We start from the raw sequence: 57,671 nt of genomic DNA, 5'->3' as shown, positions 1-57,671 counted from the left end.
CTTTCAGCTTCCAGGGTCACCCTGAAGCAAGCCCTGGCCCGAACGACGTTGCACCGCTGTTCGATCGCTTCATCAATGAGATGGCCAAGCGCCGTTAATCAGCCTCCTTTTGCAGCGCCCTGTGGCGGCCCCGAATTTCGGTGGCCCCCAGGGGGCTTCAGGAACCTGATTGACAGCTTGCCGACTGACCTGCGGATTTGAGTGACAAACCCATGCCAAAACGTACAGACATAAAAAGCATCCTGATTCTCGGCGCTGGCCCGATTGTTATCGGCCAGGCGTGTGAATTCGACTACTCCGGCGCCCAGGCCTGCAAAGCCCTGCGCGAGGAGGGTTACCGCGTCATCCTGGTGAACTCCAACCCTGCCACTATCATGACCGACCCGGACATGGCTGACGCCACGTACATCGAGCCGATCAAGTGGCAGACCGTTGCCAAGATCATCGAAAAAGAGCGTCCGGATGCACTGCTGCCAACCATGGGCGGCCAGACAGCTCTGAACTGCGCACTGGACCTGGAGCGCGAAGGCGTGCTCGAGAAGTTCGGCGTAGAAATGATCGGCGCCAACGCTGACACCATCGACAAAGCTGAAGACCGTTCGCGTTTCGACAAGGCCATGAAGTCCATCGGCCTGGATTGCCCGCGCTCCGGTATCGCCCACACCATGGAAGAGGCCAATGCGGTCCTCGAGCGACTGGGCTTCCCGTGCATCATTCGTCCGTCCTTCACCATGGGCGGCACCGGTGGCGGTATTGCTTACAACCGTGAAGAGTTCGAAGAGATCTGCACCCGTGGTCTGGACCTGTCGCCAACCAAAGAGCTGCTGATCGACGAATCCCTGATCGGCTGGAAAGAGTACGAGATGGAGGTTGTCCGCGACAAAAAAGACAACTGCATCATCGTTTGCTCGATCGAAAACTTCGACCCGATGGGCGTGCACACCGGTGACTCGATCACCGTTGCTCCGGCACAGACCCTGACGGACAAGGAATACCAGATCATGCGTAACGCCTCGTTGGCGGTACTGCGTGAGATCGGCGTTGAAACCGGCGGTTCCAACGTTCAGTTCGGTATCTGCCCGGACACCGGCCGTATGGTCGTGATCGAAATGAACCCGCGTGTATCGCGTTCGTCGGCGCTGGCATCGAAAGCCACCGGCTTCCCGATCGCTCGTATCGCTGCCAAATTGGCGATCGGTTACACCCTGGACGAGCTGCAAAACGAAATCACCGGCGGCGCTACGCCTGCGTCCTTCGAGCCGTCCATCGACTACGTTGTGACCAAGCTGCCGCGCTTCGCTTTCGAGAAGTTCGCCAAGGCTGACGCCCGTTTGACCACACAGATGAAATCTGTGGGCGAAGTCATGGCCATCGGCCGGACTTTCCAGGAATCCCTGCAAAAGGCCCTTCGCGGTCTGGAAGTAGGTGTCAGCGGTCTTGATCCAAAGCTGGACCTGAGCAACCCGGAAAGCATGGCCGTGCTCAAGCGCGAGCTGACCGTGCCGGGCGCCGAGCGTATCTGGTACGTGGCTGACGCGTTCCGCGCCGGCATGACCGTTGAAGATATCTTCGGCATGAACATGATTGACCCTTGGTTCCTGGTACAGATCGAAGATCTGATCAAGGACGAAGCAAAGATCAAGACCATGGCGCTGACATCGATCGACCGCGATGCCATGTACCGCTTCAAGCGCAAGGGCTTCTCCGACGCGCGTCTGGCCGTTCTGCTGGGTGTGACCGAGAAGAACCTGCGTCGCCACCGCCACAAGCTGGAAGTGTTCCCGGTCTACAAGCGCGTTGACACCTGCGCAGCCGAGTTCGCTACCGACACCGCCTACATGTACTCCACCTATGAGGAAGAGTGCGAAGCCAACCCTTCGGATCGTGACAAGATCATGATTCTGGGTGGTGGCCCGAACCGTATCGGCCAGGGTATCGAGTTTGACTATTGCTGCGTTCACGCCGCTCTGGCGCTGCGTGCCGACGGTTACGAGACCATCATGGTCAACTGCAACCCGGAAACCGTTTCCACCGACTACGACACCTCGGATCGTCTGTACTTCGAATCCGTAACCCTGGAAGACGTGCTGGAAATCGTGCGTGTCGAGAAGCCAAAAGGCGTGATTGTCCAGTACGGCGGCCAAACCCCGCTGAAACTGGCGCGTGCCCTGGAAGAAGCCGGCGTGCCGATCATCGGTACCAGCCCTGACGCGATCGACCGTGCAGAAGACCGTGAGCGCTTCCAGCAGATGGTTGAGCGCCTGAACCTGCGTCAGCCGCCTAACGCTACTGTGCGCAGCGAAGACGAAGCCATTCGTGCCGCTGGCAAGATCGGTTACCCGCTGGTTGTTCGTCCTTCCTACGTGTTGGGCGGCCGTGCGATGGAAATCGTTTACGAAGAAGACGAGCTCAAGCGCTACCTGCGTGACGCAGTGAAAGTGTCCAACGACAGCCCCGTGCTGCTGGACCACTTCCTCAACTGCGCCATCGAAATGGACGTGGATGCTGTCTGCGACGGTACTGATGTAGTGATCGGCGCAATCATGCAGCACATCGAGCAGGCTGGCGTTCACTCCGGTGACTCCGCTTGCTCGCTGCCGCCGTACTCGCTGCCGCTGCACATCCAGGACGAGATGCGCGAGCAGGTCAAGAAAATGGCTCTGGAGTTGGGCGTTGTCGGCCTGATGAACGTGCAATTGGCTCTGCAGGGCGAAGATATCTACGTGATCGAAGTGAACCCGCGTGCATCGCGTACCGTTCCTTTCGTCTCCAAGTGCATCGGTGTTTCCCTGGCGATGATCGCAGCTCGCGTAATGGCCGGTAAAACCCTGAAGGAAATCGGTTTCACCAAAGAAATCATTCCTAACTTCTACAGCGTGAAAGAGGCGGTCTTCCCGTTCGCCAAATTCCCGGGTGTTGACCCGATTCTCGGCCCTGAGATGAAGTCCACCGGTGAAGTGATGGGCGTGGGCGATACCTTCGGCGAAGCGTTTGCCAAGGCCCAGATGGGTGCAAGCGAAGTGCTGCCGACTGGCGGTACTGCTTTCATCAGCGTGCGCGACGACGACAAGCCGCTGGTGGCCGGCGTTGCCCGCGACCTGATCAACCTGGGCTTTGAAATCGTTTCGACCGTTGGCACTGCCAAGTTCATCGAAGCAGCAGGCTTGAAAGTACGCCGTGTGAACAAGGTGACCGAAGGTCGTCCGCACGTTGTCGACATGATCAAGAACGACGAAGTAACCTTGATCATCAACACTACCGAAGGACGTCAGTCGATTGCTGACTCCTATTCCATTCGCCGCAACGCGCTGCAGCACAAGATCTACTGCACCACGACTATTGCTGCTGGCGAAGCGATCTGTGAAGCGCTTAAATTCGGTCCTGAAAAAACCGTACGTCGCTTGCAGGATCTACACGCAGGATTAAAGGCATGATCAAGTACCCAATGACGGTCCAGGGCGCCAAAGCCCTGGAAGAAGAACACGCACATCTGACCAAGGTTGTCCGTCCCAAGCTGAGCCAGGATATCGGCACGGCGCGTGAGCTGGGCGACCTTAAAGAAAACGCTGAATACCATGCTGCCCGTGAGCAGCAGGGTATGGTTGAGGCGCGTATCCGTGACATCGAAGGCCGCATGCAGAACGCGGTGATCATCGATGTAACGACTATTCCTCACACCGGCAAAGTGATTTTCGGTACCACGGTCGAGATCGCCAACGTTGAAACTGACGAAAGCGTGACCTACCAGATCGTTGGTGAAGATGAGGCTGACTTCAAGCTCGGAAAGATCTCCGTTGGTTCGCCACTTGCCCGTGCCTTGATTGCCAAGGAAGAGGGTGATGTGGTGGCGGTGAAAACACCGGGCGGCGTCATTGAGTACGAAATTGTCAAAGTAAGTCACATCTAAGAAGAGCGCCCGCCGTGTGCGGGCGCACTTTTTTGGCGGTCGGCCCGGGTGTTCCGGGTTGGCGGCCTGTGGTTGTTGCACACAGAATTGTTTGCCGGTGCTGGCCGCAATGCGGTTGGCAGCGAAGCTGTTGAAGTGGCATGGAGCAAGTGGGGAAGTAGTGCGTTGGGCGTCTCTGGCTGCCTGATGCGTTGCGCGGGCAGTGCTTGCATGACTCTCGGGCTTTGGCCCTGGAAGAGTTTCAGGGCGCGCCAGGCGCACCCTTGACCCTTGTCTACATCACTTGAAACGGTGGATGTTCGACAGTTGCTTGTTTACATTGACGTTCTTGCGGTACAGAAGCGCCATTTTGCCGATAACCTGTACCAGTTCCGCTTTGCCGGCCTTGCACAGTTCTGCAATGGCCTCCAGGCGGGATTCGCGATCCAGAATGTTGACTTTGATTTTAATCAGCTCGTGATCGCCCAATGCGCGTTCGAGTTCGGCTAAAACACCTTCAGTCAAACCATTGTCAGCCACAGTCAAAACTGGTTTCAGATGGTGGCCAATGGATTTGTACTGTTTCTTCTGCTCTTGAGTGAGCGGCATAATCTGACCCCTGTGTCTGATCTTGTAAAAAGCGGCGGCCAGTTTACCCGAGCGAGTCCCAGACCGCCCAGTTAATCACGACCCGTTTAAAATTTTTGAGGTGGCCCGTGGCCCGTTCCAAGACTAGCCTTAACTGGCTGAAAGAACATTTCAACGACCCGTACGTCAAAATGGCGCAAAAAGACGGGTATCGCTCCCGTGCCAGCTACAAATTGCTGGAGATCCAGGAGCGAGACAAGCTGATCCGTCCCGGTATGACCGTTATCGACCTGGGTGCAGCCCCGGGTGGCTGGTCGCAGGTGACCAGTCGTCTGATCGGTGGTCAGGGGCGTTTGATTGCTTCCGACATCCTGGACATGGACAGCATCCCTGATGTGACCTTCATCAAGGGCGATTTTACCGAGGACGCCGTGCTTGCTCAGATCCTCGAGGCCGTCGGAAATACACAAGTAGACCTTGTGATTTCAGATATGGCCCCCAATATGAGTGGATTGGCAGCTGTCGACATGCCGCGGGCGATGTTTCTGTGCGAATTGGCACTGGATCTTGCCGGTCGCGTCCTGCGTCCAGGTGGTGATTTTCTGATTAAGGTTTTCCAGGGGGAAGGCTTCGATCAGTACCACAAGGACATTCGCAAGCTGTTTGACAAGGTACAGATGCGCAAGCCGTCCTCGTCGCGAGACAGGTCCCGCGAGCAGTATTTGCTGGGGCGCGGCTTCCGCGGTGTTGAAGGTTCGGCCAGTGATGAACGTCTGTAACAAGGGCGATAGATTTTTTTGAATCGCTTTACAGATCTGGCATAACGAATATTGTGTAGGCAAAGTTTCACAAAGGGTTACAGACGGAGCCTGCAAGGGTTGTAGGCAATGTAGTAAGTTATGCCGGTGAATATCATGCGAAGCACGCTTCAGTAGCGGGGCTTGTGCTTCAGAGGGTAGCTAATTGAACGATATGGCAAAGAATCTGATCCTGTGGTTGATCATCGCCGCTGTCCTGGTGACAGTGATGAACAACTTCTCCAGTCCAAACGAGCCACAAACCCTCAACTATTCCGACTTCATCCAGCAAGTTAAGGATGGCAAGGTCGAGCGCGTTGCCGTGGATGGCTACGTGATTACCGGCAAACGCAGCGATGGCGATACCTTCAAAACCATCCGTCCGGCGATTCAGGACAACGGTTTGATCGGCGACCTGGTGGATAACCACGTCACCGTTGAAGGCAAATTGCCTGAGCAACAAAGCATCTGGACCCAGTTGCTGGTTGCGAGCTTCCCGATCCTGGTGATTATTGCGGTCTTCATGTTCATGATGCGCCAGATGCAGGGCGGTGCCGGCGGTAAAGGCGGCCCGATGAGCTTTGGCAAGAGCAAGGCGCGGCTGCTGTCGGAAGACCAGGTCAAGACGACCCTGGCTGACGTGGCAGGTTGCGATGAAGCCAAGGAAGAAGTGGGCGAGCTGGTTGAGTTCCTGCGCGATCCGGGCAAGTTCCAGCGCCTGGGCGGGCGTATCCCTCGCGGCGTACTGATGGTGGGTCCGCCAGGTACGGGTAAAACCCTGATCGCCAAGGCGATTGCGGGTGAGGCCAAGGTACCGTTCTTCACTATTTCCGGTTCCGACTTTGTTGAAATGTTCGTGGGCGTTGGTGCAAGCCGTGTTCGTGACATGTTTGAGCAGGCCAAGAAGCACGCGCCTTGCATCATCTTTATCGATGAGATCGACGCTGTCGGTCGTCACCGTGGTAACGGTATGGGCGGCGGTCATGACGAGCGCGAGCAGACCCTTAACCAGTTGCTGGTTGAGATGGACGGCTTTGAGATGAATGACGGCATCATCGTGATTGCCGCCACCAACCGTCCTGACGTGCTTGACCCTGCGCTGCTGCGTCCAGGTCGCTTTGACCGTCAGGTCGTGGTTGGCTTGCCGGACATCCGTGGTCGCGAGCAGATTCTCAAAGTACACATGCGTAAAGTGCCAATGGGCGACGACGTCCAGCCGGCTGTTATTGCACGTGGTACCCCGGGCTTCTCGGGTGCCGACCTGGCCAACCTGGTCAACGAAGCTTCCCTGTTCGCGGCGCGTACCGGCAAGCGTGTTGTTGAAATGAAAGAGTTCGAGCTGGCCAAGGACAAGATCATGATGGGCGCCGAGCGCAAATCGATGGTCATGTCCGATAAAGAAAAGCGCAACACGGCCTATCACGAAGCGGGTCACGCTATCGTTGGTCGCGTAGTGCCTGAGCATGATCCGGTCTACAAGGTGTCGATCATTCCTCGTGGCCGCGCCCTGGGCGTGACCATGTTCCTGCCGGAAGAAGATCGCTACAGCTTGTCCAAGCGTGCGCTGATCAGCCAGATCTGCTCGCTGTATGGCGGCCGTATCGCTGAAGAGATGACCTTGGGCTTTGACGGTGTGACCACCGGCGCTTCCAATGACATCATGCGAGCCAGCCAGATTGCCCGCAACATGGTGACCAAGTGGGGCTTGTCCGAGAAGCTCGGCCCGCTGATGTATGCCGAAGACGAAGAGTCCTATCTGGGTCGTGGCGGTGGTCAGTCTGCAAACGTGTCGGGCGAGACAGCCAAGCTGATCGACTCCGAAGTGCGCAGCATCATTGATCAGTGCTACAACACGGCCAAGCAGATCCTGACCGAAAATCGCGACAAGCTGGATGCAATGGCTGACGCGTTGATGAAGTACGAAACGATCGATGCCGATCAGATCGACGACATCATGGCGGGTCGTCCGCCACGTGAGCCGCGTGACTGGGAAGATGGCAACTCGGGTACCCCGACTGCCCCTACGCTGGATAAAACCGAGCGCCCGGAAACACCTATCGGCGGCCCTGCTGCTGATCAATAAGGCTTGAAATGACTTCTGTTCAGTCCTCAACCCGGTTGCCTTGCGGCAACCGGGTTCTTGATTTGGCCCATACGCATGTTATGGGCATCCTCAATGTCACCCCTGATTCCTTTTCCGATGGCGGCCGCTTTGCTGCCCTGGATGCAGCTCTGCGCCATGCAGAGGCGATGGTGCAGGCGGGTGCAACCCTGATTGATGTTGGCGGTGAGTCAACGCGCCCCGGAGCTCCTGTGGTATTGCCGCAGGAAGAGCTCGACCGGGTTGCTCCTGTTGTCGAGCGAATTGCCCGGGAACTGGATGTGATTATTTCGGTCGATACATCCGCGCCAATCGTCATGACCGAGGTTGCGCGCCTGGGAGCAGGGTTGATCAATGATGTGCGCTCGCTGCGCCGTGAAGGGGCCTTGCAGGCCGCTGCGGCGACAGGCTTGCCGGTATGCCTGATGCATATGCTCGGTGAGCCTGGAGACATGCAGGATAACCCGCATTACGAAGACCTGGTGGGCGAGGTGTCGACGTTTCTCGCTGACAGCATGGCGCGTTGCGCTGCTGCTGGCATTGAGGCTGAACGCATCGTGCTCGATCCGGGCTTTGGTTTTGCCAAGACATTGCAGCACAATTTGAGCCTGTTCAAGCATATGGAGGCCTTGCATGCGCTGGGTCGGCCTTTGCTGGTGGGCGTGTCACGTAAAAGCATGGTCGGGCAGACACTGAACCGGCCAGTTGCAGGGCGTCTCTATGGAAGCCTGGCGCTTGCAGCATTGGCGATGACCAAGGGTGCGCGCATTCTGCGCGTCCATGATGTTGCCGAAACAGTTGATGTGGTACGGATGATCGCAGCGGTAGATTCCGCCGACTAAGAATGATGGAGCACTTATGACAAAGAAGTATTTTGGCACCGACGGTATTCGTGGTCGGGTCGGCGTTTATCCGATTACCCCTGACTTTATGCTCAAGTTGGGTTGGGCAGCGGGCATGGCGTTTCGCAGCAAGGGCGCTTGCCGGATCCTGGTAGGCAAGGACACCCGCATCTCGGGTTACATGTTTGAGTCGGCTCTTGAAGCGGGCTTGTCGGCTGCCGGGGCTGATGTGATGTTGCTGGGGCCTATGCCGACACCGGCCATTGCCTACCTGACACGTACCTTCCATGCGGAAGCGGGCATCGTGATCAGCGCTTCGCACAATCCCCACGACGATAATGGCATCAAGTTCTTTTCCGGCGAGGGCACCAAGCTGCCTGACGACGTTGAACTGATGATCGAAGAGTTGCTGGATGCGCCGATGACCGTTGTCGATTCCGACAAGCTCGGCAAGGTCTCGCGGATCAATGATGCGCCGGGCCGTTATATCGAATTCTGTAAAAGCAGCGTGCCAAGCAGCACCAAATTCAGCGGTATGAAGATTGTTCTCGATTGCGCCCACGGTGCTACCTACAAGGTTGCGCCAAGTGTTTTCAAGGAGCTGGGTGCTCAAGTCGTTGTTCTGTCGGCGCAGCCTGATGGCCTGAACATCAACGAAAACTGCGGTTCGACCCATATGGGTCAGTTGCAGGCTGCCGTGGTGGCTGAAGGTGCGGACCTGGGTATTGCTTTTGATGGCGACGGCGATCGCGTGTTGATGGTTGACCATACCGGTGCCGTGGTCGATGGCGATGAGCTGTTGTTTATCATTGCCCGTGACCTGCACGAGCGTGGCAAATTGCAGGGTGGCGTTGTCGGTACGCTGATGAGCAACCTTGGCCTTGAGCTGGCATTGGCTGACCTGGGTATCGAGTTCGTACGCGCCAATGTGGGCGACCGTTACGTTATCGCGGCCCTGCAAGAGCGTAACTGGCTGGTGGGTGGCGAGAACTCCGGGCATATCGTGTGCTTCCACCACACCACCACTGGCGATGCGATCATTGCTGCGCTGCAGGTGTTGTTGTCCTTGCGTCGTCGCGATGAAAGCCTGGCCCAGTCGCGTCAGGCGCTGCGCAAGTGCCCGCAAGTGTTACTGAATGTTCGTTTTGCCGGTGGCGTCGACCCTGTCGAGCACCCGGCGGTGAAGGAGGCGTGCGCGCGAGTGACGGCTGCCATGAATGGCCGTGGTCGTGTGTTGTTGCGCAAGTCCGGAACAGAGCCTTTGGTGCGCGTGATGGTCGAAGGCGATGACGAAAACATGGTTCGCGGCTACGCCGAAGAGCTGGCAAAACTGGTAAGTGAAGTTTGTGCCTGATTCGGCTTGCCAGCTTTGATTTGGTTGGGTAACATCTGCGCCCACTTTGACCGACGAGGTAAAGCATGCGTCGCACTATGGTAGCTGGTAACTGGAAGATGCACGGTACCCGCGCCAGCGTCGCTGAGCTGATCGACGGTCTGCGTGGTCTGGTCCTGCCAAACGATGTTGATGTTGCAGTTTTTCCGCCTCAGCTGTTTATTGATCGTGTTATCAATGGCTTGCAAGGCGCAGCGATTTCGGTCGGTGCTCAGGATGCTGCAGTGGAGTCGGGGCAGGGCGCGCTGACTGGCGAGATTTCCTCTAGTCAGTTGGCCGACGCAGGTTGCAAGCTGGTGCTTGTGGGGCACTCCGAACGCCGCCTGATACTGGGTGAGCAGGACGAGACACTCAATCGCAAGTTTGCAGCGGCCCAAGCCTCAGGCTTGACGCCAGTGTTGTGCATAGGGGAAACCCTGGAGCAGCGCGAAGCGGGGCAAACGCTGGAAGTGGTAGAGCGTCAGCTGAATGCCGTGATTGACGAGTTTGGCATTGATGCTTTTGTAAATGCCGTGATTGCATACGAGCCGGTCTGGGCCATTGGCACCGGGCTGACCGCATCACCACAGCAAGCGCAAGATGTGCATGCGGCCATTCGCGCACAGCTGGCGCAAAAGAATTCTGAAGTGGCACAAGGTGTGCGGCTTCTATACGGCGGCAGCGTGAAGGCGGCCAATGCGGTCGAACTGTTCAGCATGCCGGATATCGATGGGGGACTCATTGGCGGGGCTTCCCTGAATGCAGATGAGTTCGGTGCGATCATTCGTGCCGCAGGAAACTGAAAATGCTGGATAACGTCGTAACTGTGTTTCATCTGTTGACAGCATTGGGTGTAATTGCCCTGGTTTTGCTGCAACAGGGCAAGGGGGCGGATGCTGGAGCATCTTTCGGCGCAGGTGCATCAAATACTGTGTTCGGAAGCCAAGGTTCCTCTACCTTTCTTAGTAAGTTTACTGCTATACTTGCCGCAGGTTTTTTCATAACCAGCTTGGGGTTAGGTTACTTTGCTAAAGAGAAGGCTGAACAGCTGACTCAAGTAGGTTTGCCAAATCCAGCGGTGTTGGAAGTTCCAGTGCAAAAGCCGGCTTCAGATGATGTTCCGGTGCTTCAAGAGCAAAAGTCGGCAACTCCTGCGACTGACGTACCTCCAGCTCAAGAGCAAAAGTAAAACGGGTTTCATGATGTAAACGTTGTATTGCCGAGGTGGTGGAATTGGTAGACACGCAACCTTGAGGTGGTTGTGCCCATAGGGTGTAGGGGTTCGAGTCCCCTTCTCGGTACCAATTATCAAGAATGCCCGCAGTAGCGGGCTTTCTTGTATGTGGAAGGTTGGATTGACCCGTCACGGGATCAACCGTATACTTCCGCTCCAGCTTTGTCGCGGGATGGAGCAGTCTGGTAGCTCGTCGGGCTCATAACCCGAAGGTCGTCGGTTCAAATCCGGCTCCCGCAACCAGTTTCAGCGGAGCCCCTTTTCAGGGGCTTTTTGTTAGCTGGACACTTTATAGCGTCGGTATTCAACGACGTTTCAGAGATGGGCGCTTCGCCCATTTTTTCATTTTGCACAGCATGCACAAACATGCACTAGGGGGTTCAGGTGTCGAGCAAGCTAGAACAGTTGCAGGACTTGTTGGCCCCGGTGGTCGTGGCCCTTGGCTATGAATGCTGGGGTATTGAATTTTCGGCTCAAGGCCGCCATTCAATGTTGCGTGTGTATATCGACAAGGAAGGCGGCGTACTGGTGGATGACTGCGCTATCGTGAGTCGTCAGATCAGCGGCGTTCTGGATGTCGAAGATCCTATCGCTGTTGAATACACCCTTGAAGTTTCTTCTCCTGGCATGGAACGCCCGCTGTTCACCCTTGAACAGTTTGCCCAATTTGTCGGTGAGCAAGTGAAGATCAAGCTGCGCTCGCCTTTTGAAGGGCGACGCAACTTTCAGGGCCTTCTGCGCGGCGTAGAAGAGCAGGACATCGTGGTGCAGGTTGAAGACCATGAGTTCCTGTTGCCGATCGATATGATCGACAAGGCCAACATTATTCCCAGTTTTGACTGAGACGCGGATCCCGCGGATCCAATGGCTTGCGAAAGGCGAGGCGTACGATGAGCAAAGAAGTACTGCTGGTTGTTGAGTCGGTGTCCAATGAAAAGGGCGTACCGGCAAACGTTATTTTTGAAGCGCTGGAGCTGGCTCTGGCCACCGCTACTAAAAAGCGTTTTGAAGACGAAGTCGAACTGCGTGTGGAAATCAATCGCCACACCGGTAACTATGAGACTTTCCGTCGCTGGACTGTGGTCGAAGACGAAGATCTGGATGATCCAGCATACGAGTTGGCTGTAGACCAGGCCCAGGCGAAACAGCCAGGCGCGAAAGCCGGCGATATTATCGAAGAGAAAATCGATTCTATCGAATTCGGTCGAATTGCTGCACAGACGGCCAAACAGGTCATCGTGCAAAAAGTTCGCGAAGCCGAGCGTGCTCAAGTAGTCGATGCCTATCGTGAGCGTCTGGGCGAAATCATTTCCGGCACCGTTAAAAAGGTGACCCGCGACAATGTGATCGTTGACCTGGGTAACAACGCTGAAGCGTTGCTGGCCCGTGAAGACATCATTTCGCGTGAGACTTTCCGTGTTGGCGTACGCCTTCGCGCATTGCTCAAGGAAATCCGCACTGAAAACCGCGGTCCTCAGCTGATCCTGTCGCGTACAGCGCCAGAGATGCTGATCGAGTTGTTCCGCATTGAAGTGCCAGAAATCTCCGAAGGCCTGATCGAAGTGATGGCGGCCTCCCGCGATCCTGGATCACGCGCTAAAATAGCCGTTCGCTCGAAAGACAAACGCATTGATCCGCAAGGTGCCTGCATTGGTATGCGCGGTTCGCGTGTCCAGGCAGTGTCCGGCGAATTGGGCGGAGAGCGAGTGGATATCGTCCTTTGGGATGACAACCCGGCGCAGTTCGTGATCAACGCAATGTCGCCAGCAGAAGTGGCGGCTATTATCGTCGACGAAGATGCCCATGCAATGGACATCGCCGTTGGCGCAGACAATCTGGCCCAGGCGATTGGTCGCGGCGGTCAGAACGTACGTCTGGCCAGCCAGTTGACCGGCTGGACCCTGAACGTGATGACCGAATCGGACATCCAGGCCAAGCAGCAAGCAGAAACCGGCGATATCCTGCGCAACTTCATCGAAGAGCTGGAAGTTGATGAAGACCTGGCGCAGGTACTGGTTGATGAAGGCTTTACTAGCCTGGAAGAGATTGCCTACGTACCGGTGGAAGAAATGCTCAACATCGATGGCTTTGACGAAGATACCGTCAACGAGCTTCGCGCTCGCGCCAAGGATCGACTGTTGACTAAAGCCATCGCTACTGAGGAAAAGCTGGCAGACGCCCATCCGGCCGAAGACCTGCTCTCGCTTGAGGGTATGGACAAGGATTTGGCGATGGAACTGGCGGTGCGCGGCGTAATTACCCGCGAAGACCTGGCCGAGCAGTCTATTGACGACCTGCTCGACATCGACGGCATTGACGATGATCGTGCCGGCAAGTTGATCATGGCCGCCCGAGCCCATTGGTTCGAGTAATTAGGCGCGGCCTGAGGAGAGAAATGCATGACGCAAGTCACGGTGAAACAACTGGCCGATGAGGTCAAAACACCGGTTGAGCGCCTGTTGCAGCAGATGCGTGAGGCAGGTCTGCCGCACAACGCCGCCGAGCAGAATGTAACCGATAGTGAGAAGCAGGCTCTGCTGACTCACCTTAAAAGCAGCCACAAGGCTAAAGTGGAAGAACCGCGCAAGATCACTTTGCAGCGTAAAACCACCAGTACCCTGCGTGTAGCTGGCAGCAAAAGCATCAGCGTTGAAGTACGCAAGAAGAAAGTCTTCGTACAGCAAAGCCCGGAAGAAATCGAAGCCGAGCGCAAACGTGAGATGGATGAACGTCGTGCAGTAGAAAATGCCGCACGTCAAAAGGCTGAAGAAGAGTCCAAGCGTCGCGCCGAAGAAGAAGCGCGCCGCCAGCCTGCATCTGCTCCTGTTGCAGCACCGGCCCCGGCCGCTGCAGCGCCTGCACCTGTGCAAGCCGCAGCGCCAGCACCGGCTCCAGCCGCTGATGCACGCAAGCGTGACGAACAGCGTCGCCCGGACAAACCACGCGCAGACGATAACAATCGTCGCGGCAGTGGTGACGGCGATCGCAAAAACGCTCCGCATCGTGCCTCGGTTAAAGAAAAAGCACCGACTCCACGTGTTGCTCCGCGCACTTCCGACGAAGAAAGCGACAGCTTCCGTCGCGGTGGTCGTGGCAAGGGCAAGCTGAAGAAGCGCAACGCTCACGGTTTCCAGAGCCCAACCGGCCCTGTAGTTCGTGACGTGCAGATTGGCGAGACCATCACTGTCGGCGATTTGGCCGCACAGATGTCGGTCAAGGCTGCCGAAGTCATCAAGTTCATGTTCAAGCTGGGTACTCCAGCAACCATCAACCAGGTACTGGATCAGGAAACTGCCCAACTGGTTGCTGAAGAACTGGGCCACAAAGTGACTCTGGTCAGCGACAACGCCCTGGAAGATTCCCTGGCCGAGTCCCTGAAGTTCGAAGGCGAGTCGTTCTCCCGTGCACCGGTTGTGACCGTAATGGGCCACGTTGACCACGGTAAAACGTCCCTGCTCGACTACATCCGTCGTGCCAAGGTAGCGGCTGGCGAAGCCGGTGGTATTACCCAGCACATCGGTGCGTACCACGTTGAAACCGAACGCGGCATGGTCACGTTCCTCGATACCCCGGGTCACGCTGCGTTTACCGCAATGCGTGCTCGTGGTGCCAAGGCGACTGACATCGTGATTCTGGTTGTGGCTGCAGACGACGGCGTAATGCCGCAGACCATCGAAGCCGTTCAGCATGCGAAAGCCGCTGGCGTGCCTCTGGTTGTTGCAGTGAACAAGATCGACAAGCCAGGTGCTGACCTCGATCGTATTCGTAGCGAACTGTCCGTTCACGGCGTGACGTCGGAAGAGTGGGGTGGTGACACTCCGTTTGTTTCGGTCTCGGCGAAAATGGGTACCGGCGTTGACGAATTGCTCGAAGCCGTACTGCTGCAAGCTGAAGTTCTGGAACTCAAGGCAACTCCATCGGCTCCTGGCCGTGGCGTAGTGGTTGAGTCCCGTCTGGACAAAGGCCGCGGTCCTGTTGCTACCGTTCTGGTTCAAGACGGTACCCTGCGCCAAGGCGACATGGTACTGGTCGGTTCCAACTACGGCCGCATCCGCGCCATGCTCGACGAGAACGGCAAGCCTATCAAGGAAGCCGGTCCATCCATCCCTGTCGAGATTCTCGGCCTGGACGGTACGCCAGATGCTGGCGACGAGATGAGCGTAATGACCGACGAGAAGAAGGCACGTGAAGTTGCCCTGTTCCGTCAAGGCAAGTTCCGCGAAGTGAAACTGGCGCGTGCTCACGCAGGCAAGCTGGAAAACATCTTCGAGAACATGGGCCAGGAAGAGAAGAAGACGCTTAACATCGTCCTCAAATCTGACGTCCGTGGTTCGTTGGAAGCTCTGCAGGGCGCTCTGAGCGGCCTGGGTAACGACGAAGTGCAAGTGCGCGTAGTGGGCGGCGGTGTCGGTGGTATCACCGAGAGCGACGCTAACCTGGCACTGGCCTCCAACGCTGTACTGTTTGGCTTCAACGTGCGTGCCGATGCCGGCGCTCGCAAGATTGTCGAGCAGGAAGGCCTGGACATGCGTTACTACAACGTCATCTACGACATCATCGAAGACGTCAAGAAAGCCCTTACCGGCATGCTTGGCAGCGACGTTCGGGAGAATATCCTGGGTATCGCTGAAGTCCGTGACGTGTTCCGTTCGCCTAAGTTCGGCGCGGTTGCAGGTTGCATGGTGCTGGAAGGTGTTGTTCACCGTAACCGTCCAATCCGCGTACTGCGTGAAGACATCGTTATCTACGAAGGCGAGCTGGAATCCCTGCGTCGCTTCAAAGATGACATGTCCGAAGTGCGTGCCGGCATGGAATGCGGTATCGGCGTCAAGAGCTACAACGACGTTAAAGTCGGTGACAAGATCGAAGTGTTCGAGAAGGTCCAGGTTGCTCGCAGCCTCTAACTCGCGAGCCTCAAGAGCGAGGACGAGCCCGCGCATGCAAATGCGCAGCGCTCGGCCTGGACTCTAAACGCAACGCCCGGTCCGGCTTCTGTCGTGCCGGGCGTTTGCCGCTTTCAGACCGCATGGGTTTCCCATGGGTGAGTAACAGGTAACAAGACATGGCAAAAGAATATAGCCGTACCCAACGTATTGGCGATCAGATGCAGCGCGAGCTGGCACAGCTGATCCGTCGTGAAGTCAAAGACCCGCGCGTGGGCCTGGTCACCATTACTGCTGTTGAAGTCAGCCGTGACGTCGGTCACGCCAAGATCTTCATCACCGTGATGGGTCAGGACAGCGCTGAAGATATCGCCCAGAGCATCAAGGTGCTGAACTCGGCAGCGGGTTTCCTGCGCATGCAACTGGCGCGTGAAATGAAGCTGCGCAGCGTTCCGCAGTTGCACTTCCACTACGATGAAAGCGTCGTGCGTGGTGCTCATCTGTCCGCTTTGATCGAGCGTGCAGTGGCTGAAGACAATCAGCACCCTGAAACCACTGCTCCCGAAGACACCAAGGAGTAACCGGTGGCTCAGGTCAAGCGTATCCGTCGTAACGTCAGCGGCATCATCCTGCTGGACAAGCCACTTGGGTTTACTTCCAATGCGGCCCTGCAGAAAGTTCGCTGGCTGCTCAATGCCGAGAAGGCAGGGCACACCGGTAGCCTCGATCCATTGGCCAGCGGTGTATTGCCGCTGTGCTTTGGCGAAGCCACCAAGTTTTCGCAATACCTGCTCGATTCCGACAAGGGTTATGAAACCCTGATGCAATTGGGCAAGACCACGACCACGGCAGACGCTGAAGGCGAGGTTTTGCAGACTCGCCCGGTGACCGTTGGTCGCGCCGATATTGAAGCTGTTTTACCCAGTTTTCGTGGGCAAATCAGCCAGATACCGCCGATGTACTCTGCGCTCAAGCGTGACGGACAGCCGCTTTACAAGCTGGCCCGTGCAGGCGAAGTGGTGGAGCGTGAACCGCGTTCTGTTACTATTACCCGCCTCGAATTACTGGCCAGCGAAGGCGACACTGCGCGCCTGGCCGTCGATTGCACCAAAGGCACCTATATCCGTACCCTTGTGGAAGATATCGGTGAGCAATTGGGGTGCGGGGCATACGTTGCAGAACTGCGTCGTACCCACGCCGGACCTTTCAGCCTGGCCCAGACGGTTACCCTGGAAGAGCTGGAGGCGGTGCATGCCGAAGGCGGCAATGAAGCGGTTGATCGCTTCCTGATGCCATCGGACAGCGGTTTGCTCGACTGGCCATTGCTGCACTTCTCGGAAGCCAGCTCGTTTTATTGGCTCAATGGCCAACCGGTGCGTGCTCCGGATGCTCCGAAGTTCGGTATGGTGCGGGTACAGGATCACAACGGTCGCTTTATCGGTATCGGTGAAGTGAGCGAAGACGGGCGTATTGCGCCGCGTCGACTGATTCGGTCGGAATGACCGGAACCAGGCTGCATCGGGTGTAGTATTACCGGCGCAGACTGGAATGAGGGTGGCTGTTATTAGGCACGGTCACATCTCACATTTAAATACGAGGATTTGTCCTCGGCCTATTGGATCTGTCTTGTTCGCAAGCAGGCCCTAATTGAAAGGAAAGCCAAATGGCACTTACAGTTGAACACAAAGCAGAAATCGTAAAAGACTACCAGCAAGCTCCAGGTGATACAGGTTCTCCAGAAGTGCAGGTTGCACTGCTGACCTTTAACATCAACACGCTGCAAGGTCACTTCAAAGCTAACAGCAAAGATCACCACTCCCGTCGTGGTCTGATCCGCATGGTAAACCAGCGTCGCAAGCTGCTGGACTACCTGAAAGGCAAGAACGTTGAGCGTTACAAAGCGCTGATCGCTCGCCTGGGTCTGCGTCGCTAATAGCGATGTTGCTAGAGGCTGGTTGTCTGTCGTGTGTCTGCGGGTTTCCCGCAGTCTCATGGCAGGCTTCCAGCCTCAAGTTTTATCTGGACTACCCGGATTCTTACGAAAGCTTGCCTATAGGGCTGTTTTCGTAAGCATCTTGAGTCGGGCCAATACCCGATGTTGCATATGACTTTCGCAAGAAACCCGTTCCCCAAGAGCCACAAAGAAGGTAGGACACCGTGAACCCGGTTATCAAAAAATTTCAGTTCGGTCAGTCGACCGTTACTCTCGAGACTGGCCGTATCGCCCGTCAGGCTTCCGGCGCAGTATTGGTCACCGTTGACGACGACGTCAGCGTGTTGGTGACTGTGGTCGGTTCCAAGCAAGCGGATCCAGGCAAGGGCTTTTTCCCTCTGTCGGTTCACTACCAGGAAAAAACCTACGCCGCGGGTAAAATCCCTGGCGGTTTCTTCAAGCGTGAAGGTCGCCCTTCCGAGAAAGAAACCCTGACGTCGCGTCTGATCGACCGTCCGATCCGTCCGCTGTTCCCAGAAGGTTTCATGAACGAAGTGCAGGTTGTCTGCACCGTTCTGTCCACCAGCAAGAAAACCGATCCGGACGTCGCTGCGATGATCGGTACTTCGGCTGCCCTGGCCATTTCCGGCATCCCTTTTGATGGTCCGATCGGCGCTGCCCGCGTTGCTTACCACGAAAGCACCGGTTACCTGCTGAACCCGACTTACGAGCAACTGGCCGCTTCGAGCCTGGACATGGTTGTTGCCGGTACTTCGGAAGCCGTATTGATGGTTGAATCGGAAGCCAAAGAGCTGACCGAAGACCAGATGCTGGGCGCCGTACTGTTCGCCCACGACGAATTCCAGGTCGTTATCCAGGCTGTCAAAGAGCTGGCTGCCGAAGCTGCCAAGCCAACTTGGGACTGGGCTGCTGCCCCGGAAGCGACCGCACTGCTGGGCGCTATCCGTGCCGAGTTCGGCGAAGCGATCTCCCAGGCTTACACCATCACCGTCAAGGCAGACCGTTACGCGCGTCTGGGCGAGTTGAAGGATCAGGTTGTTGCCAAGCTGTCCGGTGAAGAAGGCCAGCCTTCTGCCAGCGAAGTTAAAGCTGCATTCGGCGAAATCGAATACCGCACCGTTCGCGAAAACATCGTTAACGGCAAGCCGCGTATCGATGGTCGTGACACCAAGACTGTTCGCCCTCTGAACATCGAAGTTGGCGTTCTGCCGAAGACCCACGGTTCGGCCCTGTTCACCCGTGGTGAAACTCAGGCGCTGGTTGTTGCAACTCTGGGTACTGCCCGTGACGCGCAACTGCTGGACACCCTGGAAGGCGAGAAAAAAGACCCGTTCATGCTGCACTACAACTTCCCTCCGTTCTCGGTAGGTGAGTGTGGTCGCATGGGTGGCGCTGGTCGTCGCGAAATCGGTCACGGCCGTCTGGCCCGTCGTTCGGTTCAAGCCATGCTGCCTGCTGCCGACGTGTTCCCGTACACCATCCGTGTTGTATCGGAAATCACCGAATCCAACGGTTCCAGCTCGATGGCATCGGTTTGCGGTGCTTCCCTGGCACTGATGGATGCCGGTGTGCCGATGAAGGCGCCGGTTGCCGGTATCGCCATGGGTCTGGTTAAAGAAGGCGAGAAGTTCGCTGTTCTGACCGACATCCTGGGTGACGAAGACCACCTGGGCGACATGGACTTCAAGGTAGCCGGTACCGCCAAAGGTGTTACCGCGCTGCAGATGGACATCAAGATCAAGGGCATCACCGAAGAAATCATGGAGATCGCTCTGGGCCAGGCCCTGGACGCTCGCCTGAACATCTTGGGCCAGATGAACCAGATCATTGCCGTATCGCGCAACGAGCTGTCGGCCAACGCTCCGACCATGATCGCGATGAAAATCGACACCGACAAAATCCGTGACGTTATCGGTAAAGGCGGCGCGACGATCCGTGCAATCTGTGAAGAAACCAAGGCTTCGATCGATATCGAAGACGACGGTTCGATCAAGATCTTCGGCGAGTCCAAGGAAGCAGCAGAAGCCGCGCGTCAGCGCGTTCTGGGCATCACCGCTGAAGCCGAGATCGGCAAGATCTACGTGGGCAAGGTTGAGCGTATCGTCGACTTCGGCGCATTCGTAAACATCCTGCCGGGCAAAGACGGCCTGGTTCACATCTCCATGCTGAGCGATGCTCGCGTTGAGAAAGTGACTGACATTCTGAAAGAAGGTCAGGAAGTGGAAGTACTGGTACTGGACGTGGACAACCGCGGCCGTATCAAGCTGTCCATCAAGGACGTCGCTGCTGCCAAGGCTTCGGAAGCTTAATCGCTCTCGACACCTGCTTTGAAAAAGGACCCTTCGGGGTCCTTTTTTTATGCCTGGAGCAAAGTCAGCACCATAGGGCCATAGGCCACGAGTCGAAAGCCGCAACTTGCATGCAGAATTAACCGGCGCCATGCATTTTGCACGACGGGGCAATTTTGGCTATTTTGTAAGTTGTTGATTTATATAGATTTATTTGTTTTTAAAAGTTGGCACGCGGCCTGCAATAGTACTGATAACCCTGCTGCTGCAAGACGGCGCAGATTCTAAAGAAGACAGGAGTTACTCGTATGAAGAAGTTCGCTATCGCTGCCGCAACTGCCACCGCTCTGACCCTGACTATGGCCAATGCTGCATTTGCTGCCCAGGCGACCACCCAGGCACCCATGGTGGTGGCTGCAGGCGAAGTAACCAAAGCCAAGGAAGCTACTTCTGATACCTGGATCACTACCAAAGTAAAAGCTGACCTGGTCACTGAAAAAGGCATTCCGGGCACGGACATCAAGGTAGAAACCAACAAAGGCGTTGTTTCCCTTTCCTCGATGGTACCGGTGACTGAAGCGCAAAAAGAGATTGCTGTTGCGATCACCAAAAAGATCAAAGGCGTTAAAGCTGTATCGGCTGATGGCCTGAAAGCGGAATAAAGCACCCTTTCTCGTAGAACCGGGGGAACAAGGTTCTGGCAGGTGATTGAAGCAGTACGCCTGCAGGCATTGTTAAAAAGGTTCATGCGACGGCCACACGGATGTGGCCATTACAGCCCCCGGCGCTTGCGTCGGGGGCTGTTCTATTTGGGATTGGGTGTATTTGGGATTGGGGCTACGAAAATCCGCGTAGCAGCTGCCGAAGGAACGAGGCTGCGTTCGGCGGCGTTGTGCATTATTCGCTATCCAGATGCAGTGGCGAGATTACCCGGCCGTCGCTCTCGGCTTGGCCCAGGGTGGCATCGATAAAGTACACGCGGTCATCCGCCAGCCCGCCCTTGTCCACCAGGTAGTCCTTGATGCTGCTTGCACGGTCTTGCCCCAGCTGACGCAACAACACTTCGCTTTTGCTCCAGAAGTCGATCAGTGCCGCGGTCATTTTGGCCGCGCGCTCGTCACGGCTCAGGTCTTTCCATTCAGCAGGCGGTTGCTGCTTGAGACGCGTGCGGTAGATACCTTCAAGTAACGGGCCTTTCTCATCGTCCGGCACGGTGAGCAAGCCGGCGCTGGCCGGTACTTTGTCGCCACGGCGCTGGAGGATCTTGTAGTAGGTGTACTGGAACTCGCGCTCAAGACGTTCCTTGGCGATCAGAGGGCCATCGCTGCTCTGTGCGGCCGTACCTTCGATCTCCAGGCGTAAAGCCGGGCGTTCTTTCAGGGCCTGGGCCAGTGTGGTCAGGGCTTTTTGTGCCTCAGGGCTCAGCTCGCTTGATCCTGGGGCGAATGACACGGTGCCCAGGTCCTCGGCTCCACCGCCGCTGATCAGCCCGCCAATGAACTTGAAGGGCGCCTGGGCGGCACGCAGCACCAGGTTGCGTACCGTTTGCCAGATAATCGGCATCACGCTGAACTGCGGGTTGTTGAGGTCGCCACTGATGGGCAGTTCAATGGATATCTTGCCGTCCGTGTCCTTGAGCAAGGCAATCGCCAGTTTGATCGGCAGATCCACGGCGTCCGGGCTGTCGACCTTTTCCCCCAGCTGCAATTGTTCGACCACGAGTTTGTTCTCGGCTTTGAGCTGGCCGTTGGTGATCAGGTAATGCAGGTCGAGGTTGAGACGACCCTTGCGGATGCGGTAACCGGCAAACTTCCCGGAGTAGGGGGTCAAGGTGGTCAGTTCGACACGCTTGAAGCTGGTGGCGATATCCAGGCTGGCCATCGGGTCAAACGGGTTGACGCTGCCCTTGATGGTCACCGGCGCATAACGGTCGACCTTGCCTGCAATATTGACCGGGGCAGGTTTGGGGTTACGGCTGTCGATGGTGCCAATCAGGCCGTTGAGCTGTTGAACCGCGGTCTGGAAGTTGGGTGTCAGGCTGAAGTCGGCGAAATTGGCCGAACCATCGTTGATCGCAATTGCGTCGATGTGAATGCCCAGCGGTTTTTCCTTGCTGGCCGTGCCTTTGGCCGACGTACTGCCTGCAGGTTGCGGGATCAGCAGGTCATCGATATTGGTGGTGCGGTCATCGTTGATCATGAAGCGCACATAGGGCTTTTCGAAATTGACCCGTGCAAGCGAGAGGCTATCGCCGTGCTGGTACTTCAGATCCTCCAGCACCAGTTTTTGCCACTTCAGGAAGTCGCGGTTTTTCAGGGTGTCCAATGTGTGCAGTTGATCGATCTGGGCGCGGCCGGCCACGGTAAAGGCCAGGGGGTCGGTGCTTTTCAGATCAACCGCCAGGTCGCTGCCAAGCATGCCGCTACGCAGCTCAAGGCGGATAAACGGGTCGATATAGGCCTGGGCGATACGCAAGTCGATATCTTTGGTGTTGACCTTGAGCCTGGCGCTTACCGGGCTCAGGCTGACGTCGCCGCTGGCGGTGAGTTTGCCTTGCTTGCCCACGCCGGTGTCGAGGTTGAGGGTGAAAGGAGAACGGTTCAGGCTGTCGAAGTTTTTCAGGTTCAGGTTCAGCGGGCCGACCTCCAGCTCCACCGGGGTTTTGGGCTCCTTGTCGGCAAGGTGGATGCGATAGTCACGCAGGTCGACATCCTTGAGCAGCACGGCCCAGGGTTTGCTAGGCGCCACCGGGGCTGCTTTCGGTGCTTCGACGGTCACCACTTCTTCGGTTTTGGTCGATGGTTTGTCGGGCTGGCTGGCAAACAGCTTTTGCCAGTCAAGCTGGCCGTCTTTTTCGCGGGCGGCCCAGGTTTCGAGGTTCTGGCTGTTGATCTTGCCGACCACCACTTCCTGTTTGGCCAGGTCGACGCTGGTGTCGCTGACATCCAGGCGCTCCAGACGCACCAGCGGGCGGCCATCGGGGGCATTGATCTTGAGCGGTGCGATGCTGGCCGTGGCATTGCTCAGGAGCATTTCGGTTTCTTTGGACAGGTTCAGGGTGTAGTCGGTGCTGAAATTCAGTACGCCATCTTCCAGGGCCAGCGGTAATGCATCGCGCACATAGGGCCACCAGACTTTCATCTTGCCGTCGGTGACTTTCAGTTTGCCGGTCGAGGTGATGGGTACCAGGCTCAGGGTGCCGGTCCAGTCGATCCGCCCGCCTGCAGGGCCTGCGGCCACCAGGGTCATATCGGCGTTGTCATCGGGCAGGGTGCTGAGGTTTTTCAGCTCCAGGTCCATCGAGTCATAGAGGAATTCGATGGGCTCGCTGGGACGCATATCGGTGAAGTGCAGGTAGCCACCCGCCAGCTTGATGTTGTCGATACGCAGCGGGAACGGTTTGCTCTCGGGATCGGCCGGGGTGGGCTCGCTCTCGGGCAGCTTGAACAGTTGTGTCAGGTTGAGCGTACCGTCCTTGTTGAACAGCAGCTCGGTTTTCGGTTTATCCAGCTGCACGTCGGCCAGGTGCAGGGCTTTTGTCCACAGGCTGTCGGCTTGCAGATTGGTGTACAGCCGCTCGAAGCCGACCTGTTCCTTGCCCGGTTCGCCGACTCTGAACCCCCACAGCGTCAGCTCAAGGCTGAAGGGGTTGAACTCCAGCCGGTCGAGTCGGGCGGGCACCGTGGCGTAGTTGGCCAGTTGCTGGTTGATGATGCGCAGGCCGATGCCCGGCAAGATCAGGAACCCAAGCACGCTGTAAAGTGCGATGGCAATCAGCACGGCGCCAAGGGCGCGGATCAATCCTTTGAGCATGTGGGGCGTCGTCTATAGCAGTCGGAAGTGCCTTGGAGTATGGCACGCGTTTCTGGTTCCGAGACGAACGCCGTATTGGGAGAATGGATTAAAACTGAAGGATCAGGGTTTTCAGCGGTGGCTGCTGATCCAGGGACGGGAAATCGCTGGCCGGACTCATGACCTGCCAGTCGCGAACCGGGCGGCCAGCTTTCTCGGCGCAACGCAAAACCTGCTCGCGCCAGTCGTCCATGCTGACCTTTGCCAGATTGTTGCAGCAGATCAATACGCCGTCTGGTGCGGTGGTCAGTACGGCCGGCTTGAGCAGGCTTTGGTAGTCGCGCAGCAGATCGACCGTGCCGAAGGCACTCTTGGCCCAGGCAGGCGGGTCGAGCAGCACGAGGTCGTATTCACGCTGATCCATGCGCGGGTAGGCAGGCAGCTTGTGACGACGCTGAATGATTGGCAGACCGGCCAATTGGCGGATGGCCGCGAAATAGTCGGACTGTACGAATTTCATTTTTGGCAGTTCAGGGTTCAGCAGGCCGTTTTCGCGACCAACCGCCAGATTGCCTTCGGCGAAATCGAGGTTGCAGACTTCGCTGGCTCCACCTGCAGCGGCACTCAGGCCAACACCGCAGGTGTAGGAAAACAGGTTGAGCACGCTTTTGCCGGCACTGTGCTGCTTGACCCAGCCACGGGCGTTGCGCAGGTCGAGAAACAACAGCGGGTCTTGCCCGGCATGGCGGCCGCGCACCCGGTACTTGAGGCCCCATTCGTGGCCGACGGTGTCTTCAAGGGCGGCGTCTTCGGCGCGGTACACGGTGTCTTCGCGGTCGATACGCGAGTTGCCCTGGGAGCGGTCGTTGTAGACCAGCAGCAGGTCGAGGCCCAGGTGGCGATTGATGGCTTCGTGCAGTTGCAGCAAGTCATCGCGCTCAAGACGTTGATGAAAGCTTTGTACCAGCAGTTGCGGGCCGTAGCGGTCGATGGTCAGGCCGCCGGCGCCTTCCTGGCTGCCGTGGAACAGGCGATAGCAGTCGGTGCCCTGGGCGTGCAGCTCGGCCAACAGGTCGTGACGATTATCGAGGGCGGCGCGCAGCGCCTGATTCAAGGAAGACATGCATTGCGCCTTGGGGGACAGATAAGGCGCGGCAGTTTAGCAGAATAGGGCTGGTGATTATTGCTGCGTTGCTCTTGTAGCCGCTGTGGGAGCGAGCCTGCTCGCGAAGGTCGTTCGCGAGCAGGCTCGCTCCCACAGGATGGCTTGACCGGCAACAGAGTATCTACACGGTTTGCATTACTCCCGCTCGATCGCCAGCGCTACGCCCTGACCACCGCCGATGCACAAGGTGGCCAGGCCTTTTTTGGCGTCGCGCTTGAGCATTTCGTGAAGCAGGGTCACCAGGATCCGGCAACCTGACGCACCAATAGGGTGGCCAATGGCAATTGCGCCGCCATTGACGTTGACCTTGCTCGCGTCCCATTGCAGTTCCTGGCCCACGGCCAGCGCTTGTGCGGCGAAGGCTTCGTTGGCTTCGATCAGGTCCAGTTGCTGCAAAGTCCAGCCGGCTTTGCTCAGGCAACGCTGGGTGGCACTGACCGGGCCGATGCCCATGATGGCCGGGTCCACGCCGGCATTGGCGTAGGCTGCGATTTTGGCCAGCACCGGCAAGCCCAGGGCCTTGGCCTTGGCGGCGCTCATGAGCATGACCGCGGCTGCGCCGTCATTGAGTGAGGAGGCGTTCCCTGCGGTGACGGAACCGTCTTTTTTGAATGCGGGACGCAGTTTTGCCAACGATTCGGCGGTGGTGCCAGCGCGCGGTTGCTCGTCGGTAGTGAATGCGATCGGATCGCCTTTGCGCTGCGGGATCAGGACGGGGGTGATTTCATCGACAAAGCGCCCGGCTTCAATCGCCGCAGTGGCTTTTTGCTGTGAGGCGGCGGCGAAGGCGTCTTGCGCTTCACGGCTGATGTCGTATTTAGCCACAAGGTTTTCGGCGGTAATGCCCATGTGGTAGTCGTTGAACGCATCCCACAGGCCATCGCTGATCATGGTGTCGACGATCTGACTGTGGCCCATGCGCAGACCGGTGCGGGCACCGGGCATGATGTAGTTGGACAGGCTCATGTTTTCCTGGCCGCCGGCGATGATCACCTCGGCATCGCCGCATCGAATGGCCTGGGCCCCCAGGTGCAGGGCCTTGAGGCCCGACCCGCAAACCTTGTTCAGGGTCAATGCCGGTACCGCAAACGGCAGGCCGGCCTTGATTGCCGCCTGGCGGGCAGGGTTTTGCCCGGCACCGGCGGTCAGTACCTGACCCATGATCACTTCGTCGACCTGGGCGCCATCCAGGCCGGTTTGTGCGAGTAATTGGCGAATGACGGCGGCACCCAGTTCCACGGCAGGTACATGGGCCAGCGAACCTTGAAAGCTGCCAACGGCGGTGCGGGTAGCCGCAACGATTACGACGTCTTGCATTGCTTGAGTCCTCTTTATTCTTGGAGTGTTGTGTCCGGATTCAGGCGGGCATGGTGGCATAAATCGGTGTTGAGTTCATCGCGGGCAGGCCCGCTCCCACAAGAGCACCACAGATCCTGTGGGTGCGGGCCTGCCCGCGATGCCAACGTAGCGGTTTTCAGCCAAGCCCCATGCGCCGTCGCGCCCGTTGTACCGAACCGTTGCGTACGGCCCAGCGCAGGATTGGCGCGGTGCTGTTGACCCCGGCCCGCACCCCTTTGCGAACCATCGGGCCTTGATGCAGCTCCAATTGATCGCTGGCCCAGTCGGGCAGTAAATCGATCCCGGCCTGCATCATCAATGCACCAAATGGTTTGGCCAGCAGGCTGGGGGCAGGGGCGTTGAGCAGCAGGCGAATGACTTCACGGCTGCGCTCATCGCAAAGCAATTGCGGGCGAACGCTGTCGAGGTAATCGGCTACTTGCTGACGTGAGCGCGGTACGTGGGTGGCGCCCAGGCGTTCAGCGATCATGGCGATTTCGTCGTAGTAGCGGTCCTGATCTTCAGCGGATAAATGCGGGTTGCGATAGCGCAGGTGGGCGGCGAGAAAATTGCTGACTTCGGCCACATGCACCCAGGTCAGCAGCTCGGGGTCGCTGGCCGCATAGGGGCGGCCATCGAGACCGGTGCCGCTGACTTGCAGGTGGATGGTGCGCACTTTGTCGATCAGCCAGTTGGCATCGCCGGTGGCGCCGAAGGTGGTACCTGAAATGAACTGCCCGGTGCGGCGTAGCCGACCCAGCATGTCTTCGCGGAAACTGGAGTGGTCCCACACCCCGGCCAGGGCCAGTGGGTGCAAGGCTTGCAGCATCAAGGCGCTGATGCCGCCAATCAGCATGCTGGTGAAGTCACCGTGGACCTGCCAACTGATGGAGTCCGGGCCGAACAGGCCGGGGTCGCCCTTGGGGTTTTCGAGGTCGAGCTTGCCGAGGGAAAGCCCGGTCAGGCTCATGATCTGGCGCTCGATGGGGCGGCGGATAAATTCCATTATGCCTTTCTCGATGGTGCCAGCCAGTCGATGAAAACTGGCTGGCTATCAATCACCCGCGGTGACGGCCGCGGAAGTAGTTGATCAGGCCCTGGGTCGACGCATCGTCGGCAGGCTCTTCCTGGATACCGGTCAGGCGGTTGTATACGCCCTTGCCCAGCTCCTTGCCCAGTTCAACACCCCATTGGTCGAAGGCGTTGATGCCCCAGATCACGCTTTGCACAAACACTTTGTGTTCGTACAGCGCCACCAGTGCACCCAGACGGCGCGGGCTGATGCGTTCCACCACCAGGGTATTGCTCGGGCGGTTGCCCGGGATCACCTTGTGCGGCGCCAGTTTTTTAACTTCTTCTTCGCTCATGCCCTTGTCGCGCAGTTCAGCTTCGGCTTCTGCGCGGGTTTTACCCAGCATCAGCGCCTGGCTTTGCGACAGGCAGTTGGCATACAGCCATTGATGGTGGTCGGACACCGGGTTGAAGCTGACAATCGGCACGATAAAGTCGGCCGGGATCAGTTGGGTGCCTTGGTGCAGCAATTGGTGGTACGCATGCTGACCGTTGCAGCCCACTCCACCCCAGATCACCGGGCCAGTATCGGTTGACACCGGAGTGCCGTCCTGGCGCACGCTCTTGCCGTTGGATTCCATGTCCAGCTGTTGCAAGTGTTTGGTGATGTTACGCAAGTAGTGGTCGTACGGCAGGATCGCGTGGCTTTGCGCGCCCCAGAAGTTGCCATACCACACGCCCAGTGCGGCCATCAGTACCGGCATGTTCTGCTCGAACGGAGCAGTCTGGAAGTGCTGGTCCATGCTGTAGGCACCGGACAGCAGCTCTTTGAAGTTGGACATGCCGATGGCCAGGGCAATTGGCAGACCGATGGCCGACCACAGCGAGTAACGCCCGCCGACCCAGTCCCACATCGGGAAGATGTTTTCTTCTCGAATACCGAATGCCACGGCTGCCGCGTTGTTGCTCGATACGGCGATAAAGTGGCGATGCAGCTCAGCTTCCGAACCGCCCTGAGCCAGGTACCACGCCCGTGCCGCCTGGGCGTTTTTCAGGGTTTCGAGGGTATTGAAGGACTTTGACGAAACAATAAACAGCGTGGTTTCAGCGCGCAGTTTTGCGGTCAGTTCATGGAACTCACTGCCGTCAATGTTCGCCAGGTAATGGCAGCGCACACCTTTTTGCGCGTAGGACAGCAACGCTTCAGAAACCAGCTCAGGGCCGAGGAACGAGCCGCCGATGCCGATATTGACGATGTCGGTGATTGGCTTCTCGGTGTAACCGCGCCACAGACCGTCGTGAATCCGGCCGACCAGCTCGGTCATCTGGTTCAGGACTTTATGCACCTCGGGCATGATGTTCACGCCGTTGACCGACAGTTTGTCGGCAACCGGGCGACGCAACGCGGTGTGCAGGGCCGGGCGACCTTCAGAGGCGTTGACGATTTCACCGCCGAACAGCGATTTGATCGCGCCTTTGAGGTCGACCTCATTGGCGAGGTCGACCAGAAGGTCGCGGGTCTCGTTGGTGATCAGGTTTTTCGAGTAGTCCAGAAACAGCCCGCAGCTGCTCAGGGTGAATTCTTCAAAACGTTTCGGGTTGCTGTTAAACGCGTCACGCATGCTGAAGTTTTGCATGCTGGCACGGTGAAGTTTCAACGCTTGCCAAGCGGGCAGAGCGGTAACGTCGTGAGGGGTGCGGTAGTACGCCATCGCTGCGGATATCCTTTTTGCTTGAACTGCCTTTGGACACTGAAAACACCTGCGCCTGGTTTTTCTTGTTCAGGCGTTCGGTCGGTCTGATTCTGCACGTTAACTGGAAGCAGGGCGATTACAGTAACCTTCGCGCCTGCTTCTGTCTTGGCTTTGTCTGACACCGAGAAGTAACTTTTGTCACAGTTACGTCACAGCAGGTGAAACGTTTCAGTGTTTCTTTATGGAGTGCGGGTCATTCCGCGGTTCCGCACAGGCGACTCTGTCAGAGCGCGCTGTCGAGATTAAGATGTACGTTGTCGATCAAACGGGTGGCACCCAGGAAGGCCGCAACCAGAATTACCAGGTCGCGATCAGTCGCCTGCGCCGGTAGCAAGGTCTGTGCGTGGCGCACTTCCAGGTAGTCCGGACGAAAACCAATGGCTTCGATTTGCGCCAGATGCTGGCGCACCAGGGCCGGGTAGTCGCGCTCACCGGCTTCGATGGCGCGCGCCATTTCACTCAGGTGACGGTACAGCGCTGGCGCCAGGGCTCGCTGCTCTTCGCTCAGGTAACCATTGCGCGAGGACAGGGCCAGGCCGTCTTCGGCGCGCACGGTGGGTTCGCTGATGATCTGGATCGGGAAGTTCAGATCGTTGACCATTGCGCGAATGACTGCCAGCTGTTGGTAGTCTTTTTGCCCAAAGATCGCCAGGTCGGGCTGAACCATGTTGAACAGCTTGCTGACCACGGTGGTCACACCATCGAAATGCCCCGGGCGACGGCTGCCGCACAGTTCATTGCTTAATTTGGCAGCAGTAACACGGGTCAGGCCATCCATGCCGTGGGGGTACATTTCTTCAACGGTCGGGGCAAACAGCAAGTCACAGCCTGCCTGCAGAAGCCTTTCCTGGTCGGCTGCCAGGGTGCGCGGATAGGTATCCAGATCTTCGTTGGCGCCAAACTGCAGCGGGTTGACGAAAATGCTCGCCACCACGAAATCGGCCTGTTGTGCGGCGGTGGTTACCAGTGCGCCATGGCCACTGTGCAGATTGCCCATGGTCGGGACCAGTGCTATCTGTTTGCCTTCACGGCGTGCGCGGGCGATGACGGCGCGCAGTTCGCGAACGGTTTTAACTGTGTTCATGCAGAGAATCCGTGTTCGGTAGCAGGAAAGCTGACGGCTTTGACTTCAGTGACGTAGGCGCGCAGGGCGGACTGGATATCGGGCTGGCCGCTCATGAAGTTTTTCACGAACTTGGGCACGCGGCCGGTCAGTGAAAGGCCCAGCATGTCGTGCAGCACCAGGACCTGGCCGTCGGTGTCACTGCCGGCGCCGATGCCGATGACCGGGATCTTGACCGCGTGGGTGATCTCTTTTGCCAGTTCGCTGGGTACACATTCGAGCAGCAGCATGGCCGCCCCCGCCTGTTCCAGGGCAATGGCATCGGCACGCATCTGGCGCGCCTGGTTTTCGTTGCGGCCTTGTACCTTGTAACCCCCCAGCACGTTCACGGTCTGCGGGGTCAGGCCCATATGCGCGCACACGGGGATGCCGCGTTCAGTCATGGCCCGGATCGACTCGGCCAGCCACACGGCGCCTTCGACCTTGACCATATGCGCGCCGGCCTTCATCAGCACCGCGCTGTTGTTGAGGCTTTGTTCCAGGGTGGCGTTGGCCATAAAGGCCATGTCCGCCAGGATCAGAGCGTCCTGGTTACCGCGTTTGACGCAGGCCACGTGGTAGGCCATGTCAGCGGTCGTCACAGGCAATGTACTGTCATGCCCTTGTAGAACCATGCCCAGGGAGTCGCCTACCAATAGCACTTCAACACCGGCCTGATTGCAGGCGTGGGCGAAGGTGGCGTCATAGCACGTCAGCATGGTGATTTTTTCACCTTTTTGCTTAAGGCCTTGCAGGGTGGTCAGGGTAATAGCTGGCATGAAAAGGATCCTCGTCAGGCAGTGTGGTAACCACTGCGAGTAACGCGTGTGATTCATCGTTATGAACAGGCACACCTTTATAGAGGGCGCTTATAAAGCCTGCTTTTCACATTGCACCATCCTGTGGATGGCTGCGGGATGCCTATAGTCGTGACGAGGGCACTGGAAGTCAATTCCGGGTGTTACCGCAATGGTGTTACCCGGGTATTGATTCGATTCAGCTTAAGAGGGGATTCGCTCAAGCCCGATAAATGGGCAGTCATCGAGCAATTGCGCGAGCGTGCGGCCATCGGAGAGTTTCAGCGATGCAGGCGCCAGTTCGGCCAGCGGATACAGCACAAAAGGCCGGGCGTGCATGTGGTAGTGCGGGACTTTAAGGCGGGGCTCGTCGATCAGTCGATCGCCGAATAGCAAGATGTCCAGGTCCAGAGTGCGCGGGCCCCAACGTTCTTGACGCTCGCGTCCCTGGTCCAGTTCGATGGCCTGCAGGGCATCGAGCAGGTCCAGCGGCGCCAGCGAGCTGTCGATGGCCGCTACGGCATTGGTGTAGCGCGGCTGGCCAGGCAACAGCGAATCGCTTTGATAAAATGCTGAAACCCCGATGAATCGGGAGTCCGGCAATTGCGCCAGGGCCTGGACAGCACTGCGCAATTGATCCGCCGGGTCAGCCAGATTGCTGCCCATTCCAATGTAGACGCGTTCCATCGCTTACTCGTCCGCTGCGGCGCTGCGTTTACGCTTGGCACCGCTGGTACGGCGACGTTTGCGCGGTGCAGGACCGGTACCGTCATCCTTGGCGTTGCTCAGGTCGCGGATCATCTCGCGGCGGCCGCTGTCATTGGCGTCCTGATAGTCGGTCCACCATTCGCCCAGGCCATTGGTCTGCTCGCCGGCGCTTTCACGCAAGAGCAAGAAGTCATACCCGGCACGGAAACGCGGGTTGTCGAGCAACATGTCGGCGCGTTTGCCGCTGCGACGCGGCAGGCGCTCCTGCATGTCCCAGATCTCGCGAATCGGCATGGTGAAGCGCTTGGGAATAGCAATACGCTGGCATTGCTCGGCGATCAGTTCATGGGCGGCTTCCTGCATGGCAGGAATGGGCGGCATGCCTTGATCTTGCAGGCGCAATACGCGTGCAGGCAACGCGGGCCACAACAGGGCGGCAAACAGGAAGGCCGGGGTCACCGGTTTGCCCTGTTTGATGCGCAGATCAGTGTTGCGCAAGGCTTCGCTGATCAGGGTGTGGGTGTAGGTCGGGTTGTGCTCCAGTGCTTCGGCGCTGGCCGGGAACAGAGGGTCGAACAACTCGAGGTCAACCAGCATCTCGAAGGTGTCGGAAGCGTTACCGGAGAGGAACAGCTTGAGCACTTCTTCGAACAGGCGCGCGGAAGGGATTTCCCGCAGCATCGGCGCCAGTTCGCGGATTGGTTCGGCGGTGTGCTTTTCGATACCAAAGTTGAGCTTGGCGGCAAAGCGCACGGCGCGCAGCATGCGAACCGGGTCTTCCTGGTAGCGCTGTTGCGGGTCGCCGATCAGGCGTAGCAAGCGGTTGCGGATATCGTGTACGCCATTGGCGTAATCGAGGATGCGCTCGCTGACCGGGTCGTAGTACAGGGCGTTGATCGTGAAGTCACGACGCTGGGCGTCTTCTTCAAGGGTGCCGTAGACGTTGTCGCGCAAGATGCGCCCGCTTTCGTTACGCGAGGACTGGTTGCTGTCTTCCTCTTCGTCGTTTTGCGGGTGATTGGCACGGAAGGTCGCGACTTCAATGATTTCGCGGCCAAAGTGGATATGCACCAACTTGAAACGACGACCGATGATTCGCGCATTGCGAAATTCGGCGCGCACTTGCTCGGGCGTGGCGCTGGTGGCGACGTCAAAGTCTTTTGGCGTGATATTGAGCAGCATGTCGCGTACGCAACCGCCAACCAGATAGGCCTGGTAACCGGCGTTCTGCAGGCGTTCGACGATATTGACCGCGTAGCGGCTGAACTGGGCACGTTGCAGCGAGTGTTGGCTGCTGTTGAGCACTTCAGGGGTGCTGCGCAGTTGTTGCGTACGACGCTTGGGAGAACGGAATGACTGGAACAGCTTCTTCAGCATGGGATGCACTGTTTGAAGGAATGTTCGGCCAAAACGAAGAATGACCGCATGATGGGCGGGGATTCTAGCATTTAGTCAGGGGATGGTGTAGGACGCTTAGCCGCTCTTGCGAGCGAAGCTGCAAGCCGTAAGCATAAATAGCTGTAAGAGGCACGGTTTAGACGGTTGCGAGGGGATTTGTTAAATCGCAGAAACCACAAGGGGAGCCGAAGCTCCCCCAGAATTAGTTGCGTGCTCTATTTTTATTATTGATTGCGGGCTTTTTGTTTTTGTTAATCGCCCTGGTTACAAAGGTCTTGCCTGTGCAACCCTCCCAATCGGGAGATAAGAGCAAACGGATTGCTTTGGTCGCTGCGTTGATGTGATCAATGATCCAACCAGTTCAGGTTCTGCTTTAAGTGCAGTTTTTGTTGTTCTCTGCCTGGTCGCGGGGCAAGCCCCATTTACAACACCTCTCCAAAACAATCAGTTAGCTGCGCCTCCGCCGTGTTGTTCTTGTTATGCGTGAGCCGATACGTCTTATTTTTATTGTGTGCTGCTGTGATTCTTATTGTTCTTGTACGAATACATATAGCAGGGTGCGTGCCAACTTTTGTGCGGCCCAGCAAAATAAGGGGTTTTCAGGGTTTTGGCCTTTTTCCGGGCAAAAAAAAGCCGGGTCATCGTTACCGTAAGACCCGGCTTTTGTTACGTGATTTAACAGAGGTAACAGTTGGTTACCTCTGGCGCTGTTACCTAGCCCTCGCTTGGCACGCCGGTTTTGCGTCGCGGGATTCCCAGACGCTGACGTCGCTCCCACAAGCATTTGCGGCTGACCCCCAGTTTTCGAGCCAGTTCGGTCTCGGTCATATGGTCCTGATGCTCAAGGACGAAGTGCTGGAAGTAGTCTTCCAGTGACAGGTCCTCGGTGGGATCAAGGCTGGTGTTACCGTTACTGATGCTCTGCTGCGGGGCCAGGCCGATGAAGTCATCGTCTTGCAGGTCGCTCAGTTCAATATCGATACCCAGCAGTTCAGCCGAGATTTCCGGGCTTTCACAGAGGATCACCGCGCGCTCAACAGCGTTTTCCAGCTCGCGCACGTTACCCGGCCATGAGTAATGGCTGATCGCCCGTTCGGCATCGGGGGCGAATTTGAGGTCGGTGCGACCCACGCGAGCACTTTGGCGGGCGAGGAAGGCGTTGGCGATTTCGTTGACGTCAGCGCCACGTTCACGCAGCGCAGGCAGCTTGAGCGCGATAACGTGCAGGCGGTAGTACAGGTCTTCGCGGAACTGGCCTACCTTGGCCAGGCTTTTCAGGTCGCGGTGGGTCGCGGCAATCAGGCGAACATCGACCTTCTGCGACTGTACCGAGCCAACCCGGCGAATCTCGCCTTCCTGCAGCACGCGCAGCAGTCGGGCTTGGGCCTCAAGCGGCAATTCGCCGATTTCATCGAGGAACAGCGTGCCGCCATCGGCCGCTTCAACCAGACCGGCACGGCCAGCGCTGGCGCCGGTAAACGCGCCTTTTTCGTGGCCGAACAGTTCGGACTCGATCAGGGATTCCGGGATGGCCGCGCAGTTGACCGAGATCATCGGTGCTTTGGCGCGGCGCGACAGGTTGTGCAGGGCGCGGGCTACCAGCTCTTTACCTGTGCCGGATTCACCCTGGATCAGCACATTGGAGTCAGTGGGCGCTACTTTGCGAATCTTGCTGTACATGTCCAGCATTGGCGGGCACGAACCGATGATGCCGATTTCACCGTTGCTGTTATCCACCGTGTTTTTGTCAGCGGTGCCTGCTTTGGCAGGGCGTTCGGCCGGCGCGCTCTGGGTGTTTTGCCGGTCACGCAGAATGCGCGCCACCGCTTGCAGCATTTCGTCGTGATCAAAAGGTTTGGCGATGTAGTCCACCGCGCCCATTTTCATCGAGTCCACGGCCGAGCGCAGGCTGGCATAGCTGGTCATGATCAGCACCGGCTTGCCCTGGCCAAGCTTGATCAGCTCGGTCCCCGGAGCGCCGGGCAGGCGCAGGTCGCTGACAATCAAGTCAAACGACGGGATGCTGAACTGCTCCTGCGCCTCTTGCACCGAGCCAGCCTCGCTGACCTGGTATTGATTGCGCTCCAGTAAGCGGCGTAGGGCGGAGCGGATGATGGTTTCATCTTCGACGATCAAAATATGCGGCATTGATTCGGTTCTCTCGACGGTCTCAGTTCACAGCGGACGTCGCTTCGACATGACGCGGTAGTGTCACCCGGATACGGGTTCCGCGTTGGCTGTGAATGTCAGCCGGGCTGTCGATGGTGATTTGTCCATAATGCTCTTCAACGATGGAATAGACCAGTGCAAGGCCCAGACCTGTACCTTCGCCAGGGTCCTTGGTGGTGAAAAACGGTTCGAACAACCGGTCCATGATGTTCTGCGGAATGCCAGTGCCTTCATCTTCCACAATAAGGTCGACGGTGTGCTCGCTGGCCTCGCTCTTGACCCGTACGGCACTGCCGGCAGGCGTCGCGTCGCGGGCGTTGGAGAGCAGGTTGATCAATACCTGGGCGAGCCGCTGCGGGTCGCCGTCGACCCAGTGGTCCGGGTCGCACAGGTTGTAGAATTGCACTTCGAAATTGCGTCGGTTCAGGGCCAGCAGGCCAATGGCATCCTGGGCTACTTCGGCCAGACAGACGGGCTCGTCATTGTGTTGATGGCTGCCGGCATGGGCGAAGCTCATCAGAGACTGGACGATGCGTGAGATGCGTTTGGTCTGTTCAAGTATCTGGCTGCTGATTTCGGTCAGTTCGCTATCGTCTTCGCGTTCCTCGCGCAGGTTCTGCGCCAGGCAGGCAATGCCGGTGACCGGGTTGCCGATTTCGTGAGCCACCCCTGCCGCCAGCCGCCCGATGCTGGCCAGGCGTTCGGAGTGCACCAGCTTGTCTTCGAGCATCTGGGTTTCCGTCAGGTCCTCGACCAGCAGCACCAGGCCGCTGTTACCCGGTGCCAGCGGCTCGTCAATGGCGGCTTTGTGCAGGTTGAGCCAGCGGGTCTGGCCATCAAGGGCCAGGTGCTGCTTGTGCAAGTGTTCGTCCGGCAGGTCGATAAAACCTTGCAGCAACTCGCGCCATGGATCGCCCAGGGTACCCAGGCGCGAACCCACCACGCGCTGGGCCGGGATGCCGGTCAACTCTTCCATGGCCTTGTTCCACATCAGGATCTCTTGATCCTTGGCCAGTGAACACACGCCCATCGGCAACTCTTGCAGGGTCTGGCGGTGATAACGGCGCAAGGCGTCGAGCTCGGCTGCCAGCCCGGTAAGGCGTGAGTGGTAGTCCTCAAGCCGGCTTTCGATAAAGTGAATGTCCTCGGTAACGTAGTTTTCGCCGCCGGACTTGTAGGGCAAAAAGGTTTCGACCATATCTTGTGCGACGCTGGGGCCCATCAGGCCGGAAAGGTTGGCTTCGATCCTGTCGCGCAGGCGTCGCAAGGCATAGGGGCGACGTTCATCGAAAGGCAGGAAAAGGTCACGCAGCGCCTGTTCGACTTCTTTTTGCGCCGCTTTGGCGCCCAGAGGTTTGGCCAGCTGAGTAGCGAACTCCTGCGGGGAGGCCGCGTGCAGCTCGCGACGTTGCGGGCGGCGTACGTTATCCACAGCACAGGCTTCGGCGGCACTGGCTTCTTCAGGGCTGGCGTTGGTGAACAGGGAAATCAGGGTGAACATCAGCACGTTGGCCGCCAGCGAGGCGATGGCTGCCATGTGCCAGCTGGTATCGTCCAGCACATAGATCATGTTCAACCACGGGATATAGAAGCCCTGGAAGTTGCCGATCAGCGGGAACAGCATGCTCGCCATCCACACCAGTATCCCGGCCAGCAGACCGGCAATAAAGCCACGTCGGTTGGCCGTCGGCCAGTACAGTACCGAGAGCACGCCCGGCAAAAACTGCAACGTGGCGACAAAGGCCACGATGCCGAGGTTGGCCAGATCCTGCTCGGCGCCCAGCAGCAGGTAGAAGCCGTAGCCGGCCATGATAATGGCAACGATCAGGGCGCGGCGGGTCCACTTCAGCCAGCGGTAGATATTACCTTCGGCGGGCGGTTGATAAAGCGGCAGCACCAGGTGGTTGAGGGCCATGCCCGAAAGCGCCAGGGTGGTGACGATAATCAGCCCGCTGGAGGCCGAAAGCCCGCCCACATAAGCCAGCAGCGCCAGGGGTTTGCTGTTGGCGGCAATACCGATACCGAGTGTGAAGTATTCCGGATTGGTGGTGGCGCCCAGCTTGAGGCCGGCCCACAGGATCAGCGGCACGGCCAGGCTCATCAGCAACAGGAACAGCGGCAGGCCCCAGCTGGCGCTGACCAGCCCGCGCGGGTTGAGGTTCTCGGTGAAGGTCATGTGATACATGTGCGGCATCACAATGGCCGAGGCGAAAAATACCAGCAGCAGGGTGCGCCATGGCCCTTCTTGAAGCGGTGTGTGCAGTGCGGCGAGGGCGGTCTGGTTTTGCAGCAGCCAGACTTCCAGCTGTTGCGGGCCATCGAACACGCCATAAAGCGCGTAAAGACCCACACCGCCAATGGCGATCAGCTTGATCACCGACTCAAAGGCAATGGCGAATACCAGGCCTTCGTGTTTCTCACGGGTGGCTATATGCCGAGAGCCGAAGAAGATCGTAAACAGGGTGATCAGTGCGCAGAAGCTCAGGGCTACGCGGTGTTGCACCGGCTCGCGGGTGAGGATGCTGATGGAGTCGGCCACGGCCTGGATTTGCAGGGCCAATAACGGTAACACGCCTATCAGCATGAAAATCGTGGTCAGGGCTCCGGCCCAGGTGCTGCGGAAGCGAAAGGCGAACAGGTCGGCCAGCGATGAGAGTTGGTAGGTGCGGGTGATTTTTAAAATGGGGTAAAGCAACACAGGCGCCAGCAGAAAAGCCCCGGAAACCCCAAGGTAGCTGGACAAAAAGCCGTAGCCATATTCGTAAGCCAGCCCCACTGTGCCGTAGAACGCCCAGGCACTGGCGTAAACGCCCAAAGACAGGGTGTAGGTCAGCGGGTGACGAATGATTGCGCGCGGGATCATGCCGCGTTCACTGATCCAGGCCACGCCAAACAGCACCAGCAGGTAGGCGGCGCTGATCAGGATCATCTGGGTCAGGCTAAAGCTCATCGGCATCTTTTTGGCTCTGCAGAATAAAGGTCACAACGATCAGAATCAGCCAGAGCAGATAGGGCCGGTACCAGGCGCCTGTCGCATCGATCCACCAATCCATGATGGCGGGAGAAAACAGGTAGATCCCGACAACCAGCAACAGGACCAATCGATAGATATACATCCCGCCCTCACTTTTACAGGCCGCATGCCCAAAAACGTGCGGCGATGGTAACGGATGGCTGGCAACCTGCAAGGGCTGTCAGCGTAATTGCGCCTCGGCGAGGGTCAGTGTGCGTGGGATATTGGCGGCGTTCCAGTGGGCAATGCCCCAATCCAGCACCTCACGCGGGGTAGCGTCGTTCAGGTGTTGCTCTGTTGTCTGACCCAGAGCACGCAAGGCCCGCAGCAGCAGCGGGGTGGCCTGCTCCGGGGTCAGGGGCGGTGAGCGGTAGGATTTGCCGAGTTTGTGGCCATCAGGCTGCACGATCAGTGGCACATGCAGATAGCGCGGTTGTGATAAGCCCAGCAACTCTTGCAGGTAAAGTTGGCGCGGGGTGGAGTCGAGCAGGTCGGCGCCACGCACGATATCGGTCACACCCTGGGCGGCATCATCGAGCACCACCGCCAATTGGTAGGCATAGAGTCCGTCGCGGCGACGAATCACGAAATCACCGACATCGCGCCCCAGGTGCTGGCGGAACTCGCCCTGAACCCGGTCGGTGAAGGCATATTCCAGCTCAGGGACGCGAATGCGGATGGCTGCGTTATCCATTGAGTGCCCGGCATTGCGGCAAAAGCCGGGGTAAATGCCGTTGTAACCTTCCAGCTGTTTGCGTGAACAGGTGCAGGCGTAGGCCAGGCCCATGCTGAACAGTCGGTTTAGCACGTGCGCATAGGCTTCGTGGCGTTCGCTTTGACGGACCAGTTCGCCGTCCCATTCAAAACCGTAGCGCTCAAGGGCATCGAGAATCGCGGCCTGGGCGCCGGGCATTTCCCGCGGCGGATCGAGATCTTCCATGCGCAGCAACCAGCGGCCACCTACGGAGCGGGCATCGAGGTATGACGCAAGGGCGGCGACCAACGAGCCAAAATGCAGATGGCCACTGGGCGTTGGGGCGAAGCGCCCGATATAGGAGGGTGCAGTCATGGACGTGGGCCGATTTCTTGTGGGAGCGGGTTTGCTCGCGATGGGGCAACCCGGTTTTGAACCTTTGGCGCGGTGATGCTATCGCGAGCAAGCCCGCTCCCACGCAGGGCACTGAAATTTCACAAACAAAAATGGGGCGTTCGCACGCCCCATCTGGTCAAGTTGGCGATTACTTGCCGACTTGTTTTTCCTTGATTTCAGCCAAGGTCTTGCAGTCTACGCACATGTCGGCAGTAGGGCGGGCCTCGAGTCGACGGATACCGATTTCGACGCCGCAGGATTCGCACCAGCCATATTCTTCGTCTTCAATCAGTTGCAGCGTCTTGTCGATTTTCTTGATCAGCTTGCGCTCGCGATCGCGGGCGCGCAGTTCCAGGCTGAATTCTTCTTCCTGGCTCGCGCGGTCGGATGGGTCAGGAAAGTTTGCCGCTTCGTCTTTCATATGATCAACGGTGCGGTCGACTTCCTGCATCAAGTCCTGTTTCCACTTTTGCAGAATCTTGGTGAAGTGTTTACGCATGGGCTCGCCCATGTACTCTTCACCCTTCTTTTCAACGTAGGGTTCGAAGCCGCTAAGTTGAGTATTCTGTTGCTTTGCTTGTGTGGGCATGAAATGGACCGCCTCTCATTCTTCTAATCCATTGCGCAGGATTGCAACATCACCGACACCTGCCGGCCCTGCGGCTGCAAGCGGGCGAACTTACCAGATCAAATCGGGCTGCGCTACTCCCGCATGTCCAGCCCGTTCTCAGGGTATGTGTGCAGAGCCTGTGGTGCTTGAGATTAGTGGCTAATTAATAATTTTAGTCGAGCTATGACTAAAGGCCGGGTTGTTTGGTTCTATCGGCAAGTGGGCTAAGACCGTAATTAGCTCTCTCTTATAGCACTGCTTGGGTAGAATCGGCTTTTTGCTTACCCAGGAAGGCAGGCTCATGGCTCAGTCATACAGTGCGCGCAGCCGCGCAATCGAACCGTTCCACGTGATGGCGTTGTTGGCGCGGGCCAATGAGTTGCAGGCTGCCGGGCACGATGTGATTCACCTGGAAATCGGCGAGCCGGACTTCACCACGGCCGAGCCGATCATTGCTGCCGGCCAGGCTGCCCTGGCCGCCGGCAAAACCCGTTATACCGCCGCCCGTGGCCTGCCGGAACTGCGTGAAGCGATCAGCGGGTTTTACCGGCAGCGCTATGGCTTGAATATCGACCCCGGGCGAATTCTTATAACGCCCGGTGGTTCTGGTGCCCTGTTACTGGCTTCCAGCCTGCTGGTTGATCCGGGTAAACACTGGTTGCTAGCAGACCCAGGCTACCCATGTAACCGACATTTCCTGCGTTTGGTAGAGGGGGCGGCCCAACTGGTGCCTGTAGGCCCCGATGTGCGCTATCAACTCACAGCCGAACTGGTCGAACGCCACTGGAACCAGGACAGCGTAGGCGCGTTGGTGGCGTCCCCGGCCAATCCGACCGGCACACTGTTGAGTCGTGACGAACTGGCAGCCCTGTCTGCAGCGGTCAAGGCCCGCAATGGGCATCTGGTGGTGGATGAGATCTATCACGGCCTGACCTATGGCTGTGATGCGGCGAGTGTGCTGGAAGTTGATGACAGCGCGTTTGTGCTTAATAGTTTTTCCAAGTATTTCGGCATGACCGGCTGGCGCCTGGGCTGGCTGGTGGCGCCGCCAGAGGCAGTGGCCGACCTGGAGAAACTCGCACAGAATCTCTATATCAGCGCGCCAAGCATGGCCCAGTACGCAGCATTGGCCTGCTTCGAACCGCAGACCCTGGCGATTCTGGAAGAGCGTCGGGCCGAGTTTGGCCGTCGTCGCGATTTCCTGTTGCCGGCCTTGCGCGAGCTGGGCTTTGGCATTGCGGTTGAGCCTGAAGGTGCGTTTTACCTGTATGCCGACATCAGCGCGTTTGGCGGTGATGCCTTCGCGTTTTGTCAGCATTTTCTGGAAACCCAGCACATCGCCTTTACCCCAGGCCTGGATTTCGGCCGTTACAAATCCGGGCATCACGTACGCTTTGCCTATACCCAAAATTTGCCACGCCTGCAGGAAGCTGTTGAGCGGATTGCCCGTGGCCTCAAGAGCTGGAAGGGCTGATGCGTTTTTCACCTGAACTGGAAGAAGGGCGCCTGATCAAGCGCTATAAGCGCTTTTTGGCGGATATCGAAACCAGCGCCGGCGAGTTGATGACCATCCACTGCCCGAACACCGGTTCCATGCTCAATTGCATGGTCGAGGGTGGTCAGGTGTGGTTCAGTCGTTCCAACGACCCCAAGCGCAAGTTGCCGGGTACCTGGGAAATCAGCCAAACCCCGCAAGGACGGCTGGCGTGCGTGAACACCGGGCGCGCCAATCACTTGATCGAAGAGGCGCTGCTGGCCGGGGTGATTACCGAGCTGGAGGGTTTTACCGCGCTCAAGCGCGAGGTCCCTTACGGGCAGGAAAAAAGTCGCATCGATTTTCGCCTTGAGTACCCGCAGGGCTTTGCCTATGTCGAGGTCAAGAGTGTCACCCTGGGGTTTGACGGTTCCCGTGTCGCGGCATTTCCGGATGCCGTGACCCAGCGTGGCGCCAAGCATCTGCGCGAGCTGGCTACCCTGGCGAAGGAAGGCGTGCGTGCAGTGCAGTTGTATTGCGTCAACCTGACGGGGATCGATGCGGTGCGTCCGGCTGAAGAAATCGACCCGGGTTATGCCGCTGCCCTGCGCGAGGCTGTGGCGGCCGGGGTGCAGGTGCTGGCTTATGGGGTCAGCCTGACATCGGATGCTGTAGTGGTTGATCGCCGTCTAGACGTCATCCTCTGAGGCTTGCGGTGTAATCCAGATCCCTTGGCTGTCTTCACGGCAGTCGAGGGCTGTCAGAAATTGTCCCGCGCAGGGCCCGGCCACGCATTCCCCGCTTTCGATCAGGAACAATGCTGCGTGGGTTGAACACTGGATCAGGCTGGCGCTGGGGTCGAGAAACTGGTCGGGTTGCCATTCCAGTGCCACCCCGCGATGGGGGCAGCGGTTTTTGTAGGCATACACCCGACCCTCCCGGCGAGTGATCAGCAGCCGCACTTCATCAAGCTCAAAGCCACGGCTGGTACCTTCGCTCAGTGCATGCGATGAGCATAAAAACTTCATGACAATCCTTAATAACAGCTAAACGGTTGAGTCGATGACGGGTTTCTGAGCGGGTTAACAGGTTGACGTGCAAATGCAAACAATTATCAAATGGCGGCTTGCTCTGCATGTGCTGTTTTCACAGCGTGAAAATTGTGAGCCCTCTTTATTCAAGGAAAGCCTCTGTATGCGCCTGAGTACCCGCCTGATTACGTTCTGTGCAGGCCTTATGATCAGTCATGTCAGCCTGGCTGGCGAGTTGCCACAACGTTGGGTCAGCGCCGGAGGAGCGCTTTCGGAGTGGGTCAGCGTATTGGGTGCGGAGTCTAAATTGGTTGGGGTCGATACCACCAGCCAGCATCCTGAATCACTCAAGTCGCTGCCCAGTATCGGCTATCAGCGCCAACTCTCGGCAGAAGGTGTCCTGAGCCTGAAGCCGGATGTGCTGATCGGCACTGAAGAAATGGGCCCGGCCGCGGTGTTGTTGCAGATTCGCGGTGCCGGTGTGCCGGTGGAGATGTTTTCGGCCCAGGCAGACCTTGCCAGCCTTGAGGGCACCTTGCAGCATTTGGGGCGCCTGTTGGGGGATGAGGCGCAGGCAGCGCAAGTGTTCAAGGACTACCAGCAGCAACTGGAAGAGCATCAACAGCAGGTCAAGGCCGCACAAGCCAGTCATCAGGCACCCGGGGTATTGCTACTGTTGGGCCATGCCGGTGGTAAACCGATGATTGCTGGCAAAGATACGGCGGCGGACTGGCTGCTGACGCAAGCGGGGGGACATAACCTGGCGACCCACAGCGGTTACAAGCCGTTTTCGGTGGAAGCGCTGGCGGGGCTCAACCCTGAAGTGCTGGTATTTGCCGACCGCAGCCTGACCGGTGAGGCGGCGCGCAAAGCGCTTATGAAAGAAAACCCGGTACTGGCATCTATACGCGCCGCTAAAAATGGCCGTGTCTATGAGCTGGACCCGACGCTGCTGGTGGGTGGCCTGGGGCCGCGTCTGCCGGAACGCCTGAAGCAACTGACGGCTGAGTTCTATCCCGCGGTTCCGGTCAGCCAATGAGGACGTTGGTTAAACCCCGGGCCCTGTTTACAGGTTTGAGCGCGTTGTGCCTGTTGTCGATCTGGCTGTCGCTGGCACTGGGGCCGGTGAGCCTGCCGTTGTTTGACACCTTGCGCGCGGCACTGCGCCTGATCGGGGTGCCGATTGCGGGTGAAGGCCTGGAGCAGGCCGAATTGATCCTGGGGCAGATCCGCTTGCCGCGAACCTTGTTGGGGCTGGCGGTGGGTGGCGTGCTGGCGCTCTCAGGTGTAGCCATGCAGGGGTTGTTTCGCAACCCGCTGGCCGATCCGGGGTTGGTCGGCGTATCCAGCGGCGCCGCCCTCGGGGCGGCGATCGCGATTGTCGGCGGGGCTGCTTTTGGCGGGTTGCCGGAAGTGATGGGCCCGTACCTGCTGTCGCTGTGTGCGTTTATCGGTGGTTTGGGGGTGACGGCGCTGGTGTATCGGTTGGGCCGGCGCAACGGTCAGACCAATGTGGCGGTGATGTTGCTTGCGGGCATTGCCCTGACAGCCTTGGCTGGTTCTGCTGTGGGTTTGTTTACCTATCTCGCCGATGACGCGACCTTGCGCACCCTGACATTCTGGAACCTGGGCAGTCTCAATGGCGCCAGCTATGCACGGCTGTGGCCACTGTTGATTGTGACGGTGGGGGTCGCACTGTGGCTGCCCCGGCGGGCGAACGCGCTCAATGCACTGCTGTTGGGGGAATCCGAAGCCAATCACCTGGGCATCGACGTTGAAGGCCTGAAGCGCGAACTGGTGTTCTGCACGGCCCTGGGGGTGGGGGCCGCTGTGGCAGCGGCAGGCATGATTGGCTTTATCGGGCTGGTGGTGCCGCATCTGGTACGACTGCTGGCGGGGCCTGATCACCGGGTGCTGTTGCCTGCTTCGGTACTGGCGGGGGCCACCTTGTTGCTGTTTGCCGACTTGATCGCTCGCCTGGCGCTGGCGCCAGCCGAACTGCCCATCGGGATTGTTACTGCGTTTCTCGGTGCACCTTTCTTCCTGTATTTGCTGATGCGAGGACGCCACTGATGCTGCGTACGGAAAACCTGCAGATCCGTCGCGATCAGAAAATCGTGCTGGCGGATGTCACCCTTGATGTACGCCCGGGGGAAGTACTGGGTGTGCTCGGCCCCAATGGCGCGGGTAAAAGTACTCTGCTGGCGGCCTTGTGCGGGGAGCTGGCGCCGAGTGGCGGGCAGGTCTGGCTGGATGAGCTGGCCTTGAGCCACTGGAAGGGCGCGCAGCGGGCACAACGCCTCGCTGTCCTGCCGCAAACCTCGACCCTGGATTTTGCCTTTCGCGTTGAAGAAGTGGTGGGCATGGGCCGACTGCCTCATCAGACGGGTCGCACTCGCGACGCCGAAATAATCCATGAGGCATTGCAGGCCGCCGATGTTGAGCATCTTGCGGGGCGCAGCTACCTGGCCTTATCGGGGGGCGAGCGTCAGCGTGTGCATCTGGCACGGGTACTGGCGCAATTATGGCCGGGGCAAAATGGGCAGACCCTGTTGCTTGATGAACCCACTTCAATGCTCGACCCCTTGCATCAGCACACCACGCTCAAGGCCATTCGGGCATTTGCTGATCGCGGCGCCGCGGTGTTGATCATCCTGCATGACCTTAACCTGGCGGCGCGTTACTGTGACCGCTTGCTCTTGCTGGAACAGGGGCGCCCACGGGCTCTGGATTGCCCGCAAGCGGTATTGCAGCCGGATGAACTCAAGGCCGTGTTTGGGCTCGATGTTTTAGTGCAGCCGCACCCGGAGCTGGGTTGCCCGATGGTAATTGCTCGCTGAGCAGCCGCCCAAGCACTTTTCCACAGGCAAAAAAAGACCCGGCAAGAGCCGGGTCAAATAACCGTGATTAGCCTGATGAGGAGATTTTCTGAGAGTCCGAACCAAGGGCCTTTCAGAAGATCGACTGGTCTCGCGACCAGATGGCGTAATCATAACAATTCTCATTACCAAGTCAACAACTGTTTTTTACCGTTCATCGTGTTCGTTGCCAGCCTGCCGTATCAGGCCTTTTTCAGTGTGGCCAGATGCTCGACTTGCTGATTGAGGGCCTCTTTGCGTTCTGCAGGAATATCGTTCCAGTGAACATCCAGCAGGGCACCTTCGATAGCATATAAAAGTACTTTGGAGGCTCTGAACCCTCGTGCCTTCACCGCCCGGTAGGCATCCACTGCGCCCAGGCGCTTCAAGTCCGCGGCACTGTGAATGCCAACAGCGTGCAGCCATTGTGAAGAGGTCTTGCCAAGATTTTTCAAATGCTGGAGTTCATCGTTCATCAGCTCTCCTTGCGACGGCGTGAGCTCAGCGTTTACGGGGTATGTTGACTCTATTGAGTGTAGCGCTCAGTAGGAAATTCGTAGTCCGTTAGTCGGTTTTGGAACAAGGCGGAGTTGGAATTGAGCGAATGTGCTGTAGTAAGGCGCAAATCAGTTCCCTGGACCCAAGAGGGTAGAGCGCCCATGACCATTCAATCCACCTTGGCGACTGTGAAACGCCAGCGCCGGATCTGATGTCGTATTTGTGTTAACGGGCGATGTTACGCAGGTAAACGCCGTGAAACCGTTGCGGTTCCACGGCGAACATGGACCTTACAGGCCCGGCAAGCGCTGGCGAATGTCGGCAATCAGAGTGTCGAGGCTTTTGCTGTTGTGGGTTTCAACACGCTTGCTGCGCAGGATCTCATCAGCGCCCAGCGCTTCGCGGCTGGCTTGCTGAGCTTTGACTACTTCCAGGGTGGCGTCAGACGGGTCGGTACCCACGGACTTGCGATGGGCCAGCCAGCCTTCGATCACGGCGTCCGGGGCGGTGCAGTCAAGGATCAGGCAAGGAACACCTGTCGCTTCGGCCACTTTGGCGGCCGCATCGCGCTGCTCACGCTTGAGGTAGGTGGCATCGATCACCACCGGGAAGCCTGCACGCAGGACGATGCCGGCCAGTTCATGCAGTTTATTGTAGGTAGCTACGCTGGCGTCGGCGTTGTAGATGCCATCGCCGACTGCGTTTTCTGCCGTCTGCTGACCGAACAGTTGCTTGCGGATGACGTCTGAGCGCAGGCGAATCGCCCCCAAAGCTTCAACCAGTCGCATGGCTACCGAGCTTTTACCTACAGCCGAAACACCGTGCGTAATGGTCAGAAAACGTGAAGGAATCGTGCTGTAGCTCTCTGCCAGGTTCGCGTAGTTGCGGTATTGACGCAGAGTGGCTGCGCGCTGCACAGGGCTGGCTTCGGCAGGCATGCTGAACAGGCTGACTTTGGCGCGAACCAGTGCGCGGTAGGCCTTGTAGAAGTTCAGCAGCTCCAGGCCATGATAATCACCAGTCAGTTCCAGGTACTGGCTGACGAAACGGCGGGCCAGGCATTTCAGACCGCGGTCTTCGAGGTCCATCGCCAGGAAGGCGGTATCGGCGTAGACGTCGGTGAAGCGGAACGGTTCGTTGAACTCGATGCAGTCGAAAATCACTACTTTGCCGTCAATCATCGTGGCATTGCCCAGGTGAATGTCACCGTGGCATTCGCGAATGAAGCCTTGGGCCTTGCGCTGTTCGAACAGCGGTTTGAGGCGGGTGAAGCTGGCCTCTGCCCAGGCCTGGAGTGCTTCCAGTTGCAACAGGTCGGCTTTGTCCGAAAGGAACGGGCGAATTTGTTCGAAGTTCTGACGAACCGGGTCCATTACCGCCTCAGGCGTGCCCTGGTAGTGCGCAGCAGGCACATGGGGCGCCTGCATGTGGAAGCGGGCGATCTGCTGGGCCATTTCGTCGACATGGCCGGCATTCAGTTCGCCATTGGCTTGCAGTGTGCTCAGCAGCTGGCTTTGCGGAAACTGGCGCATTTTCAACGCGTATTCAATGGCCGGGCCTTCACCACCGAATGCTGGTACGTCGGCGCTGCCGGTGATCGGCAGCACGTCCAGGTACAGGCCTTCGGTCAGGCGCTGGTTGAGACGCAACTCTTCATTGCAGAAGTGTTCGCGGCCACTGAGTTCGGTGAAGTCAAGAAAGCCGAAGTTGACCGGTTTCTTCAATTTATAGGCATACGGCCCGGTAAGGATGACCCAGGAGATATGCGTCTCGATAACCTGAAATCCTTCGACTTCATGGGGATAGAGGTCCGGGTTTTGCAGGGCGGCAATCAGGTTCTGGCTCACAGTTGATCCTTCAAGGTCGGGAATATTCGATGCGCCATTATGGCGGCTGGCAGCGGGAGTGCAAACCGCCGGGCTGCGCATGATGAACATGAATAAAGTGCGTATAATCTCGCGCCATGACTCGTACCCGATCTCCTCGTTCCCGTTCCAAACGTCCCTCTGGCGGCCTCAGGCCCTGGCTGGGCTGGGCAATCAAGCTCAGTCTGGTCGGCCTGGTGGTGCTGGCAGGTTTTGCCGTCTATCTGGATGCCATCGTTCAGGAGAAATTCTCCGGAAAGCGCTGGACCATCCCGGCCAAGGTGTATGCGCGCCCGCTGGAGCTGTTCGTCGGCCAGAAGCTGAGCAAGAACGACTTCCTCACCGAGCTCGATGCGCTGGGCTATCGCCGTGAAAGCGTGGCCAACGGCCCGGGCGCGGCATCCGTCAATGGCAACACGGTTGACCTCAATACCCGTGGCTTTCAGTTTTATGAAGGTGCCGAGCAGGCGCAGCCGGTGCGGGTAAGATTTTCTGGCGACTATGTTGCCGAGCTTTCCTCGACCAATGGTTCCAAACTGCCGGTGGTGCGCCTTGAGCCGCTGCTGATTGGCGGCATGTACCCGAAAAACCTTGAAGACCGGATCCTGATCAATATCGATCAGGTACCGCCGTTTCTGCTGGAAACCCTGGTCACCGTCGAGGACAGGGACTTCTATCACCATTTCGGGGTGTCGCCCAAGTCGATTGCACGCGCCATGTGGGTCAATACCTCGGCCGGGCAAATGCGCCAGGGCGGCAGTACCTTGACCCAGCAACTGGTCAAGAACTTCTACCTGACCAACGAACGCAGCCTGAGCCGCAAGCTGACCGAAGCAATGATGGCGCTGCTGCTTGAGTTGCACTATGACAAGCGCGAAATCCTTGAGGCGTACCTCAACGAGGTGTTTGTCGGCCAGGACGGTCAACGCGCGGTGCACGGTTTCGGTCTGGCCAGCCAGTTCTTCTTCAGCCAGCCGCTGGCCGAGCTCAAGTTGCACCAGGTAGCACTGCTGGTCGGTATGGTTAAAGGGCCCTCGGCCTATAACCCGCGGCGTTACCCCGAGCGTGCGCTTGTACGACGTAATCTGGTGCTCGACCTGCTCGAGCAGCAAGGTGTTGCAACGCCCGAGCAAGTGGCTGCAGCGAAAAAAATGCCTTTGGGCGTGACCAAGCGCGGCAGTCTGGCAGACAGCTCGTTCCCGGGGTTCCTGGATCTGGTCAAGCGTCAGCTGCGTGAAGACTACCGCGACGAAGACTTGACCGAAGAAGGGCTGCGAATCTTCACCAGCTTCGACCCGATCCTGCAGATGAAGTCCGAAGCTGCGGTGGGCGAGACCTTCAAGCGTCTGGCCGGGCGCAAGGGCGCGGATGAAGTGGAAGCCGCCATGGTGGTGACCAACCCTGAAACCGGCGAAGTCCAGGCACTGATCGGCAGTCGTGCGCCAGGCTACGCAGGTTTCAACCGTGCACTGGATGCGGTGCGACCGATTGGCTCGCTGATCAAGCCTGCGGTCTATCTCACAGCACTTGAGCGGCCGAGCAAGTACACGCTGACCAGTTGGCTGTCGGATGAGCCATTGTCGATCAAAGGCGCTGATGGTCAGATCTGGAAGCCTCAGAACTATGACCGCCGCTCTCACGGTACGATTTTCCTCTATCAGTCCATGATGAACTCCTACAACCTCGGTACGGTAAGGCTGGGGCAGGAAGTCGGCGTGCCTAATGTACTCAAGACCCTGGCGCGACTGGGTGTGGAGCGCGAGTTTCCGGCATTCCCGTCCATGTTGCTGGGGGCTGGTGCCTTGAGCCCGATGGAAGTGGCGATCATGTACCAGACCTTGGCCAACGGCGGCTTCAATACGCCGATGCGCGGCATTCGCAGCGTGCTGACAGCCGAAGGCGAGCCGCTCAAACGTTACCCGTTCCAGATCCAGCAACGCTTTGATCCGGGCTCGATCTTTCTGATCCAGAACGCCATGCAGCATGTGATGCGCGAAGGTACGGGGCGCTCGGTTTATAACGTGCTGCCCAAGAGTCTCGCGTTGGCGGGCAAGACCGGCACCAGTAACGATTCCCGTGACAGCTGGTTTGCCGGCTTTAGCCAGGACTTGCTGGCAGTGGTCTGGCTGGGGCGCGATGACAACGGCAAAACCCCGTTCACGGGGGCAACCGGTGCCTTGCAGGTGTGGACCAGCTTTATGAAGAAGGCTGACCCGCTGCCGCTCGACATGCCTCAGCCCGATAACATTGTGCAGGCCTGGATTGATCCGCATACCGGTCAAGGATCGGATGCCGGCTGCCCTGGCGCGGTACAGATGCCGTATATTCGCGGCAGTGAACCGCCAGCTGGTGCCAGTTGTGGTGGGCAAGAGCCCGCCACCGGTGAAGCCGTGATGGATTGGGTCAAGGGCTGGTTGAATTAAGCAAAGAGGGTATGACGTGAATAAGTTGTGGATTGCGGCTGTTTCAGCCCTGGCTTTGCTCAATGGTTGTGCCAGCGTGCCGCAGGGGTCCATCCCTGTGGTCGATTCTGGTGTTGCGGTGTCGAATAACGAGCGTGTTTCGGCCCAGCGTACGGCGGGGAATTATCCACAGGCCACTGCGCCGCGTGCCGCTCAGGCACGTACGATTACCGAGGACTCGGGGGTTGTGGTGATGATTCCGGGCGGCGCTGCCAGTGTGTCGACGCCGATCAGCACCCAGCCATTTACGCCGGGGCCGATCACCCCCGGCCCTGCCGCAGCTCCCATCAACACGGGTAGCTACACACCGGGCGCGGCCTACAGTGCCCCGACGGCCATTACCCCCAGCGGCATTCCGTCGAACAGCGGCGGCCTGGCTGCCGACGAGCAACTGGATGGCCCGGTGCTGGCGCTGCTTACCACCGCTCAGCAACAACAGGCGAGCGGCGACTTGAACGGCGCTTCATCGAGCCTTGAACGTGCCCAGCGCGTGGCCCCTCGTGAGCCTCAGGTGCTTTATCGTCTGGCTCAGGTGCGTATGGCCCAGGGCGATGCCGCCCAGGCTGAGCAGTTTGCCCGCCGCGGTTTGACGTTCGTTAGTGGTCGTCCGGATTTGCAGGCGAGCTTGTGGGGTTTGATTGCCCAGGCCCGTGAGAAGCAAGGTGATGCCGCTGGTGCTGCATTGGCCCGTCAAAAAGCCAAGGTGAGCCTCTGATGGTCATGGATGCACGCACATCTGAAGTTGCCGGGTTCCTGCTGCTGATCGAACACGAAATGCGCACCCAGGGCTTGTGGAGTGACAAGGTCCCGACCGAACACGACCTTTCCAGCCTGGAGCCGTTCAGTGTCGATCGCCTGGATTTTGAGCAATGGGTGCAGTGGATCTTCCTGCCGAAGATGAAAACCATCGTCGAACGGGGGCAGCCTCTGCCCAGTGTCTCGGGTATTTGGCATATGGCTGAGCATGTGTTTGCCCAGCGTCGTGGCAACTGGAAACCCTTGCTCAAGCATTTTCAAGACTTTGACCACCTGATCAGCCCTGCCTCCTGAGGTCATGGCTGCCAGTTTTTACTGGCAGCCATCCATTTTCTTGTTGGCTTCTGTCATTTTGCGCGTTTTTTTGTGCGTTCCTGTCGATTTATGCAAATAAATTGAATTGATGGCTTGACTTGGACAGGCCTAATGACAAGAATCGAACTCCCGCTGTAGAGGGGCTGCCAGAAGCAGGCTCTCTCAGCAGATCATGAGGCGCACACCCGCGCCGACCTGTTACACCCGCAACGCGTTACCTCGCGCTGGGTGGGAAACCCCCGCAATACTTGGGGAGTTCCCAATACTTGCTCAGTCAGTGCTGACGTAGTCGGCGACCACCGTCGCTCATGCTCTGCTGAAAAGTAAACCTATTAAGACCCGTTCGTATTTTTGTGGACGGTATTCTGGCGTTTTAGAGGTGAACAACGTGGAGCTTTTGTCTGGTGGTGAGATGCTCGTCCGCTTTTTGCGCGACGAAGGTGTCAAATATATCTACGGGTACCCAGGTGGTGCTCTCCTGCATGTCTACGACGCACTGTTCAAAGAGCCGGAAGTTACCCACATCCTGGTTCGTCATGAACAAGCTGCAACCCATATGGCTGACGGCTACGCCCGTGCCACCGGTAAAGCCGGTGTAGTACTGGTGACTTCCGGGCCGGGTGCTACCAACGCCATCACCGGTATTGCCACTGCCTACATGGACTCCATTCCGATGGTGATCATTTCGGGCCAGGTGCCTAGTACCATGGTCGGAACTGATGCCTTCCAGGAAACCGACATGATCGGTATCTCCCGGCCCATCGTGAAGCACAGCTTCATGATCAAGCATGCTTCGGAAATCCCGGAAGTCATGAAAAAGGCGTTCTACCTGGCGCAATCCGGCCGTCCTGGTCCGGTCGTGGTCGATATCCCGAAAGACATGACCAACCCGGCCGAAAAATTCGAATACGTTTTCCCGAAAAAAGCCAAGCTGCGCTCCTACAGCCCGGCCTTGCGTGGCCACTCCGGCCAGATCCGCAAGGCGGCAGAGATGCTGCTGGCGGCCAGGCGCCCTGTGCTTTACGCAGGCGGCGGGGTTATTTTGGGCGGTGGCTCGGAGCCACTGACCGAGCTGGCAAAAATGCTCAACGTGCCCGTGACCAATACGCTGATGGGCCTGGGTGCATACCCTGGCACCGACCGTCAGTTTATCGGCATGCTTGGCATGCATGGCAGCTTCACGGCCAACATGGCGATGCACAACGCAGACGTGATCCTTGCGGTAGGTGCACGCTTCGATGACCGGGTCATCAACGGCCCGTCCAAGTTCTGCCCGAATGCCAAGATCATCCATATCGATATCGACCCGGCGTCCATCTCCAAAACCATCAAGGCGGACGTGCCGATCGTAGGCCCTGTTGAGAGCGTGCTGACCGAAATGGTCGCCATCCTCAAGGACATCGGCGACAAGCCAAACCCGGAAGCGGTTGCCAGCTGGTGGAAGCAAATCGACGAGTGGCGCGGAGACGGTGACCTGTTCCCTTACAACAAGGGCGACGGCAGCCAGATCAAGCCTCAGGCTGTTATCGAGATGCTCTGCGAAGTGACCAAGGGCGATGCCTATGTAACGTCCGATGTGGGGCAGCACCAGATGTTCGCGGCCCAGTACTACCGCTTCAACAAGCCCAACCGCTGGATCAACTCCGGAGGCCTGGGCACCATGGGCTTCGGTTTCCCGGCTGCGATGGGGGTAAAACTGAGCTTCCCTGATGCTGACGTTGCCTGCGTGACAGGCGAGGGCAGTATTCAGATGAACATTCAGGAATTGTCCACCTGTCTGCAGTACGGCTTGCCCGTCAAAATCGTCAGCCTCAACAACGGAGTGCTGGGGATGGTGCGTCAGTGGCAGGACATGAACTACGGCAGTCGTCACTCCCATTCGTATATGGAATCGCTGCCTGATTTCGTCAAGCTGGCTGAAGCTTACGGGCATGTAGGTATCCGGATCACCGATCTGAAAGACCTCAAGCCGAAAATGGAAGAAGCCTTTGCCATGAAGGATCGCCTGGTGTTCCTGGATATTCAGGTTGATACCAGTGAGCACGTTTATCCGATGCAGATCAAAGATGGCTCCATGCGCGACATGTGGCTGAGCAAGACGGAGCGTACTTAATCATGCGGCACATTATTTCCTTGCTTCTTGAAAACGAACCGGGCGCATTGTCTCGCGTTGTCGGGCTTTTTTCGCAACGCAACTACAACATCGAAAGCCTGACCGTGGCACCAACAGAAGACCCGACCCTGTCGCGTCTGACCCTGACCACGGTGGGGCATGATGAAGTGATCGAGCAGATCACCAAAAACCTGAACAAGCTGATCGAAGTGGTCAAGCTGGTGGATCTGTCGGAAAGCGCTCACATCGAGCGCGAACTGATGTTGGTCAAGGTCAAGGCAACGGGTGCACAGCGCGCAGAAATCAAACGCACCACGGATATTTTCCGTGGGCAGATCGTTGATGTCAGCGCCAGTGTGTATACCGTGCAGTTGACAGGCACCAGTGAGAAGCTCGACAGTTTCATTCAGTCGATTGGAACCGCCTCGATCCTGGAAACAGTTCGCAGTGGCGTCACCGGGATTGCCCGTGGCGACAAAGTACTCAGCATCTAAAACTAACAAGTGCTAATTGGCCTGAATGGCCTGGATATAAGGGAAAATCATGAAAGTTTATTACGACAAAGACTGCGACCTTTCGATCATCCAGGGCAAAAAAGTAGCCATCATCGGTTACGGCTCCCAGGGTCACGCTCAAGCCTGCAACCTGAAAGATTCCGGCGTTGACGTTACCGTTGGCCTGCGCAAGGGTTCGGCCACTGTCGCCAAGGCTGAAGCTCATGGCCTGAAAGTAACTGACGTTGCCAGCGCTGTTGCCGCTGCGGACCTGGTCATGATTCTGACCCCGGACGAGTTCCAGTCCGCGCTGTACAAAAATGAAATCGAACCGAACATCAAGAAGGGCGCCACCCTGGCCTTCTCCCACGGTTTCGCGATTCACTACAACCAGGTTGTGCCGCGTGCCGACCTCGACGTGATCATGATCGCGCCAAAAGCGCCAGGTCACACCGTTCGTTCCGAGTTCGTACGTGGCGGTGGTATCCCTGACCTGATCGCTATCTACCAGGATGCGTCGGGCAACGCCAAGAACCTGGCCCTGTCTTATGCTTCGGGCGTAGGCGGCGGTCGTACCGGCATCATCGAAACCACGTTCAAGGACGAAACCGAAACCGACCTGTTCGGCGAGCAGGCAGTTCTGTGTGGCGGTACTGTTGAACTGGTTAAGGCTGGCTTTGAAACACTGGTTGAAGCCGGTTACGCGCCAGAAATGGCTTACTTCGAGTGCCTGCACGAATTGAAGTTGATCGTTGACCTCATGTACGAAGGCGGTATCGCCAACATGAACTACTCGATCTCCAACAACGCCGAATACGGCGAGTACGTGACTGGCCCTGAGGTCATCAACGCTGAATCCCGTCAGGCAATGCGTAACGCTCTGAAACGCATCCAGGACGGTGAATACGCGAAAATGTTCATCAGCGAGGGTGCTACCGGCTACCCTTCGATGACTGCCAAGCGTCGCAACAACGCTGCTCACGGTATCGAAGTCATTGGCGGGCAACTGCGCTCGATGATGCCTTGGATCGGCGCCAACAAAATCGTTGACCAGGCAAAGAACTAAGTTCCCAGCCTATAGAGAAAACGCGGCCTAGGCCGCGTTTTTTCGTTTAAGCGGCGGCTTCTGGTATAAAGCAGGATCGTTTGCGGGTGCGTGTTGGCCCCAAGCTTCTACCGAAACTTTCCATATCGTTGCAAGGTAATGTCCATGAGCGAACGTCCCGAAGAGCCAAAAGCGGCTTCAGACGCCGATAGCCTGCTGCCTATCGATGAGCATGTCGAAGAAGGGCATGACGCCGAAGGCCGAAAAGTCCGGCATCGTGGTATCTATCTGCTGCCGAACCTTTTCACCACTGCGAACCTGTTCGCCGGTTTTTACTCCATCATCAGTTCCATGAGTGCGCAAAGTGCCATGAGTGCGGGTGATACTGCTGGGGCCAGCAAATACTTTGCCTTTGCAGCCATCGCCATTTTTGTCGCCATGGTGCTCGACGGCCTTGATGGCCGTGTAGCCCGCATGACCAATACCGAAAGTGCCTTTGGTGCCGAGTACGATTCCTTGTCGGACATGGTTGCCTTTGGTGTTGCCCCTGCGTTGCTGGCTTTTGGCTGGGCACTGGGGGACATGGGCAAGGTCGGCTGGATGGTTGCCTTCATCTATGTTGCGGGCGCGGCGTTGCGTCTGGCGCGTTTCAATACCCAGGTAGGTACAGCGGACAAACGCTACTTTATCGGCCTGGCCAGCCCGGCGGCGGCTGGTGTGGTGGCGGGTATCGTATGGGCATTCAGTGATTACGGTATTCAGGGTTCGAAAATGTCGTTCCTGGTTGCCTTGCTCGTAGCGGCAGCCGGCATGCTGATGGTCAGCAATATCAAGTACAACAGCTTCAAGGAACTGGACTTGAAAGGGCGTGTTCCTTTTGTGGCGATTCTGGCTGTGGTGCTGGTCTTCGCGGTTGTGTTCAGCGATCCGCCGCGCATTCTGTTGCTGGCCTTCCTGGCATATGCGGCATCGGGGCCGATCCAGTACTTGCTGCGTTTGCGTCGTAACAAAAACGCCGAGTGATGTAATTTCTCCCATACTCCGTAGTCTATTGGTGCATCAGCCCTCCAATACTGCGGAGTTGTCATGCTCATCAAGCTGCCTAAAGCGTCCGACTGCAAAGAGTCGGACGTTACGCCTGAATCCTTCTATTTATCCCGTCGTGCATTGTTGGGCAGTTCGCTTGCCGGATTGGCTGTGGGCGCGCTTCCACGCTTGGCCAGTGCCGAAGATGCGGTGCGCTATGCAGATGTTGAACCGGGCAAGGCTCCAGCCTGGTTTGCCGACAAGCTAGCGCAGACCAAATGGCAGGCCGTCACGGTGAAGGGGGAGGCGATCACGCCTTTCAAGGATGCGACCCACTACAACAACTTCTATGAGTTCGGCACTGACAAGGGGGATCCGGCGCAAAATGCTGGTGCCTTGAAAACCGAGCCCTGGACTGTGGTAGTCGACGGGGAGGTGGGCAAACCGGGTCGTTACGCGCTGGAAGACTTCATGAAGCCTTATCAGTTGGAGGAGCGGATTTATCGTCTGCGTTGTGTAGAGGCCTGGTCGATGGTGATCCCGTGGATGGGATTTCCCATTTCGGCATTGCTCAAGCAGGTGGAGCCAACCTCCAAAGCCAGGTATATCCGTTTTGAAACATTGCAGGATCCTAAGGTCATGCCGGGGCAGCGTTCGGGTTTTGCATTGATTGACTGGCCGTATGTAGAAGGGTTACGGCTGGATGAGGCGATGAATCCGTTGGCGATTTTGGCGGTGGGCATGTATGGCCGCGAATTGCCCAATCAAAATGGCGCGCCGCTACGGTTGGTGGTGCCCTGGAAGTATGGTTTCAAAAGCGTGAAATCCATCGTGCGTATCAGTCTGGTCGAGGATCAGCCAAAAACCACCTGGCAAAGCATTGCTGCGGATGAGTACGGCTTCTATGCCAACGTGAATCCGCAAGTTGATCATCCGCGTTGGACACAGGCGCGAGAGCGACGCTTGCCGAGCGGTCTGTTCAGTCCCAATGTGCGCGATACGCAGATGTTCAACGGTTACGCCGATGAGGTTGCTTCTTTATATACAGGCCTGGATCTGCGGAAGAACTACTGATGAAGCATCTACTTTGGCGCCTTGGCGTCTTTATCGTGGTGGCCATCTGGCCTTTGTATTGGTTGTACGAGGCCTGGATCTTTGCCTTGGGGCCAGACCCGGGAAAGGTGTTGGTCGATCGTCTGGGGCTGGGAACGTTGATACTGCTGTTGGTGACGTTGAGCATGACGCCGATGCATAGACTGACGGGCTGGTCGGGCTGGGTCACGGTGCGTCGACAGCTCGGCTTGTGGTGTTTTGCCTATGTGGTGCTGCATCTGTGTGCCTACCTGACTTTCGTGCTGGGGTTTGACTGGTCGCAGTTGGGTGTTGAGCTAAGCAAGCGTCCCTACATTATTGTCGGCAGCTTGGGGTTCTTATGTTTACTGGCGTTGGCGGTGACGTCGAATCGCTACAGTCAGCGACGCTTGGGCGCGCGCTGGAAGAAGCTCCATCGTCTGGTGTATGTGGTAGTAGGCTTGGGGTTGCTGCATATGCTCTGGATAGTGCGGGCGGACCTCAAGGAATGGTCGATTTATGCCTGTATAGGTGTAGGTCTGCTGGCACTGCGCATACCGATGGTGAAGAGCCGGATTCCGCGTCTATATAAGAAGAAATCAGCTTCTGCGATTTAAGTTCAAATTAGTGCTTGACCCTAGATTCAAACGGCCTATAATTCGCCCCACTTCCGGCGCAGTCGAAACGGAAAACTCCTTGAGTTTCAATGAGTTGGATGGTTTTCGGCGGTGTCAGCTTCAAGTCATCGAAGCAGGAAATGAGGTGTTGACA

48 protein-coding genes, 2 tRNA genes and 1 pseudogene (1 of these 51 running past the window's edge) are annotated in these 57,671 nt (G+C 57.8%); 33 read left to right on the top strand and 18 right to left on the bottom strand.

Features of this window, described 5'->3' with window-relative positions; translation table 11 throughout:
* From carA to greA, 3 genes are all read left to right on the top strand, one after another.
* Window positions 1–98, top strand: the 3' end of a protein-coding gene (gene carA / locus ACP7BE_RS21305; protein ID WP_016783446.1) for a glutamine-hydrolyzing carbamoyl-phosphate synthase small subunit. The gene continues 1,039 nt to the left of window position 1, outside the view; 98 of the gene's 1,137 nt are visible here — the last part of the coding sequence; its start codon lies off the left edge, out of view; it ends in the stop codon at window positions 96–98.
* A 114-nt stretch (window positions 99–212) separates the two neighbouring features.
* A complete protein-coding gene (carB, locus tag ACP7BE_RS21300; protein WP_218723253.1) occupies window positions 213–3,434 on the top strand; it encodes a carbamoyl-phosphate synthase large subunit in 3,222 nt (1,073 codons plus the stop codon).
* Window positions 3,431–3,907: a transcription elongation factor GreA gene (gene greA, locus ACP7BE_RS21295; RefSeq protein ID WP_016783444.1), complete on the top strand. Its 477-nt coding sequence runs from the start codon at window positions 3,431–3,433 to the stop codon at window positions 3,905–3,907. The genes carB and greA overlap by 4 nt, the downstream gene beginning before the upstream one ends.
* A gap of 279 nt (window positions 3,908–4,186) precedes the next feature.
* Here the strand turns inward: greA and yhbY are convergent, their stop codons facing one another.
* Window positions 4,187–4,495: a ribosome assembly RNA-binding protein YhbY gene (gene yhbY / locus ACP7BE_RS21290; protein ID WP_003439595.1), complete on the bottom strand. Its 309-nt coding sequence runs from the start codon at window positions 4,493–4,495 to the stop codon at window positions 4,187–4,189.
* 107 nt (window positions 4,496–4,602) lie between these two features.
* On the opposite strand from yhbY, the gene rlmE reads away from it, so the two are divergent.
* From rlmE to ACP7BE_RS21210, 16 genes are all read left to right on the top strand, one after another.
* Window positions 4,603–5,253, top strand: coding sequence for a 23S rRNA (uridine(2552)-2'-O)-methyltransferase RlmE (gene rlmE / locus ACP7BE_RS21285; RefSeq protein ID WP_016783443.1), 651 nt, complete (start codon window positions 4,603–4,605; stop codon window positions 5,251–5,253).
* A 193-nt stretch (window positions 5,254–5,446) separates the two neighbouring features.
* On the top strand, window positions 5,447–7,354 hold the full coding sequence (gene ftsH, locus ACP7BE_RS21280) for an ATP-dependent zinc metalloprotease FtsH (RefSeq protein WP_016783442.1): 1,908 nt from the start codon (window positions 5,447–5,449) through the stop codon (window positions 7,352–7,354).
* Between the two features lie 8 nt (window positions 7,355–7,362).
* Window positions 7,363–8,214, top strand: coding sequence for a dihydropteroate synthase (gene folP / locus ACP7BE_RS21275; protein WP_095024429.1), 852 nt, complete (start codon window positions 7,363–7,365; stop codon window positions 8,212–8,214).
* Window positions 8,215–8,230: 16 nt separating this feature from the next.
* The gene (gene glmM, locus ACP7BE_RS21270; protein WP_095025609.1) at window positions 8,231–9,568 is read left to right on the top strand and encodes a phosphoglucosamine mutase; all 1,338 of its coding nucleotides are present in this window, start codon (window positions 8,231–8,233) and stop codon (window positions 9,566–9,568) included.
* Window positions 9,569–9,633: 65 nt separating this feature from the next.
* Window positions 9,634–10,389 carry a triose-phosphate isomerase gene (tpiA, locus tag ACP7BE_RS21265; protein ID WP_095002552.1) on the top strand — a complete coding sequence of 252 codons (756 nt, stop codon included), beginning with the start codon at window positions 9,634–9,636 and terminating at the stop codon, window positions 10,387–10,389.
* Window positions 10,390–10,391: 2 nt separating this feature from the next.
* The gene (gene secG, locus ACP7BE_RS21260) at window positions 10,392–10,775 is read left to right on the top strand and encodes a preprotein translocase subunit SecG (RefSeq protein ID WP_003439612.1); all 384 of its coding nucleotides are present in this window, start codon (window positions 10,392–10,394) and stop codon (window positions 10,773–10,775) included.
* 29 nt (window positions 10,776–10,804) lie between these two features.
* Window positions 10,805–10,890: transfer RNA gene (locus tag ACP7BE_RS21255), tRNA-Leu, on the top strand.
* A gap of 96 nt (window positions 10,891–10,986) precedes the next feature.
* Window positions 10,987–11,063: transfer RNA gene (locus tag ACP7BE_RS21250), tRNA-Met, on the top strand.
* Window positions 11,064–11,204: 141 nt separating this feature from the next.
* The gene (rimP, locus tag ACP7BE_RS21245) at window positions 11,205–11,663 is read left to right on the top strand and encodes a ribosome maturation factor RimP (RefSeq protein ID WP_016783438.1); all 459 of its coding nucleotides are present in this window, start codon (window positions 11,205–11,207) and stop codon (window positions 11,661–11,663) included.
* Window positions 11,664–11,710: 47 nt separating this feature from the next.
* Window positions 11,711–13,192 carry a transcription termination factor NusA gene (gene nusA / locus ACP7BE_RS21240; RefSeq protein ID WP_016783437.1) on the top strand — a complete coding sequence of 494 codons (1,482 nt, stop codon included), beginning with the start codon at window positions 11,711–11,713 and terminating at the stop codon, window positions 13,190–13,192.
* A gap of 27 nt (window positions 13,193–13,219) precedes the next feature.
* Window positions 13,220–15,724, top strand: coding sequence for a translation initiation factor IF-2 (gene infB / locus ACP7BE_RS21235; RefSeq protein ID WP_095002554.1), 2,505 nt, complete (start codon window positions 13,220–13,222; stop codon window positions 15,722–15,724).
* A 158-nt stretch (window positions 15,725–15,882) separates the two neighbouring features.
* On the top strand, window positions 15,883–16,284 hold the full coding sequence (gene rbfA / locus ACP7BE_RS21230) for a 30S ribosome-binding factor RbfA (RefSeq protein ID WP_016783435.1): 402 nt from the start codon (window positions 15,883–15,885) through the stop codon (window positions 16,282–16,284).
* Window positions 16,285–16,287: 3 nt separating this feature from the next.
* Window positions 16,288–17,205: a tRNA pseudouridine(55) synthase TruB gene (gene truB / locus ACP7BE_RS21225; RefSeq protein ID WP_240882437.1), complete on the top strand. Its 918-nt coding sequence runs from the start codon at window positions 16,288–16,290 to the stop codon at window positions 17,203–17,205.
* A gap of 161 nt (window positions 17,206–17,366) precedes the next feature.
* A complete protein-coding gene (gene rpsO, locus ACP7BE_RS21220; protein ID WP_016783433.1) occupies window positions 17,367–17,636 on the top strand; it encodes a 30S ribosomal protein S15 in 270 nt (89 codons plus the stop codon).
* Window positions 17,637–17,860: 224 nt separating this feature from the next.
* A complete protein-coding gene (gene pnp, locus ACP7BE_RS21215) occupies window positions 17,861–19,966 on the top strand; it encodes a polyribonucleotide nucleotidyltransferase (RefSeq protein WP_095002556.1) in 2,106 nt (701 codons plus the stop codon).
* A gap of 287 nt (window positions 19,967–20,253) precedes the next feature.
* A complete protein-coding gene (locus tag ACP7BE_RS21210) occupies window positions 20,254–20,607 on the top strand; it encodes a BON domain-containing protein (protein WP_095002557.1) in 354 nt (117 codons plus the stop codon).
* A 235-nt stretch (window positions 20,608–20,842) separates the two neighbouring features.
* Here the strand turns inward: ACP7BE_RS21210 and ACP7BE_RS21205 are convergent, their stop codons facing one another.
* The 14 genes from ACP7BE_RS21205 to dksA all read right to left on the bottom strand — a co-directional run bounded on the left by ACP7BE_RS21205 (window position 20,843) and on the right by dksA (window position 39,871).
* Window positions 20,843–23,758: a DUF748 domain-containing protein gene (locus tag ACP7BE_RS21205; protein WP_426107139.1), complete on the bottom strand. Its 2,916-nt coding sequence runs from the start codon at window positions 23,756–23,758 to the stop codon at window positions 20,843–20,845.
* A gap of 88 nt (window positions 23,759–23,846) precedes the next feature.
* Window positions 23,847–24,860: a class I SAM-dependent rRNA methyltransferase gene (locus ACP7BE_RS21200; RefSeq protein WP_095002559.1), complete on the bottom strand. Its 1,014-nt coding sequence runs from the start codon at window positions 24,858–24,860 to the stop codon at window positions 23,847–23,849.
* 177 nt (window positions 24,861–25,037) lie between these two features.
* On the bottom strand, window positions 25,038–26,219 hold the full coding sequence (locus ACP7BE_RS21195) for an acetyl-CoA C-acetyltransferase (protein WP_095002560.1): 1,182 nt from the start codon (window positions 26,217–26,219) through the stop codon (window positions 25,038–25,040).
* A gap of 157 nt (window positions 26,220–26,376) precedes the next feature.
* Window positions 26,377–27,246: an oxygenase MpaB family protein gene (locus ACP7BE_RS21190; protein ID WP_133144027.1), complete on the bottom strand. Its 870-nt coding sequence runs from the start codon at window positions 27,244–27,246 to the stop codon at window positions 26,377–26,379.
* Window positions 27,247–27,298: 52 nt separating this feature from the next.
* Complete coding sequence (gene pgi / locus ACP7BE_RS21185; RefSeq protein WP_130872502.1) at window positions 27,299–28,963, bottom strand: glucose-6-phosphate isomerase; 1,665 nt, start codon at window positions 28,961–28,963, stop codon at window positions 27,299–27,301.
* 265 nt (window positions 28,964–29,228) lie between these two features.
* Window positions 29,229–30,089, bottom strand: a complete 861-nt coding sequence (panC, locus tag ACP7BE_RS21180; protein ID WP_095025612.1) for a pantoate--beta-alanine ligase — start codon at window positions 30,087–30,089, stop codon at window positions 29,229–29,231.
* Window positions 30,086–30,886: a 3-methyl-2-oxobutanoate hydroxymethyltransferase gene (panB, locus tag ACP7BE_RS21175; protein WP_095018772.1), complete on the bottom strand. Its 801-nt coding sequence runs from the start codon at window positions 30,884–30,886 to the stop codon at window positions 30,086–30,088. The genes panC and panB overlap by 4 nt, the downstream gene beginning before the upstream one ends.
* Window positions 30,887–31,108: 222 nt before the next feature.
* Window positions 31,109–31,591 (bottom strand): 2-amino-4-hydroxy-6-hydroxymethyldihydropteridine diphosphokinase, encoded by a 483-nt coding sequence (folK, locus tag ACP7BE_RS21170; protein ID WP_095024433.1) that lies wholly within the window; start codon window positions 31,589–31,591, stop codon window positions 31,109–31,111.
* A 3-nt stretch (window positions 31,592–31,594) separates the two neighbouring features.
* A complete protein-coding gene (locus ACP7BE_RS21165; protein ID WP_095002566.1) occupies window positions 31,595–32,989 on the bottom strand; it encodes a polynucleotide adenylyltransferase PcnB in 1,395 nt (464 codons plus the stop codon).
* A 735-nt stretch (window positions 32,990–33,724) separates the two neighbouring features.
* Entirely contained in the window at window positions 33,725–35,158 is a 1,434-nt protein-coding gene (locus ACP7BE_RS21160; RefSeq protein WP_095002567.1) for a sigma-54-dependent transcriptional regulator, read from the bottom strand.
* A gap of 22 nt (window positions 35,159–35,180) precedes the next feature.
* Window positions 35,181–38,135 carry a sensor histidine kinase gene (locus tag ACP7BE_RS21155; protein WP_176464293.1) on the bottom strand — a complete coding sequence of 985 codons (2,955 nt, stop codon included), beginning with the start codon at window positions 38,133–38,135 and terminating at the stop codon, window positions 35,181–35,183.
* Window positions 38,119–38,295 (bottom strand): hypothetical protein, encoded by a 177-nt coding sequence (locus ACP7BE_RS21150; protein ID WP_003176118.1) that lies wholly within the window; start codon window positions 38,293–38,295, stop codon window positions 38,119–38,121. The genes ACP7BE_RS21155 and ACP7BE_RS21150 overlap by 17 nt, the downstream gene beginning before the upstream one ends.
* A 78-nt stretch (window positions 38,296–38,373) precedes the next feature.
* Entirely contained in the window at window positions 38,374–39,261 is an 888-nt protein-coding gene (gluQRS, locus tag ACP7BE_RS21145) for a tRNA glutamyl-Q(34) synthetase GluQRS (protein WP_095018774.1), read from the bottom strand.
* Between the two features lie 169 nt (window positions 39,262–39,430).
* On the bottom strand, window positions 39,431–39,871 hold the full coding sequence (gene dksA / locus ACP7BE_RS21140) for an RNA polymerase-binding protein DksA (protein WP_016783419.1): 441 nt from the start codon (window positions 39,869–39,871) through the stop codon (window positions 39,431–39,433).
* 322 nt (window positions 39,872–40,193) lie between these two features.
* Between dksA and ACP7BE_RS21135 the strand changes: the two genes are divergently transcribed.
* Both ACP7BE_RS21135 and sfsA read left to right on the top strand, forming a co-directional pair.
* Window positions 40,194–41,366, top strand: coding sequence for a pyridoxal phosphate-dependent aminotransferase (locus tag ACP7BE_RS21135; RefSeq protein ID WP_095002570.1), 1,173 nt, complete (start codon window positions 40,194–40,196; stop codon window positions 41,364–41,366).
* Complete coding sequence (gene sfsA / locus ACP7BE_RS21130) at window positions 41,366–42,073, top strand: DNA/RNA nuclease SfsA (protein WP_095002571.1); 708 nt, start codon at window positions 41,366–41,368, stop codon at window positions 42,071–42,073. Before ACP7BE_RS21135 ends, sfsA begins: the two co-directional genes overlap by 1 nt.
* On the opposite strand, the gene ACP7BE_RS21125 is transcribed toward sfsA, so the two are convergent.
* Window positions 42,056–42,394 carry a Rieske (2Fe-2S) protein gene (locus ACP7BE_RS21125; RefSeq protein WP_095002572.1) on the bottom strand — a complete coding sequence of 113 codons (339 nt, stop codon included), beginning with the start codon at window positions 42,392–42,394 and terminating at the stop codon, window positions 42,056–42,058. The two genes, sfsA and ACP7BE_RS21125, sit on opposite strands and share 18 nt — an antisense overlap.
* A 166-nt stretch (window positions 42,395–42,560) precedes the next feature.
* Here ACP7BE_RS21125 and ACP7BE_RS21120 point away from each other — a divergent pair, with 166 nt between their 5' ends.
* The 3 genes and pseudogenes from ACP7BE_RS21120 to ACP7BE_RS21110 all read left to right on the top strand — a co-directional run.
* A complete protein-coding gene (locus tag ACP7BE_RS21120) occupies window positions 42,561–43,436 on the top strand; it encodes a heme/hemin ABC transporter substrate-binding protein (RefSeq protein ID WP_095002573.1) in 876 nt (291 codons plus the stop codon).
* A 50-nt stretch (window positions 43,437–43,486) separates the two neighbouring features.
* The gene (locus ACP7BE_RS21115; RefSeq protein WP_169917069.1) at window positions 43,487–44,470 is read left to right on the top strand and encodes a FecCD family ABC transporter permease; all 984 of its coding nucleotides are present in this window, start codon (window positions 43,487–43,489) and stop codon (window positions 44,468–44,470) included.
* 47 nt (window positions 44,471–44,517) lie between these two features.
* Window positions 44,518–45,237: pseudogene (locus ACP7BE_RS21110) on the top strand (heme ABC transporter ATP-binding protein); the annotation flags it as partial.
* A 221-nt stretch (window positions 45,238–45,458) separates the two neighbouring features.
* On the opposite strand, the gene ACP7BE_RS21105 reads toward ACP7BE_RS21110, so the two are convergent.
* Window positions 45,459–45,731, bottom strand: coding sequence for a TfoX/Sxy family protein (locus ACP7BE_RS21105; RefSeq protein WP_095002576.1), 273 nt, complete (start codon window positions 45,729–45,731; stop codon window positions 45,459–45,461).
* Window positions 45,732–46,043: 312 nt separating this feature from the next.
* Complete coding sequence (locus tag ACP7BE_RS21100; protein ID WP_426107131.1) at window positions 46,044–47,600, bottom strand: AAA family ATPase; 1,557 nt, start codon at window positions 47,598–47,600, stop codon at window positions 46,044–46,046.
* 116 nt (window positions 47,601–47,716) lie between these two features.
* Between ACP7BE_RS21100 and mrcB the strand changes: the two genes are divergently transcribed.
* The 9 genes from mrcB (at window position 47,717) to msrQ (ending at window position 57,517) form a co-directional block, all read left to right on the top strand.
* On the top strand, window positions 47,717–50,041 hold the full coding sequence (mrcB, locus tag ACP7BE_RS21095; RefSeq protein WP_426107129.1) for a penicillin-binding protein 1B: 2,325 nt from the start codon (window positions 47,717–47,719) through the stop codon (window positions 50,039–50,041).
* Between the two features lie 16 nt (window positions 50,042–50,057).
* On the top strand, window positions 50,058–50,795 hold the full coding sequence (locus ACP7BE_RS21090) for a tetratricopeptide repeat protein (RefSeq protein WP_426107127.1): 738 nt from the start codon (window positions 50,058–50,060) through the stop codon (window positions 50,793–50,795).
* A 5-nt stretch (window positions 50,796–50,800) separates the two neighbouring features.
* Window positions 50,801–51,130 carry a YqcC family protein gene (locus ACP7BE_RS21085; protein ID WP_095002592.1) on the top strand — a complete coding sequence of 110 codons (330 nt, stop codon included), beginning with the start codon at window positions 50,801–50,803 and terminating at the stop codon, window positions 51,128–51,130.
* 409 nt (window positions 51,131–51,539) lie between these two features.
* Window positions 51,540–53,264 carry an acetolactate synthase 3 large subunit gene (locus ACP7BE_RS21080; protein ID WP_095018783.1) on the top strand — a complete coding sequence of 575 codons (1,725 nt, stop codon included), beginning with the start codon at window positions 51,540–51,542 and terminating at the stop codon, window positions 53,262–53,264.
* Window positions 53,265–53,266: 2 nt separating this feature from the next.
* Complete coding sequence (ilvN, locus tag ACP7BE_RS21075) at window positions 53,267–53,758, top strand: acetolactate synthase small subunit (RefSeq protein ID WP_016783407.1); 492 nt, start codon at window positions 53,267–53,269, stop codon at window positions 53,756–53,758.
* A gap of 49 nt (window positions 53,759–53,807) precedes the next feature.
* Window positions 53,808–54,824: a ketol-acid reductoisomerase gene (gene ilvC / locus ACP7BE_RS21070; RefSeq protein WP_095002580.1), complete on the top strand. Its 1,017-nt coding sequence runs from the start codon at window positions 53,808–53,810 to the stop codon at window positions 54,822–54,824.
* Window positions 54,825–54,968: 144 nt separating this feature from the next.
* Complete coding sequence (pssA, locus tag ACP7BE_RS21065; protein WP_095002581.1) at window positions 54,969–55,826, top strand: CDP-diacylglycerol--serine O-phosphatidyltransferase; 858 nt, start codon at window positions 54,969–54,971, stop codon at window positions 55,824–55,826.
* 63 nt (window positions 55,827–55,889) lie between these two features.
* A complete protein-coding gene (gene msrP / locus ACP7BE_RS21060; protein ID WP_095002582.1) occupies window positions 55,890–56,903 on the top strand; it encodes a protein-methionine-sulfoxide reductase catalytic subunit MsrP in 1,014 nt (337 codons plus the stop codon).
* On the top strand, window positions 56,903–57,517 hold the full coding sequence (gene msrQ / locus ACP7BE_RS21055) for a protein-methionine-sulfoxide reductase heme-binding subunit MsrQ (RefSeq protein WP_426107123.1): 615 nt from the start codon (window positions 56,903–56,905) through the stop codon (window positions 57,515–57,517). Before msrP ends, msrQ begins: the two co-directional genes overlap by 1 nt.
* The last annotated feature ends 154 nt before the right edge of the window (window positions 57,518–57,671 follow it).

This window comes from Pseudomonas sp. TWR1-1-3 (genome assembly GCF_049896805.1).
Classification (GTDB): Bacteria; Pseudomonadota; Gammaproteobacteria; order Pseudomonadales; family Pseudomonadaceae; genus Aquipseudomonas; species Aquipseudomonas bubulae.
The sequence above is the reverse complement of the archived record's forward strand: the minus strand, read 5'-3'. Positions and strand labels throughout refer to the sequence as shown.

Excerpts from the sequence above, each read along its gene's own strand:
- tpiA (WP_095002552.1), top strand. The coding sequence starts at position 9,634 with ATGCGTCGCACTATGGTAGCTGGTAACTGGAAGATGCACGGTACCCGC.
- sfsA (WP_095002571.1), top strand. The coding sequence starts at position 41,366 with ATGCGTTTTTCACCTGAACTGGAAGAAGGGCGCCTGATCAAGCGCTAT.
- folP (WP_095024429.1), top strand. The coding sequence starts at position 7,363 with ATGACTTCTGTTCAGTCCTCAACCCGGTTGCCTTGCGGCAACCGGGTT.
- ACP7BE_RS21160 (WP_095002567.1), bottom strand. The coding sequence starts at position 35,158 with ATGCCGCATATTTTGATCGTCGAAGATGAAACCATCATCCGCTCCGCC.
- ftsH (WP_016783442.1), top strand. The coding sequence starts at position 5,447 with ATGGCAAAGAATCTGATCCTGTGGTTGATCATCGCCGCTGTCCTGGTG.
- rbfA (WP_016783435.1), top strand. The coding sequence starts at position 15,883 with ATGGCAAAAGAATATAGCCGTACCCAACGTATTGGCGATCAGATGCAG.
- pssA (WP_095002581.1), top strand. The coding sequence starts at position 54,969 with ATGAGCGAACGTCCCGAAGAGCCAAAAGCGGCTTCAGACGCCGATAGC.
- ACP7BE_RS21105 (WP_095002576.1), bottom strand. The coding sequence starts at position 45,731 with ATGAACGATGAACTCCAGCATTTGAAAAATCTTGGCAAGACCTCTTCA.
- ACP7BE_RS21150 (WP_003176118.1), bottom strand. The coding sequence starts at position 38,295 with ATGTATATCTATCGATTGGTCCTGTTGCTGGTTGTCGGGATCTACCTG.
- nusA (WP_016783437.1), top strand. The coding sequence starts at position 11,711 with ATGAGCAAAGAAGTACTGCTGGTTGTTGAGTCGGTGTCCAATGAAAAG.
- ACP7BE_RS21125 (WP_095002572.1), bottom strand. The coding sequence starts at position 42,394 with ATGAAGTTTTTATGCTCATCGCATGCACTGAGCGAAGGTACCAGCCGT.
- ACP7BE_RS21195 (WP_095002560.1), bottom strand. The coding sequence starts at position 26,219 with ATGCAAGACGTCGTAATCGTTGCGGCTACCCGCACCGCCGTTGGCAGC.
- panC (WP_095025612.1), bottom strand. The coding sequence starts at position 30,089 with ATGAACACAGTTAAAACCGTTCGCGAACTGCGCGCCGTCATCGCCCGC.
- ACP7BE_RS21085 (WP_095002592.1), top strand. The coding sequence starts at position 50,801 with ATGGATGCACGCACATCTGAAGTTGCCGGGTTCCTGCTGCTGATCGAA.
- msrQ (WP_426107123.1), top strand. The coding sequence starts at position 56,903 with ATGAAGCATCTACTTTGGCGCCTTGGCGTCTTTATCGTGGTGGCCATC.
- gluQRS (WP_095018774.1), bottom strand. The coding sequence starts at position 39,261 with ATGACTGCACCCTCCTATATCGGGCGCTTCGCCCCAACGCCCAGTGGC.
- mrcB (WP_426107129.1), top strand. The coding sequence starts at position 47,717 with ATGACTCGTACCCGATCTCCTCGTTCCCGTTCCAAACGTCCCTCTGGC.
- yhbY (WP_003439595.1), bottom strand. The coding sequence starts at position 4,495 with ATGCCGCTCACTCAAGAGCAGAAGAAACAGTACAAATCCATTGGCCAC.
- ACP7BE_RS21120 (WP_095002573.1), top strand. The coding sequence starts at position 42,561 with ATGCGCCTGAGTACCCGCCTGATTACGTTCTGTGCAGGCCTTATGATC.
- ACP7BE_RS21205 (WP_426107139.1), bottom strand. The coding sequence starts at position 23,758 with ATGCTCAAAGGATTGATCCGCGCCCTTGGCGCCGTGCTGATTGCCATC.
- panB (WP_095018772.1), bottom strand. The coding sequence starts at position 30,886 with ATGCCAGCTATTACCCTGACCACCCTGCAAGGCCTTAAGCAAAAAGGT.
- folK (WP_095024433.1), bottom strand. The coding sequence starts at position 31,591 with ATGGAACGCGTCTACATTGGAATGGGCAGCAATCTGGCTGACCCGGCG.
- ACP7BE_RS21165 (WP_095002566.1), bottom strand. The coding sequence starts at position 32,989 with ATGCTGAAGAAGCTGTTCCAGTCATTCCGTTCTCCCAAGCGTCGTACG.
- pgi (WP_130872502.1), bottom strand. The coding sequence starts at position 28,963 with ATGGCGTACTACCGCACCCCTCACGACGTTACCGCTCTGCCCGCTTGG.
- ACP7BE_RS21190 (WP_133144027.1), bottom strand. The coding sequence starts at position 27,246 with ATGGAATTTATCCGCCGCCCCATCGAGCGCCAGATCATGAGCCTGACC.
- ACP7BE_RS21210 (WP_095002557.1), top strand. The coding sequence starts at position 20,254 with ATGAAGAAGTTCGCTATCGCTGCCGCAACTGCCACCGCTCTGACCCTG.
- greA (WP_016783444.1), top strand. The coding sequence starts at position 3,431 with ATGATCAAGTACCCAATGACGGTCCAGGGCGCCAAAGCCCTGGAAGAA.
- ilvC (WP_095002580.1), top strand. The coding sequence starts at position 53,808 with ATGAAAGTTTATTACGACAAAGACTGCGACCTTTCGATCATCCAGGGC.
- ilvN (WP_016783407.1), top strand. The coding sequence starts at position 53,267 with ATGCGGCACATTATTTCCTTGCTTCTTGAAAACGAACCGGGCGCATTG.
- dksA (WP_016783419.1), bottom strand. The coding sequence starts at position 39,871 with ATGCCCACACAAGCAAAGCAACAGAATACTCAACTTAGCGGCTTCGAA.
- carB (WP_218723253.1), top strand. The coding sequence starts at position 213 with ATGCCAAAACGTACAGACATAAAAAGCATCCTGATTCTCGGCGCTGGC.
- ACP7BE_RS21200 (WP_095002559.1), bottom strand. The coding sequence starts at position 24,860 with ATGTCTTCCTTGAATCAGGCGCTGCGCGCCGCCCTCGATAATCGTCAC.
- msrP (WP_095002582.1), top strand. The coding sequence starts at position 55,890 with ATGCTCATCAAGCTGCCTAAAGCGTCCGACTGCAAAGAGTCGGACGTT.
- ACP7BE_RS21135 (WP_095002570.1), top strand. The coding sequence starts at position 40,194 with ATGGCTCAGTCATACAGTGCGCGCAGCCGCGCAATCGAACCGTTCCAC.
- secG (WP_003439612.1), top strand. The coding sequence starts at position 10,392 with ATGCTGGATAACGTCGTAACTGTGTTTCATCTGTTGACAGCATTGGGT.
- infB (WP_095002554.1), top strand. The coding sequence starts at position 13,220 with ATGACGCAAGTCACGGTGAAACAACTGGCCGATGAGGTCAAAACACCG.
- rpsO (WP_016783433.1), top strand. The coding sequence starts at position 17,367 with ATGGCACTTACAGTTGAACACAAAGCAGAAATCGTAAAAGACTACCAG.
- ACP7BE_RS21155 (WP_176464293.1), bottom strand. The coding sequence starts at position 38,135 with ATGCCGATGAGCTTTAGCCTGACCCAGATGATCCTGATCAGCGCCGCC.
- glmM (WP_095025609.1), top strand. The coding sequence starts at position 8,231 with ATGACAAAGAAGTATTTTGGCACCGACGGTATTCGTGGTCGGGTCGGC.